The following is a 57,671-nucleotide window of genomic DNA, read 5'->3' on the forward strand; positions in this document are numbered from 1 at the left end:
GATGGTCTCAACACCTGCCTCATCAGCAAATGTAAACGTACCATCGGCATTGTCCACAATCGTAGTAAGCGTTTCTAAATTCTTTACAATCTGAGCAAAATCCAATTGGGTTACCACGCCATCCTCATCTGTATAATCGATATTGGTATTATCAGGATTGAGTGCAATGGACGTAAGGGTTTCAAGATTACTGATATCTATGATGGTCTCCAGACCATTTTCGTCAGTATAAGTAAACGTACCATTGTTATTGGCAACTATGGTTGTCAAGGTTTCGAAATTTTGAATGACATCTTCAAGATCAATACTTGCGCGATTCCCATTTTCATCCACATAATCTAGTGTATGCCCGTCAGGGTTTAATTCAAGGGAAGTTAATGTCTGAAAATCAGTTGGATCAATAATTTGCACATCGCCATTCTGATCTATATAGGTGAATTGACCATTTGCAAAGTCCCACAAAACAATATGATCCGGCAGATCACCTTCTGTCGTCAATCTATTCCAACTGCCTTGATACCAATAGTAATATCCAGGAGTTAGGGTTGCATTGGAATTGGTATTATAAACCAATAGACTTTCTAAGTTACCAGCAGTAATAGTGGTTTGATCAGTATTACCAGTTAAGGGTACTTGAGGTATTAATATACCCCGATTAGAGGATTTAATTTCCAATTGCGTGGAAGGATTGGGCATATCTGTGCCGATCCCCACTTGCGCAAAAAGAAAATTACCTGTGATTAAAATGAGTAACAGTAATAGTTTTTTCATAATGGTTGGTTATTGTGATATAAATTTTGAAACTGTATTTAATTAAATCTGTATACTAAACTCAGAAAAGTATGACACTAATAACTTGCACTTTAACATCAATTTATATCTGCAAGAGATCAGATCAGACCCTCTCAACTGTTCGACAAAGCGCATGCTTTCGACGTCAACGAGTACAAACATACTATTTTTATTTTTATTTTACTCGATGAAGTGTATTTTTTTTCCGACAAAACGCGTAATTTCCGATTTACTGTGAATTTTGTCGAAAGCAATTCTTGTTTTCGAATCAGAGGGCAAACATAATATTAATTTAAACCTTAACATATATTTATGATATGTGTTTCATCCAATTCTTTCATTTTATCAACACGCTAACCTTTTACTAATGTTGGAAAACATGTAGCATCTGATCTCAATAAATCAATTAAGATCCTGACAATAGAATGTTTACCAGGTCGTTCCATTGTAGATAACCTAACGCGCCGTGCCTTTAATTGGCAAGTTTTAAGAATAAAAATTTACCCCCACCTGCATTGCTTGGATTTCCAAATGATGGAATCTTTTATGTTTCGATTTAAATGCGACAATTCTGACAACAGGATAATTGGATACCGCACGTCTTTTGACAACTAATCCATCTAAGTTCATTTAGTATAAATGAGGTATAAGTTCATGAGGTTTTAGTTAAAATGTCGCTCTAAACATTCGAATCCATCTGCTTCGCTCTTTAAGTGTAATTGTGGATTGAATTTATTACCGAACGTACCAAAATGAGTTTAAGACCCTTAACAAATTGGTCTTTTGAGTATCCCGCTAAAGAGCAGGATTAGTGCAACAATCAATACACATTGCACTTCGCTTTTGAGTATGGCCTGTCTATCGGCAGACAGGGGTTCACTAAAAAAAAAAGAGAACCCACCAGTGGAGAGTTCTCTTTTTAAATATGAATGGTTTTATTTTAATTAATGAATTCTAAGTGCTTGAGATTTACCTCGATTAAAAGACAAGCTCTTGCTGAGATTCCATAGACTTGGAAGGCCATGTCGGCCGATTAGCACCCACGATTCCAGATTTCGACTGTATCAACTATAAACCAGGGGTACGCTTTTTAAAGCGCTTATCGTCAAACTCAGCGCGTTCATAATACTTGTCGCCATCGTAAACGTCGTCATTTGATCGGCGTTGACTTAACTCAAGTTCATCATCAACAATGATGGCATTATCATCAATATTCTTCGATCGGGAATGGGCTTGCGCTGTTTTGTAAGTGGCATCCTTATCGGTCTCAAAATGGTATCGTCTAATTTCATCTCGGATAATTTCACGAAGTCGATTTTCATCCTTATATAAATGCAATCCACTACGATCCGCATCTTCACGTTGCCTCCGCTGATATGAGTCTAACACTTGATTTTCATAAGCCCTATTAATTGTATCTCCTTTTCGATACCGCTTAGTTTCTGCAAATGTACGGTGGTCAATGAGATCTGTATAAACATAATTTGAATCATCATTTAAATCAACCAATCCTATAGGGATAATGATATGATTCTCACCATCCTTATTTACAAATTCTCTAACTTCCATTTGAACCGGCCTTCCGTAGGGATCATATTTCGCATCAATAATACTTTTATCAACTTCTACGTCAAGATAGAGCACACGCTCAGCATCTTTATTTACTAAAAGGTTATCTACCTTACCAACCACACGATGGTCAATATCCTTAACATCCCAACCTCTAATGTCCGGGTAGCCATCGGCTATTTTATAATCTGAAAGCTCATCAATATAGTAAAGGTGTTTATTTTGTTCTGCCATAATTTTTAGGTTTTAATTATTCATTGCTCTTAAGACATCTCTACTCTTTTGTAAAAACTGAGTAATATTATCCTGCTGTTTATTCATACTGATATAACCATCCATTTCTGAGGCTACTAGTTTTAATTCGTCCACCATAGATTCCAGTTCTGGATAGCTATTTTTTTGAATGTCCTCTAATACTTTAGCAACCTTATCACTAGCAGTTTTAAAGTTTTTTGCCGATTCGGCGTCGCTCAAGGGACTTGACACCTTGGTAATCAACATAGAAAATTCCTGCAAATCAGTTAAGGCCTGCGACGTCTCTATTTCTTTCTCTTCCGCTTTTTTCGCAACAGCTTTAGACAAATTGTAATATGCCTTTTTGGTATAGGACGAATCAACTGCAATCCGTGTAGAATCGCGAATTGAGCCTTCATAAGCTGTATATTGGTCATACGCAGTTCCTGCCATATAAGCTCCAGTGGCGTCTAATGTTTTACTTTCTAATGATCTACTTTCAGAATCCATCACCTGCTCATTGGTAATATCGTCGTCAAAATCATCGGTATAATCGTCACGATCATCGTTGGCATAAACCAAATACGCAATGATCCCCAAAATAACCAGAACTACAAGAATCCACGGCCAAATTGGTTTTTTCTTTTCAATTTTAATCTCTGCCATAATTATATGTTTTAATTAATTAGAATTTTAACACCTACAGTGTCCATTTAAATTTAAGACAACCCTCCTCTAAATCTATGCTCTTTCAATTAAAGTTTTAACTCGAAAAAGATTGGATTGACGAAGTCTGAAATTCGATAATTTGACTTTTATTGATCGTTTTATCGATACAACATCTTAAGAAACTGATTCTATTTTTTGCGACATTTTATTCCGGTCACTGGCTCCCATCACCCCAAGCCTTGCTACAATCTAAAATATAACTCTTTATATATTCCTTATGGACTCGTGATCAAGTCGTGGGCTAAACCGCTGGTAATGACCGTGTACCGAACGTTTGATTCTATAGCCACCACCTCTTCTTGAGTTGTGGTTTTATCCAATTAGAAAGTCATGATCCATAATACATTAAAACAATGTTTAGTATTTATTTTAATAAAAAACCTGAACAAGCCTTCATAGGCATAGAATACACTATCAAGAATGGTGATCAATAGATCATTATGGCAAATAGGGTCAAGAGCTGTTTACCTTCATCCTGGTCATTTTTTCCAATATCCTCCTAAGCTTAATTTCTTAAATCATTGGCTCGCGACCAATCTTTATAACGACTGTATTGCTCATCGTCAAGAATATTCTTTAATATTTTATCCTCCTCCTTTATTTTTGCGTTGGCAGATAGTAATTTAAAAGCATCCTCGGTCTCAGATTCCTTCCAATTCTGGATGGCATTTTCATAGCGCTGAATTTGCTCTTCCGTCATATCAAAGGCTGCGTATAAATCCTCCTTCCTTTTCGGATTGTCCAAATTCCAATTTTCACCCAAACTATCGGTAACTTTATCTTGGTTGATATAGCTACCCTCTATGGTATCAAAATTGCCGGTAGTCTGATAATTGGTAGTATTGGTTATTTCTTGGTTTTCGGGGACCGTTCGTCCTGTAGTACTGTGATCTGGGGAATTATTTTTACTGAAATCACAGGACATAAATATGCTTATAAAAGAGATGACTAATAATTGTTGATATGATTTCATAATGTCAGATTTTTGGTTCATTATAAATTTACCGCTTAGAATGCAACATTCTTTTCTCAATTGCTAAAAAAGTTGTCTGTAATGGAAATTATTAAGTTCTAACGTAGACAATTAGAATGCTGAGAGAGGAAGGAACCTAATTTTCGCTCATTATTATACTAAAATGACATCAGCTTAAAAGTAAATTGAAAATATCGCTTTAAAAATAATTGATTTTTTATATTTGCACCGCTAAAGTTCTTTTTGGATTTGTTTTGTTTACCAAACACTACATAGAATGCAGAGCAATTGCCTGACCTTCAAATCCATTGGTTATATTTAATGCGCACGTGGCGGAATTGGTAGACGTGCCAGCTTGAGGGGCTGGTGACCATTAGGTCGTGGAAGTTCGAGTCTTCTCGTGCGCACAATGTTAATAAGTCCATTGGTCCTCAATGGCAACGTCCCCTCAAATCCCGTCACAACTCAACACCATATTTTTACATAGCAGTCTGAATTGGCATTATGACAACCAAATTTTTTTTAATCCACCAGTCTCAATTCCTTTACTTCCCAAACTTAGCGATCAACTCTTCCACAATGTTTTCCACCTTTTTGTCCTTAGTTGCTTGCTCTAGATAAATGGCTGGTTTTTGTCTGACTTCACAATCCTGAATTGGACAGCGCTCGCAGGTGACACCGACATTTTGAGTGGTAATTTTCGGATCTGATAAAAAATTAATTTTTCTCTGTAACTGTTTATTTATAAGAAGTCCGACACTGATGCTTCGGTAATGGTTTTCTTTGAAAGGATCTTTTGTTGCTGAAGACAACACCAAATATTTCATACCATCATCAGGGTAGTTGGAGATCTGAAGATCGAATTCATGCTCCTTTTTACCTTTACTGATATCTTCCAGCATTTTTATAGAAACCCAGCGTCTGCAATAATGCTCACCTGCCTCATTGGCATGAGGGGAATGGTGATGTGATAAATGGAGCTCTTTTTTTAAATAAAATTTATTGCTACCAGCTTCATGGGTAAATCTCAAAAAGAACAAGTTCTGAAGATTAAATTCTATTGGTAATATATTAGTCAAACGTTGATAAAAAGATTCGGCAGAAGCATTAAAGGTTTCTATAGCATTTAAGAATAAACCCCTATCTAAAGTTTCTCTTGTAAAAATATCGTTGAGCAACACTTTAATTTTAGCTTTTGGGATAATTAGGGCACCCGCAAAATAGGAAGCATAGAAATTATTCAAAACTTGATCAAAAGTTTTAAATTTAATCCACGGAAACGTGTATAAACGCTCTTTTATCTCAAGGAAATTATAAGCCAGCTCCTTAGCATAAATAAATGTGCGCTGGGCTTCATCAATCCCATTGGCCAACAGCAGTGTTTTTGTTTTTGGAACAAATACTGATCTCAGATTATCCAAAGCTTCAAACTTGTCCAATTCGTCATCAACTATGGTATACCCAAACTCTTCTACTAAAATCTCTCCTAAATCACGAGACGTAATTGGTAGATTCAAATTTATCTGATAAGCCTTGGCGAAATTTAAAACCCCCTGTTCCAAATCTTCAAAATAGTTGTTGTTAGCTTCTTGGAAAGAGCGTACGGAAGCCAAGAAAAAACTCTCTCTGCTAAAATTATAATTTTGTGCTATCTTGATAATGGTACTAATAAATGCATTGACTTTTGATGGTGCATTCGCAACGATATCAATCAAATCACCTTCCTTTATCCCAAAAAGGTCCAACGGAATTTCCTTAAGTATTTTTGAGCTGAGCAAATCACCAATTGGCGCCAAATTTTTATCCAATTTCAATGACACCATCTGGTCATAAGGCACATCCAATTTTTCAGCAAGCGTTATAATCTTATCTGGCTTTGGATATTTTTTTCCGTTTTCAATTTCGTTTAAATAGGACTTAGAAAGCCCCGAAAGTTTAGACAAACCAAACAGTGATAAATTCCTTTCAGTCCTTATCTGCTTTAGCTTTAACCCAAATATAATTTTGATATAATCTTCTTCCATAGTAGCAAATATAATCAATTTTGCGAATAGGTCAATTTCAGCGAAATTAATTATTTAGCGAACGTTCGCTTGTTTTTTAAAAATAATTATTTTATCATTGTTCTCACAAACATCTCAATACTATGGAAAACACACTTTTAAAATCAAGAAAACTGAAATTCTCGAAAACGGTTGAAGACCACTACCCCGACATTCTTACTCCAGATGCGATCTCCTTTCTGATTGCCTTACACGAAAGATTCAACACCCAACGACTACTGCTTTTAGAAATGCGAATTGAACAGCAAAAGATTTTTGACCAAGGCAATTTTCCAGAGTTTTCAAGAGAGACCAAACACATCAGAAACAATGAGTGGACCGCTGGCGCCATTCCTCAAGATTTACAAGACCGACGTGTAGAGATTACCGGACCAGTGGACCGGAAAATGATTATCAATGCGTTAAACTCCGGAGCAAGGACTTTTATGGCCGATTTAGAGGACAGCAATGCGCCTACTTGGAAAAACACTATGGAAGGCCAACAAAACCTGAGAGATGCCAATAACAAAACAATCTCATTAGTGGACCGTAAGCGGAACAAAACCTATGCACTAAATCCAGAAACTGCTGTGTTGATGGTCAGACCAAGGGGCTTACACCTAAACGAAAGACACATCTTAATTAATGACGAAGAAACCTCAGCAAGTTTGGTTGATTTTGGTCTGTATGTCTTCCATAATACCACAACCCTATTAAATAACGATACAGCACCCTATTTTTATCTTCCAAAGTTAGAACACTATCTGGAGGCACGTTGGTGGAACGATGTCTTCACATTTGCTCAGGAATACCTGGAAGTACCCAAAGGAACTTTCAAAGCCACAGTTTTAATTGAGACAATTACCGCGAGTTTTCAGTTGGACGAGATTATCTACGAACTTAAGGACCATATTGTCGGTCTAAACTGCGGACGCTGGGATTATATTTTCTCCTACATCAAAAAATTCAGAAACCATCCCAATTTTATAGTTCCCAATCGCGATCAAGTAACTATGACCTCCCCTTTTATGGATGCGTATTCCAAGTTGGTCATTCAACGTTGTCACAAAAGAGGCATTCACGCCATTGGCGGTATGGCTGCACAAGTCCCAATTAAAAATGATGAAAAAGCCAATAGTGCTGCTTTGGAAAAAGTAAGAAAAGACAAAGAGCGTGAGGTCAAAAACGGACATGACGGCACTTGGGTTGCACATCCCGGATTGGTGGCTGTGGCCATGAAAGAGTTTGACAAGTACATGCCAGGCCCCAACCAACTTCATGTATCAAGAGATGATGTCAACATTACGGAACAAGATCTGGTTGAACTCCCACAAGGAACCATTTCTGAAGCTGGAATTAGAAAGAACATTAATGTAGGCATTTTATATACCGAAGCTTGGTTAAGAGGATATGGTGCTGTAGCGCTCTATAATTTGATGGAAGATGCAGCAACTGCCGAAATATCGCGGACTCAGGTCTGGCAATGGTTGAAAAACCAAGTGAAATTGGAAGATGGAAGAATGTTGAGCCTTGAGCTTTATAAGGCACTTTTAGATGATGAAGTAGAAAAGATCATTAAGGAATTTGGTACCGATAATATGAAAAACTCAAAATTTAAATTGGCCATTGAGCTCTTCGATCATCTCGTGCAATCAGAGGAATTTGAAGAATTCTTAACCTTGCCGGCCTATCAATACCTATAAAAAAACAATCCTGCGATTGCGGACACAATCAACAGGATCTAATTATTAATAACAAATAACTGATTACAAAATTATGAAAAATTTAAAACAAAGCAATTATGGCTCTGCATTACAAACGGTAAGAGAACTTAAAGCAAAGTATGGCAATGCTTGGAATGCCATCAACCCTGAAAGCGCCGCACGCATGGTGGTCCAAAACCGATTTAAAACAGGTTTGGATATCGCTAAATACACCGCCGCCATTATGAGAAAGGACATGGCGGACTATGATGCAGATTCGTCAAACTACACACAATCTCTGGGCTGCTGGCACGGATTTATAGCACAGCAAAAAATGATTGCTGTTAAGAAACACCATAAAACAACCAGCAAAAAATATCTATACCTGTCAGGGTGGATGGTTGCTGCATTGCGTTCTGAATTTGGCCCACTGCCCGATCAATCCATGCATGAGAAAACTTCAGTTCCGGCACTGATTAAGGAAATCTATGACTTCTTGCGCCAAGCAGACGCCATAGAACTGAATGATTTGTTTTCAAGATTGGAAAAAGGTGAAGACGTCCAAGATCAAATTGACAATTTTGAAACTCATATTGTCCCCATCATAGCCGATATTGACGCTGGGTTTGGAAATGAGGAAGCGACCTATTTGTTAACAAAGAAAATGATTGAAGCTGGCGCCTGTGCTATCCAAGTTGAGAATCAGGTTTCCGATGCCAAGCAATGCGGTCATCAAGATGGAAAAGTAACCGTGCCGCATGAGGATTTTATTGCAAAATTAAATGCCATCCGGTATGCTTTTATAGAATTGGGAATACCCGAAGGCATTATCGTGGCCAGAACAGACTCTGAAGGTGCCAGCTTAACTCAAAAGTTACCGGTGAGCAAAGCGCCAGGCGATTTAGCATCACAATACCTCGCCTTTATAGATGCAGAAGAAATCACCATCGATGACGCCAAGGATGATGACGTCATGCTTAAAAGAGACGGAAAGTTATACCGTCCAATACGATTGGCCAATGGCTTATATAAATTTAAAGAGGGCTCAAATATAGATCGCGTGGTTCTGGACTGTATTACGAGTTTACAAAATGGCGCCGATTTATTATGGATTGAAACGCCAACGCCAAACGTGAAACAAATTGCGCACATGGTCAACAGAATTAAAAAAATAGAACCGAGCGCCAAGCTGGTTTACAATAATTCGCCATCGTTTAACTGGACCCTAAATTTCCGTCACCAAGCCTATGATGAGATGCTGGCAGAAGGAGAAAACATGACCGGTTATAACAGAAACAATTTGATGGATGCAGACTATGATGCTTCTGAATTATGCTACCGTGCCGATGAAAAAATCAAATCTTTCCAAAGAGATGGTGCCAGAGTCGCAGGGATTTTCCATCACTTAATCACATTGCCCACCTATCACACTACCGCACTTCATATGAATGATTTGACTGAAGGGTATTTTGGAGACGAAGGTATGCTGGCCTACGTAAGAGATGTTCAAAGACAAGAGATCCGCAGAGGTGTGTCTTGCGTAAAACACCAACGCATGGCTGGTTCAGACCTTGGAGACAGCCATAAAACCTTTTTCGCAGGTGATAAGGCACTAAAAGCTGGAGGAGAAAAGAACACCAGTAAGCAATTTGAACTCAAAACCGAGCTGGCACGACCAGAGCTTGTGATGGATAAATAGGTCTAACAATGTTAATTGCGATAGAATATCTATCGCAATTAACATTGTTATTTTACCAACTGCGCGATTTGCTATAAAATAGTAAGCATATTTTTGAGTTCCTGTATCAAGTCTCGGGGCCTCTGTAATTCTTAAGTCAAGTTTACAGCATCATTTTTTACGAATTCTTGTTTCAACTTAACTTTTGAACATTTTACTTTAGACTTCTATATCAATTTCCAGTCAAAATTATTCCTATATCTTGTCGTTATATCGTTATTTCTGACTTTACCAATATTTAGGCAAAATATTTTTCAATGAAAACTCATAATTTATATGAGATTCTTAAGATCCAATAAATTATGAAGTATTCTTAATTTTATAGCTCGATTAGTCTTTTTCTTAAACCGTTTATTGGTGATAATTTCATAAAGAACAATAGATACAATCTGAAGAGATCCCTTACAAATGAAGACCTTACCCCTTATACGCCTTTGATAAGTTTGTTATTGGAAAATTTTAAAACTTCCACACTTACGTCACTCCAATTTATGATTAATTTATACTATGAGTAAAAAACAAGGTCAATTAGTTCATCTTATTGATTGCTATCTCTTCATTTACAAATTTGAATTCTAAATTATTAAATCTATATTTGTTAAGGTCAACATAACATTTTGTTAACTAAAGACTAAAACAAAAGCTATTAATCAATTAATTATTTACCTAAATTATGAAAGTAAGATTAACTGGATTTTTAACACTGTTAATGCTTTTTCTTGTGCATTTAAGTTTTGCACAGGGAAAAATAGTTACCGGTACAGTGACCGATGACAGTCAGCTTCCACTGCCGGGAGTAAACGTCATCATTCAAGGTGCTTCGCGAGGAGCAGTAACAGATTTTGATGGAAAATACTCATTGGAAGTCGCCGAAGGACAAGTATTACGATTTACCAGTATGGGATTTGAGGATCAATTGATAACAGTAGGAGCATCCAATGTTATTAATGTGTCTTTAAGAGAATCCGCAACTGCTCTGGATGAAGTTTTCGTAGTAGCCTATGGAACCGCCACCAAAGAGTCTTATACGGGATCAGCTGCCGTGGTAAAAAACAGCGACATTCAGGACGTTCCTACAGCCTCTTTCCAAGATGCACTGGTAGGTAAGGCTCCAGGAGTAAATGTTACCAAGGGTTCTGGACAGGCTGGATCTACCACCAGTATCCAAATTCGTGGCATTGGCTCCATGAATGCCTCCACACAACCACTTTATGTAATTGATGGTGTTCCTGTTTCCTCCGGGAATACAGGTCAATTGTCAGGTTCAATTTTGGTGACCAACAATATCATGAACACCTTAAATCCAAATGATATTGAATCGATCACTATTTTAAAGGATGCGGCTGCCTCTGCACTGTATGGTTCTAGAGCCGCTAACGGTGTCGTCATGATTACTACCAAACGTGGCAAAAAAGGAGAACCACGCATTACAATTAAATCGTCTACAGGATTCAGTCCCTCTTGGGCAACTGACAATTATGAACCTGCGAGTACACAGGAAAATGTTAATTATTTATATCGTGTCTTCCATGATTATAACACATCAAACGGAAGAGATGAAGCCACCGCCAATGCAGACGCTCTTAGACGTTTAAACGTAAAGTTCAATAAGCATGGTTATTATTTTGAAACCAATGGTATTGGCGTGAGTGAAAATCTGATGATTAAAGGCATGACCGATGGGCTTGTTAATAGAGAAGGCAAATATTATGATTGGGAAGATGCTTATTTCAGAACCGCTGTAAATCAGACACAAGATATTTCTGTAAGTGGCGCAACTGAGAAAACAAATTATTATTCTTCTATTTCATATAGTAAAGATGAAGGTCGTGTAAAAATCAATGAAAACGAGCGAATTTCAGGAAGAATCAATTTGGAACAAAAAATCGGGAAATACATCGAGTTTTCTGCAAAAGTGAACGTTGCACAAACAGAATTGTCCGGATTTAATGACAGTCGAAATCTTAGCTCTAATTACTATGAGCAAACGCGAAACCTTCTTTGGGGACTATATTGGCCTACCGATTATAAAACTGGCGAACCTTGGACCGCCCGTTACGGAAGTTTGGCGCAGAACAATGTTTACTATGATAAAGAATGGGAAAATTCCTCAAGAACATTACGGGTAAGCGCAATTGAAGGATTGAAAGTTAATATTCTTCCTGAACTTAATGTACAAACACTTTTTTCTTATGACAATATAGAAACTAAAGACCACTTATATTATAGCCGATTACATTATAATGGACAAGGTCTTGGAACAGTGGATGAAATGTCCACAACTACACGAAGTTTAGTTTCTTCAACCACATTAAATTATGCGAAAGATTTTGGTGCACATCGTTTAGATTTCTTGGCCGGTTTTGAAGCTGAGAAAAATCAAACCGATTATATACGTGCTTCTGGCAAGGACCTACCTTCAAGTAACCTTCACACTGTAGCCACAGCGGGCGACACAGATGCAAGTGCTTATTATTGGGGCAATAATATGATGTCTATACTTTCTAGATTGGAATATAGTTTTGATAATAAATATTATGTCTCTGGATCTTTCCGTCGTGACGGGAGTTCAAAGCTTGGCCCTGATGCGCGCTGGGGTAACTTCTGGTCAGTTGGTGGGTCATGGAATATGAGCAAAGAGGCATTCTTGGAAGATGTAGATGCCATCAGCAATTTAAGTCTAAGAGCTTCTTATGGAGTTAACGGTACCTTACCTCCTTCTAACTTTGGTTGGAGATCACTTACCGGTTATACTGCAAAATACATGGAAACTGCCGGTGGTGTACTAAGTAATGTAGCTGATGAAAGTTTATCGTGGGAGACCAATTATTCAACAGACGTTGCTTTGGAATTTGGTTTGTTCAAAAATCGACTATATGGAACGATTGAATATTTCAGTCGTGACTCCAAAGACTTATTGCAGAGTGTACCAATTTCAAGAATAACTGGATTTAGTTCAACACTTAAAAATATTGGATCTATCAGAAACAAAGGCTTGGAACTATCTTTAGGAGGCGACATTATTCGCTCAAATGATATTACCTGGAGTGCATCCGTAAACGCATCATTTGTTGACTCCAAAGTCCTTGAGCTAAGTGAAGGCGCAGATATTATCTGGGTTAACGATGGCGACGCAACAGCACAATATATCTATAGAGAAGGTGAATCAACTTTAGCTTTCTATGGTTATGAGTATGCAGGGGTTGATCCTGAAAACGGTAAAAGTAGATATTATGTCAATGATGAAAACGACCCGCAAGCTGGAAGCTTCCTTCTTAATGGCAGAGGCGCAACCTATAACTACAGAGATGCCAATTACACTATAATAGGTGATGGAATTCCTGATGTTTTTGGGGGCATCAATACACAGGTTAAATATAAAAGCTTTTCCTTAGGCTTAGATTTCATCTATAAAATAGGAGGTAAACTTTATGACGGCGCTGAAAGGGATGTCGCAGATGACGGTTATTATTGGGAGCGTATCCGTTCACAATATGCTTATGACAATATGTGGACTGAGCAAAACCCAAGTGGCTACCTGCCTAAAGTAAGAGGTACTGACCTTACCGATGCCATACAAAAAAGTGGCAGACATATTTATGACGCTAGTTTTCTTAGGTTAAAGAATATCAGGTTAAACTATGATCTTCCGTCCACATTGATCAATCAAATTGGGTTTGAAAACGTAAGGTTATATGTTGTTGGAACTAACTTGCTCACTTTCTCAAAGTACAAGAATGCAGACCCAGAGGTCAATCAATTTGCAGCCAGAGGATGGCAAACGCCTTTTATGAAGAATTATACCTTTGGTATTGAATTAACATTATAATTAATTAAAAAAACGAAAGAAATGAACAAGATAAAATCTGTCATAATTATTATTCTAATCCTTGGGTTTAGCTCATGCGATGATGATTTTCTCGATGTTACCCCAAGTAATTCCGGAGATGCTTCAACATCTATCCAAACGCTTGCTGACGCCAATGTCATGCTCACTGGAATTATGAGTCGAATGACTTCCTCGAGTTACTATGGTCGTAATTTTATTATATATGCTGATGCCAAAGGTGGTGATCTCACAACATTTTCCATGGGACGAGGACTAGATGGTCTCTATTCCTTTAATCACTCTCCTACAAGCGGATCGTATTCCGGATTCTGGAACAGTATTTATTATAGCATCCTACAAGCCAACAACCTAATTGTCAATATTGAAAAATTGGAAGCTGAGGGTGCAGAAGCGAACTTTGATGATATAAAGGGGCAGGCTTTAACAGCAAGAGCCTTAATGTATTTTGACTTGGTCCGAATTTATGGAAAACCATATTCTTACGACAAGGAGTCTTACGGGGTTCCTAATGTTCTTGAACCCTTAGATGCATTAGCGCAGCCTTTGCGTGCTACCGTAGCAGACAATTATAATCAAATCATCACTGATTTAAAGGACGCACAACCGCTGCTTTCAAAAAGCAAGAACAACGGCTACTTAAATTACTATGCCAATCTGGCCCTCCAAGCACGTGTCTATCTAAATATGGAACAGTATCCTGACGCTCTTAATGCGGCTCAAGAAATTATAGATTCTGAGGTTTACTCGCTTTATTCCAATAGTGAATGGGTTGATTCGTGGACTGGACAATTTGGGTCTGAATCCATATTTGAATTGGCTGTTCTTCCAAGTGAAGCCGATTTGGGCAACTCTAGTCTTAGTGTATATTTGAGAAGAGCTGGCCATCAATCTTCAAGTGCGATTGGTCAATTTATAGCTAGTGATTATTACTTGAACCGTTTAGGAGAAGATCCTGATGATGTACGATTTGGCGTCCTTTCATACGATGAGGTTAGCCCGACCCATTTGGGGGCGAGTTACAAATATAGTGGTGATACAAGTTTGAGCGGCGATGGAAAATCGACCGCAACTGCAGTAAACATTAAAGTGATTCGATTATCTGAAATTTACTTGATTGCCGCTGAAGCAGCCTTTCACACCGATAAAGAATTAGCTGCAGACTACCTAAATGAAATTCGGAAGAGAGCACCAAACTTAGCGCCTGCAACCGCTGGCACTATTAGTATTGATATGATCTTGGATGAAAAGAGCAAAGAATTATTCACTGAAGGGCAACGATTCTTTGATATGTTGAGATTGGATAAGGATATTACTTTTAACGATGATCTTGGAGGCGTTCCAATCTCTACGAGAGACAAAACAATTGATCGTTCATTTTATAAAACCATTTTACCAATTTCTCAAGAAGAGATCAATGCAAATCCTGAAATTGGAAGTCAACAAAATCCAGGATACTAAATTGAATAAGAATCAATTTCGAAATACTTCGAATTTAATTATTAATTAAGGGTTTCACCTATATTGTACACAACCCTAACCGGAAAGGACCTAAGAACTTTGTTTTTTTAGGTCTTTTTTTGTTGACTGAACCAAAATAATTTCCGTTCCACATAAAAATAAGATTTATAATTATAGAATTTTATTGGATAATAGTCCTGATCTTTGATATTAACCCAATACCAATTGGGGCTCTAAACTATTGTGAGTTCGAAAATGGATCGACATTTGATAATTAATTGAAGTTTTAGCCACTAACCACTTGGATTTTTATAATTTTAGGAGCTGATTGAAAAAGCTTTATCGACATCTTGAGAAAAGTTTATCATCAGAAAATATAAACCAGTAGTTTCTTATAATAAATATCACATCTATAAAAATGAGCAGTTATGAAAAACGCACTCTTAATTATGAGTATAATGTTGAGCAGTAGTTTAATGATGGCCCAAAAAACAATGACTCCCGAATTACTATGGAAGGTCGAGCGTCTTAGTGTTATGGGGCTGGATAAAGAGAGAGCAACGCTCTATATTCAGGTCAAAATTCCAAATATTCAAAAAAACAGTTTCGACACCAAATATTATAAAATGCCGGTTACGGGCGGTGATTTAGTTGAAATTAAAAAAGAAGATGTCGCTACTACCGATAAAAATACTTCACCAGACGGAGCCTACAAATTGTTTCATAAAGAAGTTCACATCGAGGATATCAAAGGAACTGACATCTATAATGATTTAGAAAAGTCGGATGCGTACGTTTTTACTGATTTGGATATCCGCCATTGGGACACTTGGCAAGATGGCAGCTACAATCATTTATTTTATAAGAAGGCAGGTGCAGACGACGGCACTGGTACGGATATAATGCCCAACGAACCCCACCATACCCCACAACGGCCTTTTGGTGGCGACGAGGATTATATTTGGTCTCCTGACAGCAAGAGTATTTACTATGTCAGCAAAAAACTAAAAGGGAAAGCATACGCAACCAGTACCAATACTGATATTTACAGATACAATATTGCATCAAAAACCACCGAAAATCTTACGGAAGACAATAAAGGCTACGATACCAATCCTGCTTTTTCATCGACAGGTGCATTAGCCTGGTTACAAATGAGAACCGAAGGTTATGAAGCCGATAAAAATGATATTGTTGTTATGCACAATGGCATTAAACAAAATTTAACGGACAGATGGGATGGCACGGTCAACAGTTTTTTATGGAGCAACGACGGGACTGAAATTTATTTTACTGCTCCAGTTGACGGCACCATCCAGATTTTTAAGGTGAATTATCCTGGCAAGAAACGGATAGCACCATTTGTCGAACAATTATCCGAAGGTCAATTTGACGTTACGAGTATCATTGCACAGAAAGACAACACGCTTTTGGTCACAAGAACCGATATGAACCATGCCGCTGAAATTTTCAGTTTTAACTTAAAAGACAAGAGCTTTGAGGAATTGACCAATATCAACCAAGAATTATACAATAGTATCGAATTGCCAAAAGTTGAAAAACGTTATGTCACCACCACCGACGGGAAGCAAATGTTAGTGTGGGTTATTTTACCACCCAATTTTGACGCATCCAAAAAATACCCAACCCTATTATACGCACAAGGAGGCCCACAATCGGCATTATCACAGTTTTACTCCTACCGTTGGAATTTCCAATTGATGGCCTCGCATGGCTACATAATTGTGGCACCAAACCGACGTGGAATGCCTGGTCACGGTGTGGAATGGAACGAAGACATCAGCAAGGATTGGGGTGGACAGGTCATGGATGACTATCTATCGGCCATTGACGAAATTGCAAAAGAACCCTATGTTGATAACAATCGGTTAGGTGCCATTGGCGCGAGTTATGGTGGCTATTCTGTGTTTTATTTAGCAGGCATACACAACAAACGCTTTAAGACATTCATCTCTCATGATGGTGTTTTTGATACCAGAACTATGTATGGTACTACCGAAGAGTTGTTTTTTGTCAACCACGATTTCGGAGGTCCTTATTGGGATAAAGAGAATCAAACAGCACAAAAAGTTTATAACGAATTTAACCCCATCACCAAAGTTTCAAACTGGGATACCCCTATTTTAATCATTCAAGGTGGGAAGGATTTCCGTGTGCCCATTGAGCAGAGCTTAAGTGCATACCAAGCTGCGCAGCTATTAGGAATAAAAAGTAAATTAGTCTTTTTCCCAGAAGAAAACCATTGGGTATTGACCCCTCAAAATGCGTTGGTTTGGCAGCGTGAATTTTTTAAATGGCTAAAAGAAACACTCTAATCATCGCGTAGTTTATAAATCATCCACCAATATTTAATTTTAAATTCTATTAAAATGACGTTCAGACTTTCAATAAAAACCTCAACCTTCATTTTTGCATCACTATGTCTAATATCTGTTACGACAGGTAACGCTCAAGGCAAAATAAAAGATATGCCGGGATACGATCAATTTAAAAAAATGTCGTCTCAACTGTACGGTTCTGTAGAAAGGATTTCGAACAATATCGATTGGAGTGCAGACGGAAAAACATTCACTTATGTTGAAAATGATTCCCTGCACACTTTTGACCTAAGAAAAAAGAAAATCGTTAACTCTAAATCATATCAAGCACCTGCAAGAACGCGCTATTCGCGACAAGGCCGACCAGCACGAGGCAGACAATATGCATCAGCTATTTCCCCCGACTCTACTTTAAAAGCTTTTACAAAAGACAGAAACATGTACATCAGCCACCCTGATGGTTCCAATAGTATCACCATAACTACTGATGGCAATGAGGACAATCAAGTTAAATACGGCATTGCCACTTGGGTTTACGGTGAAGAATTGGGTCAAAATACAGCCATGTGGTGGTCGCCTGATAGTAAAAAAGTTGCTTTTTATAGATTTGAAGAAAAAGATGCTATTAAGTATTATGTCCTATACCATCAAACTAAAATCCAAGACTCTGTTGAAGTAGAAGCCTACCCAAAAGTGGGTGCTAAAAACCTGCCTGTCGATTTATTGGTCTACGATTTAGAAACGAAAAAAATCACTACGCTGGACACAAGAGACGGTCAACCTTTTAATGACGGTACTATCGGGACTTATCTATACGACATTGAATGGTCACCTGACGGTAAGGAACTGCTTTTTCACAGCACGAATCGCAAGCAAGATGTCATGGAGTTTAAAGCCGCCAATCCTACAACTGGCAAAACCAGAGTTATCGTTAGAGAAGAATGGCTACCAAGCTTTACGGTCAATTCTCCAGAAATCTATATGTTAAAAGACAAGGAACATTTTATTTGGGCCTCTGAACGCAATGGTTTTAAGAATTATTACCTCTATAATTTCAATGGTAAATTAGTAAATCAACTGACCAACCACGATTTTGAAGTGCAGCGCATTATTGAGGTCGATGAGGCCAACAAGCTCTTATATTATATGGCGGCCAGTGGTGACAACCATATGAAAATGCAATTGCATCGGGTCAAATTTGATGGCACCAGAAATGTTCGGTTAACGGATCCAGCATTCCATCATAATGTAATTCTATCCCCTACCGGGAAACACTTTATAGATATCGCCCAAACTCATAATATCCCGCCTTTTATGAATCTTGTGGATGCCAGAGGGAAGGTTGTAGCAGAAATCTTGAAAACCGATCTATCAAAATTTAACGAATTAGGTTTCAAAACTGTTGAGGTTTTCGAGTTTACATCTGCCGATGGTGAAACCAAACTTCACGGCATGATTCATTTTCCATCCAACTTTGACCCATCTAAAAAATACCCCTTGATTTTAAGCAATTATGGTGGGCCCGGTGTCAACGCATTTACAGAAACGTTCCGTCTCCCAAGCCCTATTACGGAATTTGGATTTTTAGTCGTGAATATAGATGGTAGGAATGTTGGCGGAAGAGGTAAAGAAATGCTCGATAAGTTATATGGCAATTTAGGAATTGTTGAAATGGATGATTTTGCAGCTGGCATAAAATCACTATACAATCGTCCCTATTTTGATAAAACACGAGTTGGAGTTTATGGCACGTCATACGGAGGAACAGTTGCGGCAATGAGTATATTAAGATTTCCGGAGGTTTACCATGTCGCGGTAGCCAACTCAGCGGTAACCGATTGGAGAAATTACGACAATATTTATACCGAGCGCTATATGAATCTTTTGGAAAACAATCCGGAAGGCTATGAAGCTTCCAATTTAATGAACTATGCCGACAATTTAGAAGGGGAATTGATGATATTTTACGGGACGAACGACAATAATGTGCACCCAGCAAATTCACTGCAACTCATTCAGGCTTTGCAAAAAGCAGGAAAAAGCTTTGAGGTTCAGGTGGGTCCAGACCAAGGCCATACTGCGGTAAACTTTGAGAGAATGATGGAGTTTTTTATTCAACATTTGATTTTGGAATAAAACACTTTAACAGTTTGTTTTTTTGAATGCTTAAAAGATGAATGGCTTTATTGTAGCGAGTTCGGCTAGATATTAGATTAATGTTTAAACAGAAACCCACGAAACCCTTCCATTTAAACTAAGACAAGAGCTCTATTTTTAAAAATGCTATTTTAAACTTTATTATATTTGTTGAGCCGTGCTCTAAGCATCTTATTGAATGCCGATCTTATGAACTATTCCAAACTCTCATTTTATGTTTCCTTTATTTGGATATTTTCCTGCGAAAGCACATCTCAAAAAGAGCAGAGGGAATTAATCTCCACAGATCATCAATTAGAACAATCTCACGACATAAGAACGGATAGTCTCTATGAGACAAAAAAAGTTTATGTTCCTGTTTATTCTGATATTTACCAGCGCACCCGAAATGAAAGGACATTGCTCACTTCCACCTTGAGCATCCATAATACGAGTGAAACCGACACCCTCTATATCAGTCGTATTGATTATTACAATACCGAAGGAAAGTTGGTTCGGAAATACATTGAATCGACTATCTTTCTGACTACGTTTGAGACTTTGGAATATGTTGTGGATGAAGAAGACAAAACAGGTGGCTCTGGTGCCAATTTCGTAATTGAATGGTATGGCAATGAAAAACTCAACCCGCTTTTTCAGGCGGTCATGATCGGCGGTTTGGGCAATAAATCATTTTCGTTTACCACAGAAGGTGTAGCCATACCATAACTTATTCTACAACTCTTTTGATCGTTAAGCCAAAGTCGGAAGGCTGCTGGTCAAGATTAATTTAAAACCTTCTTTAGAGACGTTTCATATTGACAAAAAACCAAAACATTTCCGATGGAAGACTCAATTAAGCGTATGATTGAAGGGTTCTTATGGCATTAATGTTTATTAAACATCGAAATAAAAACATGAGGTATTTGGTGTAATACTTGAAGCCTCATGTAATATTAATCTTTAAAGTCGTTAAGTTTTTCTTAAATACACTATATAATTCCCTTGACATCCTTTGATTTATTCTTTAAAGAGTAGTTTTGTACTTTATTAAAATACAAACACACAATTATGAGTCAAGTAAAAGAGAATGATACAGTAAAAGTACATTACACAGGAAAACTAACCAATGGCCAAGTTTTTGACAGTTCTTTAGAGCGTGAGCCTTTAGAGATTACTGTTGGTGAAGGCAAGCTGATTCCTGGTTTCGAAAATGCACTACTCAATATGCAAGTAAACGAGAAGAAAACAGTTGAAATTGGAAAAGAAGAAGCTTATGGAGATGTTCAAAAAGAACTCTTTCATCAAGTGAAAAAAGACCAATTGCCACAGGATATTCAACCAGAAGTTGGTATGGGATTAGCTTCCAAAGCACCTGACGGTACTGAGCACCAGTTTAGAGTGGTTGAAGTTCAGGAAGATCATATTGTTGTGGATGGCAATCATCCATTAGCAGGTCAAGATTTAGTTTTCGACTTAGAATTGGTTGAAATCAGCTAAATTAGATCAATATTTTATATAAAAGAAGCCATTTACTTTGCGTGAATGGCTTTTTTAATATTGGAATATTCATGAATCTCGGGGTATTAAAACCCACTGGTGGGTATTCGTTCAGATCTTCGTCTATAAATCTGATGCTCAAATAATATTAGACCATCAGACTTTTTACTTCCTCAAAATCCAAGCCGCCATAAGTTCCTGAACTCATCAACAATAAGACCTTGTTGTCAAAATTTTGTGAAAAAAGAAAATTTTTAAAATCGTCAGGATTGGTATAAATAATCAAATCGTCGCGTTCAAATGCATTCGCGATTTGCGCCTGCGTCACTTCCTTTAGCTTTTTAATCTCAACCGCATGCGGCGAATAAAACACTACCGCTACATCGGCAGCGTCCAAGGTGCCTTTATATTCTTTCAAAAAGTCGGCATTCAAACTACTGAACGTATGCAGCTCCATACAAGCCACTAGCGTTTTATCTGGATACTGCTCTTTTACAGCATTGGTGGTGGCCTTAACTTTACTTGGGGAATGTGCGAAATCTTTAAATGCAATACTATGTTTACCCTCTCCTATTTTTTCAAGACGTTTACTGGCGCCTTTAAAACTGGCTATGGCCTCGTAAAAATCATCTTCATCCACGCCCATGTGTTGGCAAATCCATTTGGCACCAGCCAGATTGTTTAAATTATGCTTTCCAAAAACCTCAATTGGCAAAGGTCCTTCAGGAGTATCCAAAAGCGTTTCACCATTGACCACGCTATATTCTGGTGTGTGATAAGGTAATTTTCTGATCGTGTTCTCTGAAGCTTCCACCACTTTTTTTACTTCGTCATCTTCTTCATTATAAGTAATGCTTCCGCCCTTTACAATACTATCCACAAAAATTTTAAACTGCTCGACATAGCCTTCATAGGTTGGAAACACATTGATATGATCCCAAGCAATCCCACTCAACAAGGCAATATTGGGTTGGTACAAATGAAATTTCGGTCGTCTGTCAATCGGTGAGCTTAAATACTCATCACCTTCCAATACGATAAAATCATTATCATCCGTCAACTTCACCATCACATCAAAGCCTTCCAATTGCGCTCCTACCATATAATCGACGTCTCTATCGTGATAATCCATCACATGGAGGATCATAGAGGTAATCGTTGTTTTTCCATGACTACCGCCAATGACCACTCGGGTTTTATGTTTGGACTGCTCATACAAAAATTCGGGGTAGCTATAAATTCTCAAGCCTAACTCTTGAGCTCTTAAAAGCTCTGGATTATCGGCTTTGGCATGCATTCCCAAAACCACGGAATCAATTGAATTATTTATACTTTCAGGAAACCATCCAAAGCTTTCTGGCAGCAAACCTTTCTGCTTTAGTCTTGTTTTTGAAGGCTCATAAATCTCATCATCACTTCCTGTTACCTGATATCCTTTATTGTGCAAAGCTATGGCGAGATTGTGCATGGCACTGCCACCAATGGCTATAAAATGTACGTTCATAGTTTAATTTTGAAGAGTTCAAAGATAGTTTTTTTGATGCGAATGGCGAATGATTTTATTTATGAAGATGGAAAGTAATTACACAGAGATACGCTGAGTTACACGGAGTGCCACAGAGAGATTAATAAGAATATTCGTGTATTCGTGGCAATTTAAGATCAAAGTTTGCGAATGACCGTTTTTTCTGACTGAAAAACTTCGTTCTTGGGCAATTCTGCAATGGCAAGTTCAATATATTTCAACGCATCAGCCTTATTATTTTTGAGTTTATAAATCTGCGCCAATCGGTAATTTGCCCATCCTTTTGACACCTCATCCTTCACTGAGTAATTAGTGATATAATTGCGTAAGTACTTTTCACCTTTGACCAATTCAATATTATATTCTGCAGCCATCTTCCCTATTTGGTAATTTAAGCTATTGCTGTCATGCTTGTTTTGAGCCTCTTCCATATTGGCAATGGCTTTATCTGGTCGTTTTTGGGCTTCATATATGTTGGTGAGTTTCTCGTAACACACCAATGATCCGCCTTCCATTACGGCCAACTTGAAATAGTTTTCAGCGGTTTTTAAATCGTTATCGTATTGATAGATATAGCCTTTTGCCAAAAAGCCATCTACCTTAGAAAGATTCTGCAATTCATCAGCATATTTAAGTGATTTGGACATGCTACCACCAATAATCCCTGGCAACTGCATATACAATTCTACCAATGCCCATCGGGTTTCAATATGCTCTGGATCAAGATTAGCCGCCGTTATAAAGGCTTGTTTTACATCTCCGATAATTGAAAGGGCTTTCATTTTATTAACTGACAGGGCTTTCATACCCAAAGCACCGCCGTATTTATAATGATAATTAGCCGTTTTAGGGCTCGCATCTACCAACTTTTTATAGTTCTCAATAGCTCCATCCCATTTCTTCTGATGGCCATACGCATCGCCCAAAAGCTCAATCCCCGTAAGATTATTAGGATTGTCCTTCACATAATTATTCATTAACGATTCCGCCTTCGAAAATTGTTTATCAGTTAAAAACTGTTTAGCCTTCTGAATATCAGTTTGACCTGCTGCTACTAATGAAAAAAAGAAAAAATAAATAAAGAATTTCATAGTGAATTTTCTGAATTCAAAAATAAACATTCTTAAGTAACATTCTTTATTCGATATTTAATCTTAGGTATTATTTATTTTTATTTTCTATTCTATAGTTCGGAATCTTGAATTTCCCATCGTTCAATTGTTCTGGTATCATTTTTGCAAAAACATAAAAAGCAATAAAGTTAACTTCAAAATTCGTTAACTTCACTCAATCAAATGTAGGCGTGACGCATTTCATCTTTTTTAAAAGATCCAATAGTATTAGCTTACGTTCAAATCCATATTAAGGATTCAAATCTATTCAAATGATGAAACAGTTTATAACTCTATTTATGATCATATTTTTTGCAAATTTTACACATTCCCAATCCAATAATTATGAGAAATTATGGAAAGAAATTGAAAAATATGAAAATGAAGGTTTGACCAAATCGGCGTTAGCCGTTGCGGAACAGATTTCAAAATTAGCAGTTGCCGAAAAACACACTGTGCAACATATCAAAAGTTTATTGTATAAAAGTAAATATGCTCTCATTTTAGAAGAAGATGCACAACTTAAAATTATCAACGATTTTAAATCACAAAGTGCTTCCAGTGATATTCCAACCAAAAACATTCTTGAAAATATGCTCGCTAATTTGTATTGGCAGTATTTTCAACAAAACCGCTATCAATTCTATAACCGTACCCATACCGAAAGCAAAGTTGAAGCTGAGGACTTTAGAACTTGGGACCTACAGACCTTGTTTGAAGAAATAGATATGCATTATCAAAATTCGCTTAAAAACGGATTGATTCTACAGGAAACGCCCTTGGTTAATTATGACGAATTGTTGCATAAAGCGAATGGCTCAAAGCTATTTAGACCTACTCTGTTCGATTTTTTAAATCACAATGCCTTAGCCTTTTACCAAACTGATGAAACCAGCATTACTCAGCCCGCCTATAAATTTCTAATTGATAATCCTGAGTTCCTATCCGATGCCAAGACTTTTTCAAGACTGGAAATTACCCATCAAGATTCCACATCATTACAGTTAAAGGCTTTAAGGATTTACAAGAATTTAATCGCATTTCATCTTAAGGACAAAGAGCCTTACGCTTTGGCAGATGTCAATATTCAACGACTTCAGTTCGTTAAAAACAATGCTGCATTTAGCGATAAGGATGCTGTTTATTTGAAGAGTCTCCAACAAGCTTCAGCCGAATATAAAGCCCATGAAGTCTCTGCACTTTATGATTTCGAAATAGCGTCATTATACCATCAACAAGGACAAAGTTTTGATCCTAAAACCAATTCTGATGTCCGTTGGAAAATAAAAGATGCCATTGCCATCTGTGATGCGGTCATTCAAAATTTCCCAAAGAGTAAAGGCGCAGAAAAATGTGCTGTCCTAAAGACTGCCATTTTAAAACCTACTTTGCAACTGACTGCGGAAAACAATATCCCCATTCAAATCAACAGCTTAATATTGGTCCGCTATTCAAATTTGAATCATTTAAAATTTAAAGCTTACCGTCTTTCTCCATCCCAATTAGACAATTTCAATAAAACTTACCGTCAGGACGAACGATTCGCATTTATCAAAAAATTAAGCGTCTCGGAAGAATGGGACAGCTCACTTAAGGATGAAAATGACTTTCAAGTTCATACAACTGAGGTGGTCCTTCCTAAACTGAATAACGGACAGTATCTTATTGTAGCCACACCTGATTTTTCAAACGACGAATTTTTCTCCACCAAAACCATTCAAGTAACTAATATGGCGTTGGTGACAAAATCAGATACAAATAAAGAATTGTTCCAATTGATCAATAGAAGCAATGGTCAACCAATTGATGGTGCAAAAGTGACGGTTAGATACCAAATCAATTACAGTAACGAATTCAAAACGCAAAATTTCCAAACGGATAAGAATGGCGAATTCAGCATGGAGAATCCCAAGAATCGCTATTATAATATGAATATCACAGCGATCAACAATTCAGACACTGCCTACTTTAAAGATTATTATAGCAGAAATTATTATAACGAAGATGATGGCCAAGAGCCAATCAGCTATAGGCCATTTTTATTCACCGACAGAAGTATTTACAGACCTGGTCAAGTTGTCTATTTTAAAGGGATAGCCACCAAAACAGAAAATAAAAAAACCACGGTTTATGCCAACCAATCGGTAAAAGTGACCCTTAAAAATGTCAATGGCGAAATGGTCAAGGAACAAGAACTCAAAACCAACGAATTTGGTTCGGTCTCTGGAGAATTCATCCTACCAAATAATGGATTAACGGGCCAATTCAGTCTTGAATTCTACGCTGGGAATTATGGTTATGCCAGCATTTCTGTTGAAGAATACAAACGGCCAAAATTTGAAACTAAATTGCTCCCGATCACCGAAACTTTCAAAGTCAATGATTCTGTAGCCGTAAAAGGCAATGCTTTAGCCTACGCTGGGAGTACGATAACAGACGCAAAAGTTGTCTATCGCGTACATAGAAAAGTGCAATATCCGCGGTGGTATTATTGGTATAGACCGTGGTTTAACAGTGAACCTCAGGAAATTGCTCATGGCGAAAGCATGACGGATAAAGATGGCAATTTTGATATAAAATTTAAAGCCATTCCAGATGAAAGTGTGGATAAAAGCAGTCTACCTGTATTTAATTATGAAATCACGGCAGACGTTACTGACTTAAATGGTGAAACCCGCAGTGCTACTACCATTGTGAATGTTGGTTACCATGCACTTTTAGCTCATATAAGTGTAGAAAACCAATTGGATAAATCGAAAAAAGAACACCAACTTTCTATAAGCACAAAAAACTTGAACGGCGAATTTGTTGCTGCGCAAGGCACTGTCAAAATATACAAACTTCAAGCTCCGAAAGAGGTTTTAAGATCACGTCCATGGCCTGCTCCAGATTATCATGCCTTAACCCGCGGAGAATTTAAAAAAATATTTCCGCATGAAGCCTATCAAAATGAGCATAATCCTGAAACATGGGACAAAGGCAAGATGGTATTTGAGACCAATTTTGACACTTCAAAATCGAAGGAAATCACCTTAAATAATCTTAAAAGATGGGAATCTGGCAATTACATCATCATTTTAGAAAGTCAAGATCGGTTTGGACAATTAGTTAAAGACCAAGCGCGGACTTTTGTTTTCAGTCCAGAAGACAAAACGCTTCCGGATAATCAGCTGTTTAGTGTTAGCACGGATCAGTCCACTTATAAAATAGGTCAAAATGTGATTATTACCTTTGGCTCAGCTGCAGAAAACGTGGTCGTTACCGTGGATGTCGAGAAAGGACAAAAAACCACCAATACCTATATCGTACCTTTAAACAACAACAAAAAAACAATTGCTATTCCTGTTACCGATGCCGATTTGGGCGGTTTCGCCATCCATTATAGTTTTGCGGCCTTTAACAGTTTTCAATCCGGAACACAGACCATTGCAGTTCCTTATCCAAAATCGGAGTTAACCATTGAAACGCAAACGTTTAGGGATAAATTAGAACCTGGAACAGACGAAACCTGGAGTTTCAATATCAAGGGCCCACAAGGCGATAAAGTAAGTGCTGAACTACTGGCAAGCATGTATGATATGTCATTAGATCAATTTCAACCCCACCAATGGCAATTTAGTCCATTATATCAACCTACTTATTATAGCCACAACCAAAGACGCGCCATCCATAGCTTTGGAAGCACTAATTTCAAGGTGTATTTACCTAGCAAAAATTTAAGCTATCCGTATCAAAGCTACGACCAATGGAATTGGTTTGGCCTATATTTCAGAAGCGGGAGACACAATATAATGATTAGAGGAAAAGCTAATGCCGTCCAAATGTCGGCCGAAAGCATAACAGCGGTCGAGGATACCGAAGCGCGTCTGGAGGAGGTCGTCACAGTTGGCTTTGGCACCCAAAACCAAGAGGAAGTTGCTGGATCCATAGACTCCGAAATCAAAGAAAATTTAGAAACTGTAGCCATTCGTAAAAACCTCCAGGAAACCGCTTTCTTCTTTCCTCAATTGCAAACAGATGCCGAAGGGAATGTGTCTTTCAGCTTTACAACACCTGAAGCACTGACCAAATGGAAATTGCAACTCTTGGCGCATACCAAAACCTTAGAAAGTACAACGTCCACCTTAGAAACCGTTACTCAAAAAGAGTTAATGGTCATTCCTAATGCACCTCGTTATTTACGTCATGGTGATGTCATATCTATCAGTACAAAGATTGCTAACCTCACTGAAAATTCATTATCGGGTGAGGTGATATTAGAGCTTTATGATGCCTTGACAGGGAAATCTATTGACGCTAAACTTAATAATTCAAACAATAGAACGTCCTTCACAGTAAATGCAAAAGGCAATACCCAAGTTGCCTGGAGCCTTACCATTCCAGATGATGTGGATGCTGTTCAATATGAAGTAATAGCAAAATCGGGCGCTTTTAGCGATGGAGAACAAAACCTACTTCCTGTATTATCAAACAGAAAGTTGGTTACTGAAACTTTACCGATGTGGATTCGCTCCAATGAAACACGTACTTTTACTTTGGACAAATTAGCTACGACAAGCGCTGCCAACAGTTTCAAAACTCTTAAACATCACAAACTGACCTTGGAAATGACCTCCAATCCTGCGTGGTATGCCGTTCAGGCCTTACCTTACTTAATGGAATATCCGTACGATTGTAACGAGCAAATCTTTAGCAGATATTACGCCAACGCCTTGGCAAGTCATATTGCCAACAGCAATCCGCGAATTAAGGAAGTGTTTGATCAATGGGCTTCACAGGACGTCTTAATCAGCAATCTTGAAAAGAATGAAGAACTGAAAAGCATTCTAATTGAGGAAACTCCTTGGTTGCGCGATGCCCAATCTGAATCCGAACAAAAGAAACGTATCGCTTTATTGTTCGACATGAACAAGATGAATAACGAATTGCAATCGGCACAACGCAAACTTCAAAACAATCAAATGGGCAACGGCGCTTGGGCTTGGTTTGAAGGCGGACGACCAAACCGATTTATTACACAACAGATTATTGTTGGTTTTGGGCATTTAGACCATCTTAATGTCAAGTCGTCTCATAACAAAGAGACTACCAATGATATGATCAAAAAAGCCATCTCCTATTTAGATGCGGAATTTGTTCAAGAATATAAAGACCTTCGGAAATATGATAAAAATGTCGATTTAAGCAAAGACCATTTAAGTTATACCCAATTGCATTATTTATATATGCGCAGTTTCTTTCCTGACATTCCAAAAAGCAAAGAGGTGCAAACCATAACGGCATACTATCAAACCCAAATCCAGAAGTATTGGTTAAATAGATCATTATATGCCAAAGGTTTGATGGCGATGGTGTCACATCGTAGTAAAGATCCCAAAACAGCCGATAAAATATTAAAATCCCTCAAAGAAAACAGTATCACTTCTGACGAATTGGGCATGTATTGGAAAGAGAATAAAGCCTCGTGGTTTTGGTATCAAGCGCCAATTGAAACCCAAGCGCTCATGATTGAAGCTTTTTCTGAAATTCAAAATGACGTTAAGACCATTGACAATTTAAAGATCTGGTTGCTTAAAAACAAACAGACCAACAGCTGGAAAACAACCAAAGCCACCACCGAAGCTGTTTACGCATTGTTGCTGCAAGGTAGCGATTGGTTGAGCGTCACCGAAATGGTTGACGTTAGTTTGGGCGGTGAAAAAATAGAAGCTTCAAAATTAGAGAACGTCAAAGTTGAAGCGGGAACCGGGTATTATAAAACAGCTTGGAATGGCTCTGAAATAAAACCAGAGATGGCAGAGGTTACCTTGACTAAAAAAGGCGATGGTATTGCCTGGGGAAGTTTGTATTGGCAATATTTTGAGGATTTAGACAAAATCACTCCGATTGCTGTGGGTAAAGAAATGCCGTTACAATTGAAGAAGAAGTTATTCTTAAAATCCAATACCGATACAGGAGAACAACTTTCAGAAATCACGTCAAAATCCGAAGTAAAAGTTGGCGATTTGGTCAGGGTGCGAATCGAATTGCGAAGTGATAGAGACATGGAATTCTTACATATGAAAGATATGCGTGCCGCTGGTTTTGAACCTGTCAATGTGTTATCTTCTTATAAATACCAAGACGGATTGGGCTATTACGAAAGCACCAAAGATGCTGCCACAAATTTCTTCTTCGACTATCTACCGAAAGGCATCTATGTTTTTGAATACGATTTGCGAGTGAACAACAGTGGAAATATGAGCAATGGCATCACAACCATTCAAAGTATGTATGCTCCGGAATTCGCAAGCCATAGTGAAGGTATAAGAGTAAATGTGAAGTAAAAAGTAAGAACCTGGAAGGATGAAGTTAGAAGTAGACCTTCAGACATCATATCAAACCTAGATCAAACAAAATCTCCTTCCCTTCAAAAGGGAAGGTGGATTATTCCCGCGGATACGGGATGAAGACGGAAGGATTTATTCAAAAGCGATGATTTAGGAAAAACGAGAACAACGAATAGCATTTAATTGATGCAAGTCAAAAACCACCTCGTCTGTGAGTTGATACATTTTAAATTGTAGACAAATAATAAAGCATTTAAAAGTCTATCCTCAAACAGCAGTCTTGAATCTTAATTCTTAATTCTAACAGCGAAGCGGTCTTAATCCTATTCCCTATTTTGTTAATTAAGGATTAAATCTAATCGATATATCCCATTTCCTTCATCCACTCATTATTGAACATTTTCCCTACATAACGACTTCCATGATCATGGAATAAAACCACCACCACATCGTCTTTTGTAAAATGCTCTTTCAATTGCAACAAGCCTTTAATGGCAGCTCCCGCAGAATTTCCTAAGAACATACCTTCCTCCTTTGCCAACAGTTGAGTATAAACCGCGGCATCTTTATCGGTTACTTTTTCAAATCCATCGATGATATCAAAATTGACATTTTTAGGTAGAATATCTTCGCCAATCCCTTCGGTGACATAAGGATAGATTTCATTTTCATCAAAAATTCCAGTTTCGTGATATTTTTTGAAGACACTGCCATAGGTATCAATGCCCCAAACTTTAATATCAGGATTTTGCTCCTTTAGATATTTTCCAATCCCAGATACCGTACCCCCGGTACCCACGCCGACCACAAAATGTGTAATCTTACCACCTGTCTGTTTCCAGATTTCAGGACCTGTACTTTCGTAATGGGCTTTTGTGTTGCTTAAGTTATCGTATTGATTGACGTACCAAGAATTTGGTGTTTCTTCACTCAAACGTTTGGCCACCGAATAATAACTTCTTGGATCGTCTGGTGCGACATCTGTAGGACAAACAACCACCTCAGCACCAACGGCACGCAGGATATCCATTTTTTCTTTGGATTGCTTATCGCTCATCACAAAAATACATTTGTAACCTTTTACGATGGCTGCCAATGCCAATCCCATTCCGGTATTTCCAGAGGTTCCTTCAATGATGGTACCTCCAGGCTTCAATCGGCCGTCAGCCTCGGCATCTTCAACCATTTTAACGGCCATTCTATCTTTAACGGAATTCCCAGGATTAAAAGTTTCATATTTAGCCAAGACCAAACATGGTAAATCTTTATTTAATTTGTTGAGTTTGACCAATGGGGTGTTCCCAATAGTTTCAAGTATGTTTTCTGCGTATTGCATGCGTTTTAATTTAAGAATGCAAAGGTAAGTCGATTTTTTGATTTATTAAATTGGATGCCATACAGAGTTTTTTAAGAAGTTTTTACGAGAAAACATAATAGCTAAAAACTTAGGCACGGCAGTAACATCAGGGAAATTAAATATATTTTCTGACGTTTCTATTCCTAAGAAGTCGGTAACTACACCGAGTTTATTGTTTGATCGGATTCTTACTATATGTTGTGAAGTCCTTTTCCTCAGTTAGAACACCGTTCTCATAAAACTTCCAGATGCCGTGCTTCTGATCATTTCTATATGTGCCTTCCGCCAGCATGTTACCATCCGCATCATAATATTTTGACATGCCGTGAAGGACATCGTTTTTATAGGTAAATGATTTGATGAGTACGCCTTTTTCTGAAAATATTTTAGAGGTACCTTCTAACTTTCCATGACTATAATGAGATTGTTCGGCCATTTGTCCATTTGGATAATACACTACCTTTTCACCCTCGAGTTGTCCTTCATTATTATAATGTTCAACGGTCATTACGTTGTCGTTTTTATTATGGTAATACACCCATTTTCCAACAAAACGCCTGTCGATCATTTGGCCCTCACTGATCAGTTTTCCTTTAGAAGAATAGAATTTAACCAGAATGTCATCGCCGTTGGGAAGAAATTCTCGAGTGGCACTTAAAACACTTTTATTTCCATCTAATTTATAGAATTTAAATATCCCTACTTCCTTACCATGCTCAAATGTGCCTTCATATCGTGGCTGATTGGTCTGATCGAAATTTACTTTCCAAAACCCATGACGCTCTCCATCAGTATCTCGCTGATTTATAACATCCTGCGCATAGGATTTAGTTAAAAACAATGTTAAAAAAAAGAAAAAGACAATATTTTGTTTAATCATTTTGTATTTTTGTTAAACAAACTAACATGAGGTTAGTTTTTACTTCGAACAAATAAACTCAAAAAAATGAAGATTATTTCAAAAACTCTCAAAATTCTACCATTACTGTTACTGGTTATTGGTTTTCAATCCTGTAGTAGTGATGATGACAACAACGTTGCCCCTCTACCAATGAACATAGTAGAAACAGCTATGGCCACTCCAGATTTAAGTAATTTGGTAGCTGCGTTAAAAGCAGCAGATGGCAATCTGGTAAGCGTATTGAACGGACAAGGTCCTTTTACTGTTTTGGCACCCACAAATGCAGCATTTCAAAATTTCTTAACCGATAATGGATTTGAAAAATTAAGCGATGTACCAACGGACCTGCTTTCTCAAATTTTACTAAATCATGTCATTACTGGAAATGTTAAATCTACAGATTTAGCCAATACTGGCTCCGGCTATACAAACACAAATGCAACTGGTCCTAATGACAAGCCTTTAAGTCTGTACTTTAATGCGACGGACGGTGTAGAATTTAACGGAATTTCAACTGTAACCGTCGCAGATATTTCTGCAACCAATGGAACTATTCATGTGGTGGATGCGGTTATCGGACTACCAACAGTTGTAGATTTCGCTTTAGCAAATTCTAATTTATCAAGTTTAGTAGCTGCACTGCAATCGGCTGATTCTCAATCACCGTCACCAAACTTAATTCCTACGTTATCAGGAAATGGTCCATTTACGGTGTTTGCACCCACCAACGAAGCGTTTGCATCATTGCTGAACGAGCTTGATCCAACCGGAGAAACAACATTAGCTGATGTTGACCCAGCCACGGTTGAAGCCATATTAAAATTTCATGTTGTAAGTGGTAATGTCACTTCAGACGCTATTCCAACAGGTACCGTAGGAACTTTAGGTGGAGATGTGACTGTTAACGCTTCCAACCTTACCATTACAGATCCGAATGATAGAGTAAGTAATATCATTCCAACCTTAGTAGATATTCAAGCCGTCAATGGTGTAGTTCACGCTATTGATAAAGTCGTGTTGCCAGAAATGGGACAATAGTTTTTATATTGATTAATCTTCAATAATTTTGTTGATTAATAGCAAAAATGCCTCTGAGTTTTTCAGAGGCATTTTTTATTTAACATAGAAAAGTTTTTTAGCGCTTTCCTTGTCTTTTTTGTTCTTCAGCTTGTTCCATCATTTCTTTCATCTTTTTCTGGAACTTACTTTCCTTTTTTGGTTTTGCTTTATTCACCTGAATTTGAGCGTGGATCTTCTCTTCATCTAAAATAAAGTTCTTGATGACCAGCATGATTCCGATACTAATTAAGTTCGAGATAAAATAGTACAAACTCAATCCGGATGCATAGTTGTTGAAGAAGAACAACATCATTATTGGCGAGAAGTAAATCATATACTTCATCATTTTAGCCATGTCCGGCATACCTTCCTGGGTTGGCTGAGAAGACATTTGCTGTCCTGTTGTCATTTTCATATAGAAGAAAATTGCTATGGACGCCAAAATCGGGAACAAACTTACATGGTCTCCATAAAAAGGAATCTTGAACGGTAAATCCAATATGGTATCATAAGACGATAGATCCTCCGCCCATAGGAAACTCTTCTGACGAATATCAAAAGCCGACGGGAAAAATTGAAACAAAGCGTAAAAAACCGGTAATTGAATCAGCGCCGGCAAACAACCACTCAGTGGACTTGCCCCTGCTTTAGACTGCAATGCCATGGTTTCTTGCTGAATTTTCATTTTATTGTCCTTATACTTCTCACGAATGGCATCCAATTCTGGCTTAATAATCTTCAATTTAGCCTGAGACAAAAACTGCTTGTACTGAACAAACGACAAACATAATTTGATCAGAATCGTCATAACAACAATCGCAATTCCATACGGCATAAAAGAGCCTAAAAAGGAAAACAATGGAATGAACAAGTAACGGTTGATCCATCCAAAAATACCCCAGCCCAATGGCAGAACTTCATCTAAATTCCTACCGTAGGAATTCAGGATTTTGTAATCACTTGGACCATAATATAAGTCCATGTTCTTATTGATTTCACCACCTTCAAGAGCCAATGGCAATTTACTGGTAAAGGCCTTTGTAAAAACAGTGTCCACATCCTCATCCTGAACCAAATTTCTTGATGTAAAGTATCCTGTTTTAAAAGGCTGATCAGCTAAGAGAATGGAAGTGAAAAAATGCTGCTTATTGGCAATCCAAGTTACATCCTTGGCCGTATCATCAGTAAAATCACCCTGACCTAAATAATCATCTTTACCGCCTTCATATTCAAAAATAAGCTCTGTGTATCTGTTTTCATAAGAGATACTTTTCGCATAACGATAAGTCTTAGCGTTCCAATCGAGATTGACTTCTTGTGAACTATTGATGACATCACTTAAACCTTGCGAACGCACATTAAATCCAAACATATAGTCATCTGGTTTCAGCTCATAACGGTATTCCAAAAACTTGGTTTCTGAAACTTTAAGCTTCATGGAAACCACTGTGTTCTCACCATTTTTAGTAACGGTAGGCTCAAAATAAAGATCTTTGGTATTTAGATTTCTATTGTCTGTAGTAGAAAATGAGATGTTAAAGAGTGCGTTATTATCCTTAATTAGATAAATGGGCATGGAATCATGTGAAACAAACTCCTTGAGTTTCACTTCTGTCAAATAACCACCTTTATTGCTGAATTTCAATTCCAATACATCGGTCTCAACCAAAGTTTCATGATCTTTAGCAGACGGCAATGTTGAGGCATAGGCAAAAGCACCCAATCTATTTTTTAAAGCTTCAAGCTTTGTAGAGTCTAAAGCCGATTCATTGGTATAGTCGTCAGCCGTTGAAACAAAAGTATCCTTTTTGTCAGTTGCTTTTTTCTCTGCCTCTATCTTGGCTTGTTTTTCTTGTTCTTGTGCTGCAATCTCTTCAGGAGTTGGTTGGTTCTGCCATAGCATGAACAATAATATTCCGAAAATAAGAACGAATCCTATAATAGAATTGAGATCAAATTTTTTTTCTTCCATTTACGTTATTTTCAGACCAAAAACGTACTAATAACTTTCAAGGTCCTTTTTAAGTTGGTAATTAATTTTATTTTTTGATACGATTGGACATCACAAAAATGCATCCAAATCTAATTTAATGTCATACTGACACAGTTTTATCCTTTTTATCTTTTTTAACATTGACGGCTGCCTTTACGAAAGCTACGAACAATGGATGTGGATTGGCCACAGTACTTTTATATTCAGGATGATATTGGACGCCCACAAACCAATTGTGTGACGGAATTTCAACAATTTCAACCAAGCCCGTGTCAGGGTTGAGACCTGTTGCTATCATTCCGGCACCTTCAATTTGCTTTTTATAGGCATTATTAAACTCATAACGGTGACGGTGACGTTCAAATATTTCAGTTGTTTGATATACGTCATGGGCAATACTTCCCTTTTTTAAATGACAGGCCCATGCACCCAGTCGCATCGTTCCACCTTTTTCTGTGACCTCTTTTTGCGATTCCATTAAATCGATCACTGGGTCAGAAGTATGCGGGTTCATTTCTGTGGAATTGGCATTTTTTAAACCTAAAACATTACGGGCATATTCTATGACTGCCATTTGCATACCCAAACAAATACCTAAAAACGGAATATTATTTTCACGAACAAACTTCACGGCTTCAATTTTCCCATCCACCCCACGCTCACCAAATCCTGGCGCTACCAATACACCATCTAAATGCGCAAGCTCTGCTGCTGCATTCTCAATGGTCAAGTGTTCGGAATGAATTGGCTGTACATTTACTTTGACTTCATTTTCTGCACCGGCATGAATGAATGCTTCCAGAATAGATTTGTAAGAATCTTGCAATTCAACATATTTACCAATCAATCCAATTGTGACCTCACTTTTTGGATTTTTCAATCGTTTTAAGAATTGATTCCATTGGGTTAAATCTGGTGCGTCACTTTGAAGGCCTAATTTTTTAAGCACCACCTTATCCAAACCTTGTTCCAACATTAAGTTAGGCACATCATATATTGTAGAGGCATCAATAGATTGAATGACGGCCTCTTCACGGACATTGCAAAACAATGCCAATTTACGACGTAAATCCATTGGCAACTCATGTTCAGTACGGCATACTAAAATATCGGCCATAACGCCGCTTTCCATTAAGGTTTTGACACTGTGTTGGGTTGGTTTTGTTTTTAATTCGCCTGCTGCAGAAAGAAAAGGCACCAATGTTAAATGGATGACAATAGCATTCTGTTCTCCCAAATCCCATTTTAATTGGCGTACCGCTTCAATATATGGCAAGGACTCAATATCACCAACGGTCCCTCCTATTTCGGTAATCACAATATCATAATCGCCTGATTTGCCAAGAAGCTGGACTCTGTTTTTGATTTCGTCGGTAATATGCGGAATAACTTGAACGGTTTTACCCAAAAACTCACCACGACGTTCCTTATCAATGACGCTCTGGTAGATACGTCCTGTAGTAACGTTGTTGGACTGACTTGTAGGCACATTCAAAAAGCGCTCATAATGGCCAAGGTCTAAATCCGTTTCTGCACCATCATCGGTTACGTAGCATTCCCCATGTTCGTAGGGGTTCATGGTTCCCGGATCGACATTAATATAAGGATCCAGTTTCTGAATTGCCGTTTTGTAACCTTGAGCCTGAAGTAATTTAGCCAATGAAGCTGCAATAATGCCTTTCCCTAAAGAAGACGTTACACCTCCTGTGACGAATATGTATTTTGTAGTAGTTGTCATGTTGCGCTGTTAAACGCAGGCAAATTTACAAAATTTAAATAGTTATTAAAGCATCTAATTTTAGTTATTTGCCAGGGATAATTCCGATGTGTTTTCGCATTTAAAACACTCATAAGCAATCCTTTAAAAAAACGTAAATTTTAAATCAAGATAATGCTAATTAGCTCCAAGGCTGTCAGACGCGCTATTGTATGATACTTATTTTAGCAAACCGAAGTGACAGTCAAGCTAAGAATGCATATAGTTAAAGCCCAATTTTCGGAAATTTCAAAACGTGACGCTACCAAGCTAATTTCCCAGGCAAGAAATTAGAGTGTTTTTTAGACTCAGTCAATCTTTTCATTGCAGGTCCACATCTGGTCCTAACGTTCAAAAGTTGAAAACACAATGCTGATTTTTTTTGTTTTGCTCGTGTCCTAACCTTAAATCTCAAATTGCGTAATCATTATGAGAATAAGTCATCCATCCGGCACTGCAATGCACATTCAGATTTTAAACCAGCAATCTCATAAATTTATAAGTAATAGCAGATATACAACTCTTTTGTTGTCATTCTTAATTTCATTATGTTCAAATCTCATGGATTGCCATAGAAAAAATACAGCAATAATTTTGGTAAGACATTACAAAAGCAAATTGGAATAAGGAATTATTTTTACAATCACGGCAAGTCTCGGAATATGAAATACCGACTAGTGGGAATTAATCTGTTAAATTCCATAAGCTTCAAATTGATAGGGTCTGTTAAGAATAATTTGACTTTCCCAAAGGCTATTCATAATATTTTATTCGTATTTTTAAAAATCACGAAATAAAAATAAAAAATGGTTTATACACAGAAAATGCTCAGGGATGATGCTTTAAAAGGAAAAACAATTGTTGTCACTGGCGGTGGTAGCGGCTTAGGAAAAGCCATGTCCAAGTATTTTTTAGAACTGGGTGCCCATGTTGCCATTACGTCGCGCAATCTTGAAAAGTTAAAAACTACCGCAGAGGAACTTGAAAAAGAAACCAATGGCACCTGTTTGCCTTTGCAATGTGATGTCCGTAATTATGACGAGGTTGAAACCATGTTAAAAGCGGCTGTGGATAAGTTTGGCTCCGTAGATGTGCTGCTAAATAATGCCGCGGGCAATTTCATCTCTCCTACTGAACGCCTGTCTGCCAATGCATTTGACACCATCATAGACATTGTTTTAAAAGGCACTAAAAACTGCACCTTGGCATTCGGAAAACATTGGATTGATACCAAGCAAACCAACACTTCTGTACTGAATATTGTTACCACCTACGCCTGGACAGGCTCTGCTTACGTGGTGCCAAGCGCTACGGCCAAAGCTGGTGTATTGGCCATGACCCGCAGTCTTGCCGTAGAATGGGCAAAATATGGTATGCGATTTAACGCCATAGCCCCGGGTCCTTTTCCTACAAAAGGGGCTTGGGACCGACTCTTGCCTGGCGATTTAGAAGACAAGTTTGACATGGCCAAAAAAGTGCCCCTAAATCGTGTGGGAGAGCATCAAGAACTTGCAAACCTTGCCGCCTATTTAGTTTCTGATTTCTCTGCTTATATCAATGGGGAAGTTATTACCATTGATGGTGGCGAATGGTTGAAAGGTGCTGGACAGTTTAATTTATTGGAGGCAATTCCGGAAGAAATGTGGGACCAATTGGAAGCCATGATCCGTGCTAAAAAAGATAAAAAATGAATGCAACCTTAGTTTTCTAAGTGCCAAGTTACGATATTCTATAGCAAAAATCCATTTAACAAGCACTAACAGTTAGTTACCACACAAGCCTATAGCCACATCATAAGGTTTTAACCAATCCGCAATCATTTTCACGTTTTTGGAGGGTAATCCTTTTAAAATGGAAGCTGTTTTGTTAACAAGTAACATTTTTTAAACCCACAAATAATTGTATTTTTACGGCGACTAAAACCAGAAAATTTAATGGGTAAAATCATTGCAATAGCCAATCAAAAGGGAGGTGTTGGTAAAACAACAACATCGGTAAATTTAGCCGCTTCCTTGGGCGCTTTAGAAAAAAAAGTATTATTGATAGACGCCGATCCACAAGCCAATGCCTCATCTGGCTTAGGTATTGATGTTGACAACGTAGAAATGGGTGCTTATCAGCTTATTGAACATTCGTCAAAGGCAGAAGACTGCATTATCCCTACAAGCGCACCCCACGTGGATATCATTCCAGCCCATATAGATCTGGTGGCTATTGAAATTGAATTGGTTGACAAAGAGCAACGTGAGTACATGCTCAAAAATGCCATTCATCACCTTAAAGACCAGTACGATTATATTTTGATCGATTGTGCGCCATCTTTGGGCCTCTTGACTTTAAACGCCCTTACAGCGGCTGATTCGGTCATCATTCCTATTCAATGTGAGTATTTTGCCTTGGAAGGACTGGGTAAATTATTGAACACTATTAAAAGTGTACAGCGAATCCATAATAAGGAATTAGATATAGAAGGCATGTTATTGACTATGTATGACGCGCGACTTCGTTTATCAAACCAAGTGGTTGAGGAGGTACAAAAGCATTTTAGTGATATGGTATTTGAGACCATCATTCAGCGAAATGTACGATTGGGAGAAGCACCAAGTTTTGGAGAAAGTATTATCAATTATGATGTGAGCAGTAAAGGCGCTACCAATTATTTAAGTTTAGCAAAGGAAATTATTAAAAAGAACGATTAATGGCGAAGGCAACAAAAAAACAGGCGTTAGGAAGAGGATTATCAGCACTTTTAAAAGACCCATCAAATGATATTCAATCGGTTCAGGATAAAAATGCCGATAAAGTCATTGGAAATATTGTGGAGTTGGAATTAGAGGCCATTGAAATCAATCCTTTTCAACCGCGAACCAATTTTAACGAAGAAACACTTAAGGAATTAGCTTCTTCTATCAAAGAATTGGGGGTCATCCAACCCATTACCGTTAGAAAGCTTGATTTCAACAAATACCAATTGGTTTCGGGAGAGCGTCGTTTTAGAGCTTCCAAATTGATCGGGTTGCCAACCATTCCGGCCTATATCAGAATTGCCAACGATCAGGAGTCCTTAGAAATGGCTTTGGTGGAAAATATCCAACGTCAGGATTTAGACCCTATTGAAATTGCCTTATCCTACCAACGTTTGATTGATGAAATACAATTGACCCAAGAACAGATGAGCGAGCGCGTGGGTAAAAAACGTTCCACTATAGCCAATTATCTTCGCCTTTTAAAGTTAGATCCTATCATACAAACCGGCATGCGGGACGGATTTATCTCAATGGGACACGGCCGTGCCATTATCAATATAGAAGACCAATCCGAGCAACTCGACATTTACGAAAAAATACTTTCTGATAAACTATCAGTGAGAGACACGGAAGCCTTAGTAAAAAACTATCATAATAAAAGCGAAGCCAAACCATCTAAAAAATCAGAATTACCCGCTTTTGTTAAAAATGGCGTAAAAGAGTTTTCAGAATACTTTGGACACAAAATCAACGTTAAAGTAAGCAAGAATGGTAAAGGAACCATAAGCATTCCCTTTCATTCCGAAGAGGATTTTAACCGGATCAAAAAACTTGTTCAAAGTGCCAAATAATCGCCTTTATACATCCCTTTTTTTTATATTTTTTGCTTCTTTCTACGCATTTTCGCAAACTCCTGCTGATAGTATTCCAACAGATACCTCAAAGGAGATCCCTGAAGAACTTGTGGTTGACAGCATTATACGGAAGCCCATGAATATTTTGGCGCCATCGCGTGCAGCGTTTTACTCGGCGGTATTACCGGGATTGGGACAAGCGTACAACAAAAAGTACTGGAAAATACCGATTGTTTATGCAGCTATCGGAACCGGCGTCTATTTTTACTTAGACAATGACAAAACCTACGACCGCTATCGGAGCGCCTATAAACGCCGATTGGCAGGGTTTACCGACGATGAGTTTTATGGTGATGGCACAACGCCGAGGGTGTCTAGCGAAGGCCTTATTAGAGCACAGAATACGTTGCGTCGAAACAAAGAATTAGCGCTGTTAATTACCATCGGACTCTATGCACTTAACATTATTGACGCCAACGTAGATGCGCATTTGCTTCAATATAATTTAGATGAAAATCTAGCATTAAAGCCGCATTTTAAATACAACGAACAAGAGAATTCTACCAATTTGGGAATGACCTTGAATTTTAAATTTTAATCATAAAACGTGCATGCTAGAATTACACCGAAGGAATTAATGAATAGTAATCAGTATGCCTCCGTTAAAGGAAATTAAGTATAAACACATGAAAATAGCTCTTTTAGGTTATGGCAAGATGGGAAAGACCATTGAACAGATAGCCCTCCAAAGGCAACATGACATTACTTTAAAAGTTGACAAGGACACGGAAAGTTATGTCCTCGAAAATGTAGATGTTGCCATCGATTTCAGTACGCCTGACGCTGCTGTAGATAATATAACCAATTGTTTTAACCATAATATTCCTGTTATTTCCGGAACAACAGGATGGTTAGAGCACTATGATGATGTGGTTGCTTTATGCAAGGAAAAAAATGGCACTTTCCTATATGCATCCAATTTCAGTTTAGGCGTGAATATCTTTTTCGAATTGAACCAAAAACTCTCTCAACTTATGGTAAATCTTCCAGAATATGACATTAGCATGGAAGAAATTCATCATACCCAAAAGCTTGACGCGCCAAGTGGTACGGCAATTACTTTAGCAGAAGACATTCTTAAGAACTCAAAATATGGCACTTGGACCTTAGATGCTGCAAAACCAAAAGACTTGCATATCAATTCCAAACGCATTGACGATGTTCCGGGAACCCATGAAGTAGCCTATAAATCGTCAGTAGATACCATTGAAATTAAACATACTGCACATAACCGCGACGGATTTGCTCTTGGTGCTGTGATTGCTGCAGAATGGATTGCAGGAAAAAAAGGGGTGTTCTCAATGAAAGATGTGTTAAACATTGGTTAACTTATTGGTAGTATTTTAATTACGATTTATCATTTACAATATATTTGTTTTACGGGATTTAAAACCTAACCATTAAACCCGTTATTTTCAAATTAATAACAGCAATCAGATGACATTTACAGAATGGTTTATTTTCTTTTGCGTGATTCAGGTCAATCACGGACTTGGCACATGGAAATTATACATTAAAGCAGGCCAACCGGCTTGGACGGCTTTTGTACCGGTATATAATGCCGTGATTTTAATGAAAATCATCAATCGGCCTTGGTGGTGGACCATTTTACTTTTCGTGCCAATTGTCAATTTGATCATGTTTCCGGTAGTTTGGGTAGAAACCGCAAGAAGTTTTGGAAAAAACACCACTACCGATACGGTTTTAGCACTTATTAGTTTAGGGTTTTACAATTATTACCTCAATTATGTGGCCGATGTAACCCATATTAAAGACCGTAGCTTACATCCAAAGTCGGCTGCGGGCGATTGGATCAGTTCCATATTGTTCGCTATTGTTGCGGCAACCATAGTCCATACTTATTTCATTCAACCTTTTACCATTCCGACCTCCTCATTGGAAAAGACCTTATTGGTGGGCGATTTTCTATTTGTCAGCAAATTCCATTATGGGGCAAGACTTCCAATGACCACGGTGGCAGCACCAATGGTGCATGACACCATCCCGATATTAAACATCAAATCTTACCTTTCAAATCCTGAACTGCCTTATATGAGGCTTCCAGGTTTTCAAAAGATCAAGCGTAATGATATTGTTGTATTTAACTGGCCAGTTGATACCATGTTAGACATGCGCCATACCGATAAGTTCTACTATAAACCCATTGATAAAAAGACCAATTATGTAAAGCGTAGTGTAGGAATTCCTGGCGATACCCTCTCCATAAGAAATGGTTACGTTTACATAAATGGAAAACAAAATGTCTTGAACGATCGCGCACGGATTCAGTTTTCCTATGATGTCACTTTTAAAGGACAAATTGCTTCAAATGCACAGGTTTATGACATCCTGAAACGCTTTGATATGACTGATGGATTGGGCTATGATCAACAGACCGAAAAATGGATCATTCCTGCAGCGACGGAAGAAGCCGTGGCCAGAGCAAAAAATCATCCCAATATTGCTTCCATAGAAATCAGAAAGGACTCTATGGACCATCGCGATTCTATGATATTCCCTATGAATCCGGCCTTTAATTGGAACAATGATTATTTCGGACCTCTATACATCCCTGAAAAAGGAAAGAGCATCACTTTAACAGCTGAAAACCTTCCGCTGTACAAACGGGTCATTGAAGTTTATGAAGGACGTAACCTCTCAGTAAATGGCAATCAAATCAGCATTGATGGCGAGATTACCAACCAATATACCTTTAAACAGGATTATTATTGGATGATGGGAGATAACCGTCACAACTCACAGGACTCCAGGGTTTGGGGGTTTGTACCGTTTGACCATGTGGTCGGGAAACCCGTTCTGGTATGGATGAGTTGGGATGGGAAAAGTCCACGTTGGGAAAGGTTTTTCACCACCGTTGGAGGCAATGGAAAATTAGTGTCATACTTTGTTCCATTTCTTGTATTATTAGGGATTTGGTTTGGGTTTAATACATGGCGCAAGAGACGAGCCAATAAATAATAGTGCTCTATAATGGACATTCTACTTCACCCCACCTATTTCCCGAGCATTGCACAATGTGTCGCATTGGTACAGGCAGAAAAAGTGGTCTTTGAAGTCTGCGATAATTATCAGAAACAAACCTATAGAAACCGAATGAGCATCTATGGTGCACAAGGTAAATCGTCATTAACCGTACCAGTGGTCTATTCGCAAAAAAATAGACAGCGTTATGAGAATATTCTCATTTCAAATGATGAAAAATGGCAGGATTTACATTGGAAGTCCATTCAATCCGCTTATAGCAGTTCTCCATTTTTTGAATTTTACGAGCATGATTTGCTTCCTCTATTTTCTGAAGAATCAACACATCTGATGGATTTCAATTTCAAGTGTCTGGATGCCGTTTTAGAATGTCTGCAACATGAGATAAAGATTCAAAAGACGACGGAGTTTGAATTGAATCCTATCGAAAAAAGAGATTACCGCTATTTAGTCAATCATAGAAAAGAAACAGAACAGCCGTTTCAACCTTACGTTCAGGTATTTGATGACAAACATGGCTTTATCCCAAATCTGAGCATTCTTGATTTAATATTCAACGAAGGCCCAAATGCCTTACTCTATCTCGAAAAACAACAATTACCTCAATGATGCTACAATCTATTGTTCATTACGGAATTCATTTTGGGCTACCATTGCTTGTGGCATTTATATTTTTTAGATCCAATTGGAAGACTGCCTATTTGATCATGATTGCAACTATGCTTATTGATCTCGATCATCTTTTAGCAAGTCCTGTCTTTGATCCCGGGCGGTGTAGCATTAACTTCCACCCACTTCACACCTATTATGCGATGGCCGTATATGTGGGATTGTTATTTTTCAAAAAAACTAGAATCTTAGGCATAGGATTGGTCATTCATATCATCGCCGACGCTACAGATTGCTGGATGATGACAGTTTGAGATTGAAGCTTGACGATAGACACTTTCACGTCTGAAGCGTTTGCAAGGCAGGCAGACTGCTTACGCTACCTCAGCTTCACCTTGCTCATTATGGGGAAGTGGTCTGAAAGCTTAACATTATAAGTTCGAAACCCGTTGATATCAAAGTTCTGATCTACAAGGATAAAATCAATTCGCACCGGAAAGAATTTAAAATCGAATGTTCGTCCAAAACCATTCCCAGCTTCCACAAAAGCATCTCTTAAATAGTCGCCTTTAATCTTCTTATAGACATAAGAATAGGCCGTATTATTGAAATCGCCACAAATTATGGTTTTATAAGTACTGTTGGCCTTATGCTCCAAGAACAAATCCGCTTGCGCTTGCTGCATCCTAAATGTACTTCCGACACGTCTAAATAGATTTTCGGCTGCTTCGTTTTTTAATGGATCGGAATTGGCATCAATTTTTAAAGACTGTAAATGCACATTATAAATTCTAATAGTGTCCTTACCCCGTACCACATCAGCAAAAATAGCGTTATTATAAGTGCTTGGAAATTCAATGGATCCGGTATTGACAATTGGGAATTTAGAAAAAATGGCCTGACCATTTTTAATTCTTTCGCCCCCAACAGCTTCAAACCGATGGTAATCTTTTAGCTTCAACCCATCATCTGGCCTGTACTCTTGCATGCTGATGATATCCGGTTTCTTTTCCTGAATAAATTGGCTGATTTCTTGGGCAGCATCTATGTCCGGAATCCATTTAAAAACGTTGAACAGGCGTACATTAAAGTTCATTACGGCAATATTATCAATGTCATCAACTTGTTTTGATGCCGACATTTTATACAAGCTCGCCACATGATTGAAGCCAATTAGAAGAATAATTAAAGACAATAAGAGTTGTTTTTTAACCTTTAAAAGCCAATAGACTACAAACAGAAGATTAAGGATAATTAGAAACGGCACTGTGAGACTTAAGACTGATAAAAACGCAAAACGTTTGGGCTCAATGTATGGCAAAATATAGGCCAATAAAAGAATGGTTGCCGCAATGGAATTTAAGAAAAACAAAAACTTATCAATAAGATTCAGTTTTTTCATGGTTTTAATCTTTAGCCTTAAATAAAAAAGCTTTTTCTTCTTCGGTTAGGCTATCATAACCACTTTTGCTAATCTTGTCTAAAATGAGATCGATTTGCTTTTGCTTATTAAACTCCTTAAACTCTGATTTTTTGTGTCCTGCAACTGTACTTGATTTGCGCTTGTGGACAGTTTTTAACGGCGACTTCTTACCACCTTTAAAAAGGTTAGCAACTGCATCCATAAGTTTTTCAAAACCTTTTCCAATGTCATTTCCCTTGATCAATTGGGTGGCATAGAAATAGCCTAAGGCAACGCCTCCCAAATGAGCAATATTGCCACCTTGGTTTGAACCAAAAAGGCCAATGACGTCAAAAGCAACAAGCGCAACACCCAAATGCCATAGTTTAATGTTAAACACAATTAACCGTACTTGCGTATTAGGCATGTAAGCACATAAGAAAATCAATAAGGCCCTCACACCAGCCGAAGCGCCTACCAGGGCCGTTGCAGGCTTCAGAAAACCTTGTGGAAATACATTATAAGCAAACAGAAAAAAGAGTCCGCCCAAAATAATACCCAAAAAATAAATATTTAAAGTGAGTTTCGGACTGAATAAGTTGAGCATCATTTGCGAAACAAAGTAAAGCACCAACATATTGAACAGCAAATGAAATAAACCGTAGTGGGTAAAACCGTAGGTGATGATGCTCCACGGCTTAAATAGAAAATCGCCGGCATCTTTAGGCAATTCCAGCCAGTACAAACTTCCACCTGACTTAACAATTAATGACAGTAGTAGCCCAACCAAGAAAACAACTACATTGATAGCAATTATCTTTTCGAGCACGTTGAGATGCCTCAATTTCTCCTGAATATCCTGATTTAATGATTTCATCGGTCCCAACGGTTTTTATTGAATTGGGTCTTTTTCCAATACCACATCATTAAAAACCCAGTCAGCGCACCACCAAGATGGGCAGCATACGCGGTATTGCTCGGACTGAAGAATGATTGCCCAGTAACGGCAGAAATAAAATCCAATAAGATAATTCCAGGAATAAAATATTTCGCCTTAATAGGAATTGGTAAAAAAATCAGCATTAACTTAGATTCAGGGTATAACATCCCGAAAGCAACCAAAACCCCAAATATAGCACCAGAAGCCCCTAACATAGACGAGTTGAAAATATAAAACATAGACTGCAGCTGATCTGTTTGAGCCGCGTTAGCGCCTTGCATAACTCTGCCTGTAGACATTGTTTCATGAATTTGAGACGAGGTAAAGCCTGCGGAAAGCAAATCTGATTCTAAAGGCAAGTATTGTAGATAGTAAGTGCCCAACATGATTAAAGCCGCTCCCAATCCTGCAGAAATATAAAAAAAGATAAACTTCTTAGCCCCAAAAACCTGCTCCACTGCCGTACCGAACATCCATAATGCGAACATATTAAATAGGATATGCATGAAATTGCCATGCATAAACATGTGGGTAAAAATCTGCCAAAATTTAAAGGCATCATTCTTTGGAAAATGCAATGCAAACAAATCATCCAACAAACCTGGCTGCATGGTCATTTTGGCAATAAAAAATAATACATTGATAATGAGCAAATGCTTCACCGTATCTGTAATTCCTCTCATTCTTCTTTGATCTTTTCTTTAATTAAAATTACATAAATTTTCTGTCAACTTCATCAATTGTCATTGTAATAAAAGTAGCTCTATTAGCTGGAGAAACAGAAGGTGCCTTACATGCAAACAGACTATTTACCAGATGTTCCTGTTCTAAATTTGACAATGATTGCCCTGTTTTAATGGCCAAGCTCTTCGCCATGGATTTTGCCAGTAAATCTGCCGCACTAAAATGACTGTCAGGCACCTCCTGCTCCACGTCGCTGATAAGTTGCTCCAAAATCATGGAGACCTCACTATCAGGCACGTTAATAGGCAGCCCGGTGATTTCAACAAGCTGATCATCCATTGCCGCGAACACAAAACCAGTAGCCTCCAAATCGTCTTTCAATTGCTTTAAAATAGTCAATTCAGGGCCTGTAAAATGTAGTTGCAGCGGGAACAGCAGCTGCTGGCTCACTGCCTCCTTGACCGTCATGCTTTTTAACAAGCCTTCATATAAAATACGTTGATGTGCTCTATTCTGATCAATCATCAACATGCCTGATTTGATGGTGCTAATAATATATTTATTCTGAAATTGATAGGTGCTTTGCGTAGTTTCTATTTGGGACTTATCGTCAAATAACGACACCTCTTCTGGTTCACTTTCAAATTCAACCTGACTAAAATCTTGTGTGTCGCGGGTGCTTTTTGATTCTAAACCCACGTATAAGCTATCCCAATTATTGGGGGTTTGTTTTTTAAAGGCGGTTGTCTGTTTTCCTGATATCCGCTCTTCCCGAAACGGGTTATAATTTCTGTCCACCTCAACCGTAGGGGTGGAAGCACCTTTATCTTTGTAATTGTAAGGCGTATCGAGATTGGTATCATAATCAAAATCCAAAACGGGTGCAATATTAAACTGACCCAAACTATGTTTTACAGACGATCTTAAAATTGCATAAAGAGTATGTTCATCGTCAAATTTAATTTCAGTCTTTGTAGGATGGATATTGATGTCAATCGATTTTGGATCGACCGTTAGGTTTAAAAAATATATCGGATGATTCCCATCTTTAATCAACCCCTCAAATGCAGCGTTGATAGCATGATTCAGGTATGGGCTTTTGATAAAGCGATTATTGACAAAAAAAAACTGTTCTGCTCTACTCTTTTTTGCGAATTGTGGTTTGCCCACAAATCCTGATATTGTTAAGACTTCAGTGGTTTCCTCCACCGGCACAAGTTTCTCGTTGGTTTTTGACCCAAAAATATTAACCACACGCTGACGGTAGTTACTTTCTGGCAAATTAAAAAGCTCACTGCCATTGTGGTACATAGCAAAAACCACCTTAGGATGTGCCAATGCCACACGATGAAATTCATCAATAATATGGCGCAACTCGACCGTATTCGATTTTAAAAAATTACGACGCGCTGGAATATTAAAAAACAAATGCTTTACGGCAATGGAGGTTCCAGTAGGTGTTACTGTTACTTCTTGCCCTTTCACTTCGCTTCCTTCAATATTTAGTAGTGTACCCAGCTCATCGTCAGCCTGTTTTGACTTCAATTCCACATGGGCAATCGCGGCAATACTTGCCAAAGCTTCTCCTCTGAATCCTTTGGTATTCAAACTAAACAAATCATCTGCCGAACGGATTTTGGAAGTTGCATGGCGTTCAAAACTCAATCGGGCATCCGTAGCGCTCATGCCTTTCCCATTATCAATTACTTGAACCAAGGTCTTACCAGCGTCTTTAATAATTAATTTGATGGATGTGGCATCAGCATCAAGTGCGTTCTCCATTAATTCCTTGACCACAGAAGCTGGACGTTGCACGACCTCCCCTGCTGCAATTTGATTAGCAACATGATCTGGTAAAAGTTGAATGATATCTGACATTAGCCTTTTGAAAAGAATATTGACAAATCGAAGCCTATAATCAACAGAAAAATGAATATTAAAATCGCAACGATAATGAGCGTTCGTTTATTTGCCGAGGCATCAGGTGTATTTTTATAATCATCCCAAGCGTTTTCAAACTTACCTTTTAAACCAACCTTTCCAACCGTCTTTCTGTACTCATCAAATTTATGTTTGATCTCAAAAGGATTCTCCTCCCCTTTGTAGTAACGCGGGGTATAGTTGAATTTTTTGTTTTGACGTGTTTTAAAGATGCTCATAATTTTTAAATTTCGTAGTTACTTAAAACATACCAAATAACAATTACCATACCTAAAAAAATAAGGAGCATGGGTAATGTTCGCACTTTTCTCTTGCGCTGTCTTTTTTGACGCCATTTAGATTCAAACTCAACAGCATGGTCTTTCTGATGCTCTCTAAGGTGTCTTGGCGTATAATTGAAACGTTTAGGTTGACGTTGTTTAAATAAATTCACGATGGAACGCTTTGTCTTTGTGAACTTCAAATGTACTCAAAATACGAGGAAAAACGATGCTTTAACTGCTAAAAATTGTTAATAAAAGAGTTGGAAGGTAGGGTGACCGATGACGGGCGAGTTAAGGTCTGATGATCGTTATTGCTGAAAGTTCCTTCTACAGAGTTTCGTCAAGAGTTGCATTATAGGACAAAAATCATTCGTGGTTCCGACAATTATCGGGGCGTGGTTAAAAACACACAACTGATTGCCCAATGCCAACTGTGGTCTCCATCTACCTACTCAGGACTGACCACTAAAGCATAAACACTATAAACGGCGTAACGTCGCCATTTTGATCGCAGCTACAGCTGCTTCAATCCCTTTATTACCGTGTTTTCCACCAGATCTTTCAATAGATTGCTGCATTGTATTGTCTGTCAACACGCAAAAAATTACTGGTGTGTCGTGCATCACGTTCAAATCTTTGATACCATTGGAAACGGCTTCGCACACAAAATCAAAATGTTTGGTTTCACCCTGTATTACGCAACCTATGGCAATTACCGCATCTACCTGATGCTCTTGCATCTTTTTGCTGCCATAGATCAATTCGTAACTCCCAGGAACATGCCAACTGATGATATTATCAGTTAATGCGCCATGCTCTATCAACGTCTCAATAGCGCCTTGATGAAGATTATCCGTGATATTACTATTCCATTCTGAAACAACAATCCCAAATCGAAAGTCTTTCGCATTTGGGATTGTGTTTTTATCGTACTCTGATAAATTTTTATTTTTTGTTGCCATTTTTACAAACTTGCTTGCGCTTTTCCGATAAAGACATCAATATTGTTAGCCTCCTTAGAGTTTGGATAGTTTTCCTTTATCGTTGTGAAGTGATCTAACGCTTTTTTACTTTTTCCTAAATTTAAGGCGACGTTACCCGCTTTAAATAAAAACATTGGCGTGGTATAATTGTTTTTTTCCATGTTAGCTGCTTTTTCATAATAATTTAAAGCATCTTCAGGTTGGTTCAATTGAACAAATGCATCTCCAATTCTTCCGCTTGCAATTGGTGCCAATATTTCATCCTTACTTGAGAAGTTACCCAAATATTTAACTGTATTTGTATAATCATTTAAGCTGTAATAAGCCATTCCTGCATAGTAGTTAGCCAAATTAGCAGCTGGTGTTCCGCTATATTCATCAATAATATCCAACATACCGTACTTTCCTTCACCGCCATTCAAAGACAAGGTGTATAATGAATCTTTAGCAGCTACACCGTTAAGGGCTTGCTCAAAGTATTGTTGCGCTCTGTACATCTCGTTCATGGCTTCGCTCGCCTTTGGCTCTGCAACAAACTTGTTATAAGCCAAATATGCCAAAACAACAATTACAATCGTTGCCACCGCACCAATAATATAATTCTGGTTCTTTACGGCCCATTCTTCGGTTCTTGAAGCGGATTCATCCAAGGTGTTAAATACCTCAGCCGTTGTTGAATTTTCTTCTAAAGCCTCTGTTTTCTCAGCCTTCGTTTTCGGTTTGTAACCTCTTTTCTTATAAGTTGCCATATCGTCATAATTAATGCGCCGCAAAATTAAAATTTTTATTGGTATATAAAAGGTATATTATTTGTTATTTTTCAATAATTTGCACTTCCTTTCGCAATGTTGATACCCAATCTTTTTTTAAAGCGAATTTTTACATGATATTACAGTCACTTTCCTTACTCAATTACAAGAATTTCGATAGTCAAAATTTCACTTTTGACCATAAGATCAATTGTTTTGTAGGCGCCAACGGCATTGGTAAGACTAACGTTTTGGACGCAATTTACCATCTGTCTTTCGGAAAAAGTTATTTCAATCCGATAGCCTCTCAGAACATTAAACATGGTGAGGACTTTTTTGTGGTGGAAGGCATTTTCGAGAAAGACAATCGTGAAGAAAAAATTCTTGTGTCATTAAAAAAGTCGCAAAAAAAGATCATTAAACGAAATTCTAAGGCTTATGAACGATTTAGTGAGCATGTTGGCTTCATCCCTTTAGTCATTATTTCGCCAGCCGATAGAGATTTGATCATTGAAGGTAGTGAGACCAGACGAAAATTTATTGATAGTGTGATCTCGCAAAGCGATAAAAATTACCTCAATTTGCTTATTAATTACAATAAGGTTTTACAGCAGCGAAATGCCCTACTAAAGTACTTTGCATTGAACAATACATTTAATGCACAAACGCTTGAAATTTACAATGAGCAATTGCATACTTATGGTTCCGAAATATTTACCATCAGAAAAGCTTTTTTGGAAACCTTTATACCCATTTTCAAAACCCGTTACAATGCTATCAGCAACCATCAAGAACCCGTCCATTTAAGCTATAAAAGTGATTTGTTTGAAAACGACCTGGATTCTCTTTTAAAAATCAATATCAATAAGGACAAGGCACTTCAATACACTTCCGTAGGGATACATAAAGACGATTTAAGTTTTGAAATCGACGGTTTTCCAATTAAAAAATTCGGGAGTCAAGGCCAGCAAAAATCGTTTTTGATTGCCTTAAAATTGGCGCAATTTGATTTTATAAAACAACAGAGTGGCTTTTCTCCTATTTTGCTTTTGGACGATATTTTTGATAAATTAGATGAAAATCGCGTGGCACAAATCATTGCGCTGGTCAACAACAAAAATTTCGGACAATTGTTTATTAGCGATACGCATGCCGATCGGACCGAAGCTATTATCAAACAGGTACACCAATCTTATAAGATATTTAAGCTAGAATAAAAAAAACAAAATTTAAAATCTAAAATTCCAATCGTGTTCAATAATTTTGATAATTACTACTTGAATTTTGGAAACTGAATACATAACAATCCTATGAAAAAATTTTTAATCTTAACTTTTGGGCTGGTTTTATTAAGCTGCTCTCATGACCCAAACAGCTTAATTAAGCATCTGGATGGCTATTGGGAAATTGACGAAGTAACCATGGCTGATGGCACCAAACGCGAATACACATACAATGATACGGTAGATTATTTTAGCATTACAGACAGCCTGACTGGATTTAGGAAAAAGATGAAACCAAATTTTAACGGCACCTACACCACTTCTGACGATTCTGAAGAACTTGAACTGAAAATTGAAAATGACAGTCTACATATTTATTACACCACCCCTTTTGCCAACTGGAAAGAAACCGTTTTAGAGGCAACCGAAGAAAAGTTATTAATTATAAATGACCAAAAGACAAAATATCTCTATAAGCGCTTTGAGCCAATAACTGTGGAGAAGTCAATTTCCTTATCTGCCGAGAAACCAACAAAAACTATAATTCAAAATGGCAAAACGTAACAAAGACCAGCTTTCAATCAGCGACCTCGTTAAGGAATTTGTGGATTCCAACCGGCTCCAATCAGGTTTGGACAATGTAAACGTCAAAGAAGCTTGGGCGCAAATGATGGGCAATGGTGTCAACAATTACACTACGGCCATTCAATTAGAGCGCGATACGCTTTATGTACAACTCAGCTCTAGTGTTTTAAGAGAAGAGCTCAGTTATGGCAACCAGAAAATCATTAAAATGCTAAATGAAGCACTCGGTAAAGAGGTGATTAAAAAATTGGTGCTTCGTTAAAAGGGAAGGTTTTGCATGCTTCGAAAAGCAAGTAATTTAGCAGTTAGGTTGTTATTCCAGCAATTATTCTTATTTTCAAGATCCTAACTAATTTTTTTTATGAAATATTTTAAACTTCCACTGGCATTAGTGCTCACGTTAGTGGTTTTTTATGGTCTCAACAGCAAATTTGGCAGTACGCCGCCAATGGGCAAGTTCCTCAGTCCCAATCAAGGATTTTGGCAAAATGAGCAAGATGAAGACCTCAACACCACCATGCAAATAATTGGCCTGGAACACGAGGTCACTGTTCATTACGACAAACATTTGATTCCGCATGTATTTGCGCAAAACAACCCCGATCTTTATCGTGCACAAGGTTATTTGACCGCCAAGCACCGCTTATGGCAGTTAGAATTTCAAACTTTTGCTGCTGGCGGACGCTTAGCAGAAATTTTAGGAGAACAAGCGCTGGACTATGATCGACAAGAGCGCCGACGGGGAATGGACTATGGCGCAGAAAAAGCGCTGCTAAAAATGCAGGAAGACCCTGAAACGCTAAGCTATATTGAAGCCTATCGTGATGGTGTAAATAGCTATATCAATGAGTTAGATCCTAAAGACTATCCAGTGGAATATAAATTACTGGACTACGCACCCGAGCCTTGGACCATAAAAAAAACAGCCTTGTTGCTGATGTATATGACCAAAATGCTGGCTGGGCGAGAGTCTGATCTGGAACACACCAATGCACTGGCAAAATTTGGAAAAAAGCGCTACGATCTGTTATATCCAGATTTTTATGATGTTAACGACCCTGTCATCCCGAAAGAAACCGACTGGGGCTTCATAAACATAGAGATGCCGGCAACCCCCGAAGGCCAAACTTCTTCAGACTCCATTTCCATTACAGAAACCATTGACAAACCCCATGCACAAAATGGAAGCAACAACTGGGCAGTTTCTGGAGAAAAGTCCTATTCTGGTCATCCTATTTTGGCCAATGACCCACATTTAAGCCTCAATCTTCCCGCCACCTGGTATGTCATGCAATTGGCAACGCCTGAACACAATAGCTATGGCGCCACCCTCCCTGGGGCATTGGGCATTATTTCGGGCTACAACAACCATATCTCATGGGGCGAGACCAATGCTACCCGCGATGTAATTGATTGGTACAAAATTGAGTTCAAAGATGATAGCAGAAAAGAATATAAGCATGATGGGCAATGGAAGAAAACCAAACAGCGGATTGAGGAAATCAAAATCCGAAATAGAGAAACTCTTTATGACACCATCATTTACACGCACCACGGTCCTGTTGCCTATGACCATAATTTTAAAGGCGATAATGTCAAAGCTGGATATGCCATGCAGTGGGTGGGACATATTGGTGGAAACAATCAGCGAACTTTTATAAAATTAAATGAAGGAAAAAACTATGACGATTATCTCGATGCGCTTAAAACCTATACCGCTCCCGCCCAGAATTTTGTATTTGCCTCTACTGAAGGCGATATAGCCTTATGGATCCAAGGTCAATTTCCCAACAAATGGAAAGGACAAGGCAAATTTTTATTGGACGGCAGTAATCCGAAACATGATTGGCAGAGTTTTATTCCTCAAGAATTCAATGCCCATTCCAAAAACCCCGAGCGCGGTTTTGTAAGCTCTGCCAATCAGCATCCCGTTGATCCTTCCTACCCGTTTTATGTTTACAACGATGGTTATGAAACCTATAGAAACCGGGTTATTAATGACTTTTTTAGATCTAAGGACAAATTTGACATTCAGGATTTCAAGGATTTACAGAATAATAATTACAATTTAAAAGCGTCAGAGTTGTTATCTTATATTTATACTACTATGGATACTTCAACTTTGACTGACGAAGAAACGGACATTCTAAATATCATTAAGTCATGGGATTTCTATAGTGAAATAGATCAAATGGCTCCAAGCATTTGGGAAAGCTGGTGGACAAAGTTGGAGAAGATTGTCTGGGATGAATTTGATGCCGATAGTTTGGCAATGCTAAAACCATACACCTATCAAACCATTTATATGCTTAAAAACCATCCACAGGACGAATTAATGGATATTCTGAGCACACCCAAAAAAGAAACTGCGCAAGACTTATTCTTGATCACTTTTAAGGAAACAGCAGAAGAACTGACGGAATGGAGAGCTGAACACGGCGACTATAAATGGGGACCATACAAAGCAACTTATGTGGGCCATTTGTTACAAGCTTTACCCGCTTTTTCACGTTTTGACCTAAATATTGGCGGCGATTATAATACCGTTAATGCCGCTTCAAAAAACCACGGTCCTTCTTGGCGAATGATTGTAGAAATGACCTCGCCTCCAACCGGCTATGGTATTTATCCAGGTGGGCAGTCCGGTAACCCCGGCAGCAAATATTATGACAATTTCATCGACCGATGGGCTGCGGGAGACTATATGGACTTGTTGTTTATGCAAGACCAACAAGACACTCAAGACATTATTGCAAGTCAAACCCTAACTCCAAAACAATGAAAAAGAATTTTATCAATTTTATAGTCACCTTGATCATTGCCCTTATCCTATCTCAATTCTTGCCTTGGTGGCACGTGATGGTCGCAGGTTTTGTTTCTGCCCTATTTTTTAGCTTAAATCGTACTGCAGTATTTTTTATTCCTTTTATTGCTATTTTTCTATTCTGGATAGCATATGCCTTTTGGTTGAGCCAAGCGAATGATTTTATATTAGCCGAGAAGATTGCCGTGCTATTACCTTTGGCCGGTAGCTGGTTGGCATTGCTTTTGGTTACAGGCCTTATCGGTGGTTTTTCGGCAGGAATTGCCGCCATCTTGGGAAAACAATGTCGTATGCTGGTCAAACGATAGAGCGTAATTATTTACATAAAAAACCGAACAGTTATGAAAAGCCTTTTAATAGTTATTCTGCTGCCTTTATTCGCATTAAATATCCAAATCAACTCCAACAATTTCGTTGGCAAGTGGGTTGGTGACGACAAGAACACGGTTGGTACGATTATTTTTGATAAGGATGGTTATGCGGCTTTTGAAATTGACGAACAATTAATTGGGGGAAAGGAGTTTGTGTTACATGGTAAAAAAGGCCAAATGACCTACAGCATAAATAAAGAAACCAAACCCTTTCAAATTGATTTCACACTTACAAAACTCGCTTCAGGTGAACAAAAAACCATATTGGCAATTGCCGAATTTATAAATGCCGATGTTATCAATTTTGCTGTTTCCTTTGATAACATCAGACCAACATCATTTGACGACGGCAATGGCATCATCTTGACTCGTGATAAACCATGACCACAGATACATGACCACAGATAAAAGAATTATTTTCTGGAAATTAATAGTCCTTATTGTATTTATTGACAACAGCTTACCATTATCCCACAGCAACTTCAGATATATAAGCACCAAATTAATCTAACTTGAGCGGATAAGAGCGTCAATTTTTACCAGTCCCACATTAGAATCTTCTCGTCCTTAAAAAAAAGATGCACTAAAACACCTTTTGTATACTATTTGGCACTATCTTTGAATTATTATATACAATTAATTTAATATTTTATTACAATGAGTAAAGGAACAGTAAAATTTTTCAACGATGCTAAAGGCTTCGGTTTTATCGTAGAAGAAGGAAACAACAAAGAACATTTTGTTCACATTTCAGGATTAATCGACGAGATTCGTGAAGGCGATGAAGTTGAATTCGATCTTACAGAAGGAAAAAAAGGATTAAACGCAGTTAACGTAAAAGTTATCTAATATATAAGCTTTTTTAAATGATAAAGCCCCGCAACTGATGTTGTGGGGCTTTTTGTTTATGGAAATTTATCGCTAAAGAAGCAACATAAAAAAAGGCTTGAAACATATTGCTCCAAGCCTTATATATGCAAAAGGTTCTAATCCTTAAAACATCTCTCTTCCAGCAAAATGGAATGCGCTTTCAATAGCAGCATTCTCATCACTGTCACTTCCATGAACGGCATTTTCGCCAATAGAAGCTGCATAGAGTTTACGGATGGTGCCTTCCGCTGCATCAGCAGGGTTTGTAGAACCAATCAAGGTTCTGAAATCTTCAACAGCATTGTCTTTTTCTAAAACAGCAGCCACAATCGGTCCGCGTGTCATATATTCTACCAATTCGCCGTAGAAAGGTCTTTCGCTGTGAACAGCATAAAATTCCTTGGCATCAGCAGTAGTCATCTGAGTTAATTTTAAGGCTACAATTTTAAAGCCCGAAGCACTGATTTT

General features: G+C 38.0%; 43 protein-coding genes, 1 tRNA gene and 1 pseudogene (1 of these 45 cut by a window edge). 26 read left to right on the forward strand and 19 right to left on the reverse strand.

The window, feature by feature from the left end; genetic code table 11:
• From H3Z82_RS15920 to H3Z82_RS15935, 4 genes and pseudogenes are all read right to left on the reverse strand, one after another.
• A pseudogene (locus H3Z82_RS15920) lies at window positions 1-771 on the reverse strand (hypothetical protein); the annotation flags it as partial.
• A gap of 1,089 nt (window positions 772-1,860) precedes the next feature.
• The gene (locus tag H3Z82_RS15925) at window positions 1,861-2,595 is read right to left on the reverse strand and encodes a PRC-barrel domain-containing protein (RefSeq protein WP_182206496.1); all 735 of its coding nucleotides are present in this window, start codon (window positions 2,593-2,595) and stop codon (window positions 1,861-1,863) included.
• Window positions 2,596-2,607: 12 nt separating this feature from the next.
• A complete protein-coding gene (locus tag H3Z82_RS15930; protein WP_182206497.1) occupies window positions 2,608-3,261 on the reverse strand; it encodes a hypothetical protein in 654 nt (217 codons plus the stop codon).
• 568 nt (window positions 3,262-3,829) lie between these two features.
• Window positions 3,830-4,297, reverse strand: coding sequence for a hypothetical protein (locus H3Z82_RS15935; RefSeq protein WP_182206498.1), 468 nt, complete (start codon window positions 4,295-4,297; stop codon window positions 3,830-3,832).
• 323 nt (window positions 4,298-4,620) lie between these two features.
• On the opposite strand from H3Z82_RS15935, the gene H3Z82_RS15940 reads away from it, so the two are divergent.
• Window positions 4,621-4,704, forward strand: a tRNA-Leu gene (locus tag H3Z82_RS15940).
• Between the two features lie 138 nt (window positions 4,705-4,842).
• Here the strand turns inward: H3Z82_RS15940 and H3Z82_RS15945 are convergent.
• The gene (locus H3Z82_RS15945) at window positions 4,843-6,321 is read right to left on the reverse strand and encodes a helix-turn-helix domain-containing protein (protein ID WP_182206499.1); all 1,479 of its coding nucleotides are present in this window, start codon (window positions 6,319-6,321) and stop codon (window positions 4,843-4,845) included.
• A gap of 122 nt (window positions 6,322-6,443) precedes the next feature.
• Between H3Z82_RS15945 and aceB the strand changes: the two genes are divergently transcribed.
• The 8 genes from aceB to H3Z82_RS15985 all read left to right on the forward strand — a co-directional run bounded on the left by aceB (window position 6,444) and on the right by H3Z82_RS15985 (window position 21,063).
• Window positions 6,444-8,042, forward strand: a complete 1,599-nt coding sequence (gene aceB, locus H3Z82_RS15950; protein WP_182206500.1) for a malate synthase A — start codon at window positions 6,444-6,446, stop codon at window positions 8,040-8,042.
• A gap of 73 nt (window positions 8,043-8,115) precedes the next feature.
• Window positions 8,116-9,741, forward strand: coding sequence for an isocitrate lyase (locus tag H3Z82_RS15955; protein WP_182206501.1), 1,626 nt, complete (start codon window positions 8,116-8,118; stop codon window positions 9,739-9,741).
• 712 nt (window positions 9,742-10,453) lie between these two features.
• The gene (locus H3Z82_RS15960) at window positions 10,454-13,609 is read left to right on the forward strand and encodes a SusC/RagA family TonB-linked outer membrane protein (RefSeq protein ID WP_182206502.1); all 3,156 of its coding nucleotides are present in this window, start codon (window positions 10,454-10,456) and stop codon (window positions 13,607-13,609) included.
• A 21-nt stretch (window positions 13,610-13,630) separates the two neighbouring features.
• Window positions 13,631-15,088, forward strand: coding sequence for a RagB/SusD family nutrient uptake outer membrane protein (locus H3Z82_RS15965; RefSeq protein WP_182206503.1), 1,458 nt, complete (start codon window positions 13,631-13,633; stop codon window positions 15,086-15,088).
• 428 nt (window positions 15,089-15,516) lie between these two features.
• Window positions 15,517-17,424 carry a S9 family peptidase gene (locus H3Z82_RS15970; protein ID WP_182206504.1) on the forward strand — a complete coding sequence of 636 codons (1,908 nt, stop codon included), beginning with the start codon at window positions 15,517-15,519 and terminating at the stop codon, window positions 17,422-17,424.
• Window positions 17,425-17,478: 54 nt separating this feature from the next.
• The gene (locus H3Z82_RS15975) at window positions 17,479-19,563 is read left to right on the forward strand and encodes a S9 family peptidase (RefSeq protein ID WP_182206505.1); all 2,085 of its coding nucleotides are present in this window, start codon (window positions 17,479-17,481) and stop codon (window positions 19,561-19,563) included.
• Window positions 19,564-19,773: 210 nt separating this feature from the next.
• Entirely contained in the window at window positions 19,774-20,292 is a 519-nt protein-coding gene (locus H3Z82_RS15980; protein WP_182206506.1) for a DUF3124 domain-containing protein, read from the forward strand.
• 342 nt (window positions 20,293-20,634) lie between these two features.
• Window positions 20,635-21,063 carry an FKBP-type peptidyl-prolyl cis-trans isomerase gene (locus tag H3Z82_RS15985; RefSeq protein WP_182206507.1) on the forward strand — a complete coding sequence of 143 codons (429 nt, stop codon included), beginning with the start codon at window positions 20,635-20,637 and terminating at the stop codon, window positions 21,061-21,063.
• A 148-nt stretch (window positions 21,064-21,211) separates the two neighbouring features.
• Here H3Z82_RS15985 and H3Z82_RS15990 read toward each other — a convergent pair whose 3' ends face one another.
• A complete protein-coding gene (locus H3Z82_RS15990; RefSeq protein ID WP_182206508.1) occupies window positions 21,212-22,567 on the reverse strand; it encodes a UDP-N-acetylmuramate--L-alanine ligase in 1,356 nt (451 codons plus the stop codon).
• Between the two features lie 158 nt (window positions 22,568-22,725).
• A complete protein-coding gene (locus H3Z82_RS15995) occupies window positions 22,726-23,679 on the reverse strand; it encodes a tetratricopeptide repeat protein (RefSeq protein ID WP_182206509.1) in 954 nt (317 codons plus the stop codon).
• 293 nt (window positions 23,680-23,972) lie between these two features.
• Here H3Z82_RS15995 and H3Z82_RS16000 point away from each other — a divergent pair, with 293 nt between their 5' ends.
• Window positions 23,973-30,026: an alpha-2-macroglobulin family protein gene (locus tag H3Z82_RS16000; protein WP_449528467.1), complete on the forward strand. Its 6,054-nt coding sequence runs from the start codon at window positions 23,973-23,975 to the stop codon at window positions 30,024-30,026.
• 358 nt (window positions 30,027-30,384) lie between these two features.
• Here the strand turns inward: H3Z82_RS16000 and H3Z82_RS16005 are convergent, their stop codons facing one another.
• Window positions 30,385-31,365 (reverse strand): PLP-dependent cysteine synthase family protein, encoded by a 981-nt coding sequence (locus H3Z82_RS16005; RefSeq protein ID WP_182206510.1) that lies wholly within the window; start codon window positions 31,363-31,365, stop codon window positions 30,385-30,387.
• A gap of 190 nt (window positions 31,366-31,555) precedes the next feature.
• Entirely contained in the window at window positions 31,556-32,266 is a 711-nt protein-coding gene (locus tag H3Z82_RS16010) for a toxin-antitoxin system YwqK family antitoxin (RefSeq protein WP_182206511.1), read from the reverse strand.
• A 66-nt stretch (window positions 32,267-32,332) separates the two neighbouring features.
• Here H3Z82_RS16010 and H3Z82_RS16015 point away from each other — a divergent pair, with 66 nt between their 5' ends.
• Window positions 32,333-33,325: a fasciclin domain-containing protein gene (locus tag H3Z82_RS16015; RefSeq protein WP_182206512.1), complete on the forward strand. Its 993-nt coding sequence runs from the start codon at window positions 32,333-32,335 to the stop codon at window positions 33,323-33,325.
• Between the two features lie 97 nt (window positions 33,326-33,422).
• Here the strand turns inward: H3Z82_RS16015 and yidC are convergent, their stop codons facing one another.
• On the reverse strand, window positions 33,423-35,318 hold the full coding sequence (gene yidC / locus H3Z82_RS16020; RefSeq protein ID WP_182206513.1) for a membrane protein insertase YidC: 1,896 nt from the start codon (window positions 35,316-35,318) through the stop codon (window positions 33,423-33,425).
• A gap of 121 nt (window positions 35,319-35,439) precedes the next feature.
• Entirely contained in the window at window positions 35,440-37,077 is a 1,638-nt protein-coding gene (locus H3Z82_RS16025; RefSeq protein ID WP_182206514.1) for a CTP synthase, read from the reverse strand.
• 824 nt (window positions 37,078-37,901) lie between these two features.
• On the opposite strand from H3Z82_RS16025, the gene H3Z82_RS16030 reads away from it, so the two are divergent.
• The 8 genes from H3Z82_RS16030 (at window position 37,902) to H3Z82_RS16065 (ending at window position 44,682) form a co-directional block, all read left to right on the forward strand.
• Window positions 37,902-38,786, forward strand: a complete 885-nt coding sequence (locus tag H3Z82_RS16030) for an SDR family oxidoreductase (RefSeq protein WP_182206515.1) — start codon at window positions 37,902-37,904, stop codon at window positions 38,784-38,786.
• A 243-nt stretch (window positions 38,787-39,029) separates the two neighbouring features.
• On the forward strand, window positions 39,030-39,794 hold the full coding sequence (locus H3Z82_RS16035) for a ParA family protein (protein ID WP_182206516.1): 765 nt from the start codon (window positions 39,030-39,032) through the stop codon (window positions 39,792-39,794).
• Window positions 39,794-40,693, forward strand: coding sequence for a ParB/RepB/Spo0J family partition protein (locus tag H3Z82_RS16040; RefSeq protein ID WP_182206517.1), 900 nt, complete (start codon window positions 39,794-39,796; stop codon window positions 40,691-40,693). Before H3Z82_RS16035 ends, H3Z82_RS16040 begins: the two co-directional genes overlap by 1 nt.
• The gene (locus tag H3Z82_RS16045; RefSeq protein ID WP_394368119.1) at window positions 40,683-41,294 is read left to right on the forward strand and encodes a DUF5683 domain-containing protein; all 612 of its coding nucleotides are present in this window, start codon (window positions 40,683-40,685) and stop codon (window positions 41,292-41,294) included. Before H3Z82_RS16040 ends, H3Z82_RS16045 begins: the two co-directional genes overlap by 11 nt.
• A gap of 88 nt (window positions 41,295-41,382) precedes the next feature.
• Entirely contained in the window at window positions 41,383-42,084 is a 702-nt protein-coding gene (gene dapB, locus H3Z82_RS16050) for a 4-hydroxy-tetrahydrodipicolinate reductase (protein WP_182206518.1), read from the forward strand.
• A 109-nt stretch (window positions 42,085-42,193) separates the two neighbouring features.
• On the forward strand, window positions 42,194-43,735 hold the full coding sequence (lepB, locus tag H3Z82_RS16055; protein WP_182206519.1) for a signal peptidase I: 1,542 nt from the start codon (window positions 42,194-42,196) through the stop codon (window positions 43,733-43,735).
• 12 nt (window positions 43,736-43,747) lie between these two features.
• Window positions 43,748-44,368 (forward strand): WbqC family protein, encoded by a 621-nt coding sequence (locus H3Z82_RS16060; protein WP_182206520.1) that lies wholly within the window; start codon window positions 43,748-43,750, stop codon window positions 44,366-44,368.
• On the forward strand, window positions 44,368-44,682 hold the full coding sequence (locus H3Z82_RS16065; RefSeq protein WP_182206555.1) for a DUF6122 family protein: 315 nt from the start codon (window positions 44,368-44,370) through the stop codon (window positions 44,680-44,682). Before H3Z82_RS16060 ends, H3Z82_RS16065 begins: the two co-directional genes overlap by 1 nt.
• Window positions 44,683-44,747: 65 nt before the next feature.
• Here the strand turns inward: H3Z82_RS16065 and H3Z82_RS16070 are convergent, their stop codons facing one another.
• The 7 genes from H3Z82_RS16070 to H3Z82_RS16100 all read right to left on the reverse strand — a co-directional run bounded on the left by H3Z82_RS16070 (window position 44,748) and on the right by H3Z82_RS16100 (window position 51,330).
• Window positions 44,748-45,770, reverse strand: coding sequence for an endonuclease/exonuclease/phosphatase family protein (locus H3Z82_RS16070; RefSeq protein ID WP_182206521.1), 1,023 nt, complete (start codon window positions 45,768-45,770; stop codon window positions 44,748-44,750).
• Window positions 45,771-45,774: 4 nt separating this feature from the next.
• Window positions 45,775-46,647 carry a rhomboid family intramembrane serine protease gene (locus H3Z82_RS16075; RefSeq protein WP_182206522.1) on the reverse strand — a complete coding sequence of 291 codons (873 nt, stop codon included), beginning with the start codon at window positions 46,645-46,647 and terminating at the stop codon, window positions 45,775-45,777.
• On the reverse strand, window positions 46,644-47,393 hold the full coding sequence (locus tag H3Z82_RS16080; protein ID WP_182206523.1) for a rhomboid family intramembrane serine protease: 750 nt from the start codon (window positions 47,391-47,393) through the stop codon (window positions 46,644-46,646). The genes H3Z82_RS16075 and H3Z82_RS16080 overlap by 4 nt, the downstream gene beginning before the upstream one ends.
• A 28-nt stretch (window positions 47,394-47,421) precedes the next feature.
• Window positions 47,422-49,272, reverse strand: a complete 1,851-nt coding sequence (gene mutL / locus H3Z82_RS16085) for a DNA mismatch repair endonuclease MutL (RefSeq protein ID WP_182206524.1) — start codon at window positions 49,270-49,272, stop codon at window positions 47,422-47,424.
• The gene (locus H3Z82_RS16090) at window positions 49,272-49,553 is read right to left on the reverse strand and encodes a riboflavin synthase subunit beta (protein ID WP_182206525.1); all 282 of its coding nucleotides are present in this window, start codon (window positions 49,551-49,553) and stop codon (window positions 49,272-49,274) included. The genes mutL and H3Z82_RS16090 overlap by 1 nt, the downstream gene beginning before the upstream one ends.
• A 524-nt stretch (window positions 49,554-50,077) precedes the next feature.
• On the reverse strand, window positions 50,078-50,560 hold the full coding sequence (gene ribH / locus H3Z82_RS16095) for a 6,7-dimethyl-8-ribityllumazine synthase (protein ID WP_182206526.1): 483 nt from the start codon (window positions 50,558-50,560) through the stop codon (window positions 50,078-50,080).
• A gap of 2 nt (window positions 50,561-50,562) precedes the next feature.
• Complete coding sequence (locus tag H3Z82_RS16100) at window positions 50,563-51,330, reverse strand: tetratricopeptide repeat protein (protein ID WP_182206527.1); 768 nt, start codon at window positions 51,328-51,330, stop codon at window positions 50,563-50,565.
• Window positions 51,331-51,464: 134 nt separating this feature from the next.
• Here H3Z82_RS16100 and recF point away from each other — a divergent pair, with 134 nt between their 5' ends.
• The 7 genes from recF (at window position 51,465) to H3Z82_RS16135 (ending at window position 57,182) form a co-directional block, all read left to right on the forward strand.
• Window positions 51,465-52,547: a DNA replication/repair protein RecF gene (recF, locus tag H3Z82_RS16105; RefSeq protein WP_182206528.1), complete on the forward strand. Its 1,083-nt coding sequence runs from the start codon at window positions 51,465-51,467 to the stop codon at window positions 52,545-52,547.
• A gap of 93 nt (window positions 52,548-52,640) precedes the next feature.
• Entirely contained in the window at window positions 52,641-53,117 is a 477-nt protein-coding gene (locus H3Z82_RS16110; RefSeq protein ID WP_182206529.1) for a lipocalin family protein, read from the forward strand.
• On the forward strand, window positions 53,104-53,400 hold the full coding sequence (locus H3Z82_RS16115; RefSeq protein WP_182206530.1) for a DUF721 domain-containing protein: 297 nt from the start codon (window positions 53,104-53,106) through the stop codon (window positions 53,398-53,400). The genes H3Z82_RS16110 and H3Z82_RS16115 overlap by 14 nt, the downstream gene beginning before the upstream one ends.
• A gap of 99 nt (window positions 53,401-53,499) precedes the next feature.
• The gene (locus H3Z82_RS16120; protein ID WP_182206531.1) at window positions 53,500-55,920 is read left to right on the forward strand and encodes a penicillin acylase family protein; all 2,421 of its coding nucleotides are present in this window, start codon (window positions 53,500-53,502) and stop codon (window positions 55,918-55,920) included.
• Window positions 55,917-56,270, forward strand: a complete 354-nt coding sequence (locus tag H3Z82_RS16125; RefSeq protein WP_182206532.1) for a hypothetical protein — start codon at window positions 55,917-55,919, stop codon at window positions 56,268-56,270. The genes H3Z82_RS16120 and H3Z82_RS16125 overlap by 4 nt, the downstream gene beginning before the upstream one ends.
• Before the next feature lie 33 nt (window positions 56,271-56,303).
• Complete coding sequence (locus tag H3Z82_RS16130; RefSeq protein WP_182206533.1) at window positions 56,304-56,717, forward strand: hypothetical protein; 414 nt, start codon at window positions 56,304-56,306, stop codon at window positions 56,715-56,717.
• A gap of 273 nt (window positions 56,718-56,990) precedes the next feature.
• On the forward strand, window positions 56,991-57,182 hold the full coding sequence (locus tag H3Z82_RS16135) for a cold-shock protein (protein WP_027125508.1): 192 nt from the start codon (window positions 56,991-56,993) through the stop codon (window positions 57,180-57,182).
• A gap of 144 nt (window positions 57,183-57,326) precedes the next feature.
• Here H3Z82_RS16135 and H3Z82_RS16140 read toward each other — a convergent pair whose 3' ends face one another.
• Window positions 57,327-57,671 carry the 3' portion of a nucleoside-diphosphate kinase gene (locus H3Z82_RS16140; RefSeq protein WP_182206534.1) on the reverse strand. 75 nt of this gene lie beyond the right edge of the window, so 345 of the gene's 420 nt are visible here — the last part of the coding sequence; the start codon falls outside the window, past its right edge; the stop codon is at window positions 57,327-57,329.

Origin of the sequence: Gelidibacter maritimus, from assembly GCF_014062315.1 — a bacterium.
Lineage (GTDB): Bacteria > Bacteroidota > Bacteroidia > Flavobacteriales > Flavobacteriaceae > Gelidibacter > Gelidibacter maritimus.

Excerpts from the sequence above, each read along its gene's own strand:
- H3Z82_RS16080 (WP_182206523.1), bottom strand. The coding sequence starts at position 47,393 with ATGAGAGGAATTACAGATACGGTGAAGCATTTGCTCATTATCAATGTA.
- H3Z82_RS16130 (WP_182206533.1), top strand. The coding sequence starts at position 56,304 with ATGAAAAGCCTTTTAATAGTTATTCTGCTGCCTTTATTCGCATTAAAT.
- H3Z82_RS16060 (WP_182206520.1), top strand. The coding sequence starts at position 43,748 with ATGGACATTCTACTTCACCCCACCTATTTCCCGAGCATTGCACAATGT.
- H3Z82_RS16125 (WP_182206532.1), top strand. The coding sequence starts at position 55,917 with ATGAAAAAGAATTTTATCAATTTTATAGTCACCTTGATCATTGCCCTT.
- H3Z82_RS15965 (WP_182206503.1), top strand. The coding sequence starts at position 13,631 with ATGAACAAGATAAAATCTGTCATAATTATTATTCTAATCCTTGGGTTT.
- H3Z82_RS15970 (WP_182206504.1), top strand. The coding sequence starts at position 15,517 with ATGAAAAACGCACTCTTAATTATGAGTATAATGTTGAGCAGTAGTTTA.
- H3Z82_RS15945 (WP_182206499.1), bottom strand. The coding sequence starts at position 6,321 with ATGGAAGAAGATTATATCAAAATTATATTTGGGTTAAAGCTAAAGCAG.
- H3Z82_RS16110 (WP_182206529.1), top strand. The coding sequence starts at position 52,641 with ATGAAAAAATTTTTAATCTTAACTTTTGGGCTGGTTTTATTAAGCTGC.
- lepB (WP_182206519.1), top strand. The coding sequence starts at position 42,194 with ATGACATTTACAGAATGGTTTATTTTCTTTTGCGTGATTCAGGTCAAT.
- H3Z82_RS15960 (WP_182206502.1), top strand. The coding sequence starts at position 10,454 with ATGAAAGTAAGATTAACTGGATTTTTAACACTGTTAATGCTTTTTCTT.
- H3Z82_RS16120 (WP_182206531.1), top strand. The coding sequence starts at position 53,500 with ATGAAATATTTTAAACTTCCACTGGCATTAGTGCTCACGTTAGTGGTT.
- H3Z82_RS16100 (WP_182206527.1), bottom strand. The coding sequence starts at position 51,330 with ATGGCAACTTATAAGAAAAGAGGTTACAAACCGAAAACGAAGGCTGAG.
- H3Z82_RS15995 (WP_182206509.1), bottom strand. The coding sequence starts at position 23,679 with ATGAAATTCTTTATTTATTTTTTCTTTTTTTCATTAGTAGCAGCAGGT.
- H3Z82_RS15925 (WP_182206496.1), bottom strand. The coding sequence starts at position 2,595 with ATGGCAGAACAAAATAAACACCTTTACTATATTGATGAGCTTTCAGAT.
- H3Z82_RS16025 (WP_182206514.1), bottom strand. The coding sequence starts at position 37,077 with ATGACAACTACTACAAAATACATATTCGTCACAGGAGGTGTAACGTCT.
- H3Z82_RS16115 (WP_182206530.1), top strand. The coding sequence starts at position 53,104 with ATGGCAAAACGTAACAAAGACCAGCTTTCAATCAGCGACCTCGTTAAG.
- H3Z82_RS15930 (WP_182206497.1), bottom strand. The coding sequence starts at position 3,261 with ATGGCAGAGATTAAAATTGAAAAGAAAAAACCAATTTGGCCGTGGATT.
- H3Z82_RS16075 (WP_182206522.1), bottom strand. The coding sequence starts at position 46,647 with ATGAAATCATTAAATCAGGATATTCAGGAGAAATTGAGGCATCTCAAC.
- H3Z82_RS16000 (WP_449528467.1), top strand. The coding sequence starts at position 23,973 with ATGATGAAACAGTTTATAACTCTATTTATGATCATATTTTTTGCAAAT.
- yidC (WP_182206513.1), bottom strand. The coding sequence starts at position 35,318 with ATGGAAGAAAAAAAATTTGATCTCAATTCTATTATAGGATTCGTTCTT.
- H3Z82_RS16005 (WP_182206510.1), bottom strand. The coding sequence starts at position 31,365 with ATGCAATACGCAGAAAACATACTTGAAACTATTGGGAACACCCCATTG.
- H3Z82_RS15935 (WP_182206498.1), bottom strand. The coding sequence starts at position 4,297 with ATGAAATCATATCAACAATTATTAGTCATCTCTTTTATAAGCATATTT.
- H3Z82_RS15985 (WP_182206507.1), top strand. The coding sequence starts at position 20,635 with ATGAGTCAAGTAAAAGAGAATGATACAGTAAAAGTACATTACACAGGA.
- H3Z82_RS15955 (WP_182206501.1), top strand. The coding sequence starts at position 8,116 with ATGAAAAATTTAAAACAAAGCAATTATGGCTCTGCATTACAAACGGTA.
- recF (WP_182206528.1), top strand. The coding sequence starts at position 51,465 with ATGATATTACAGTCACTTTCCTTACTCAATTACAAGAATTTCGATAGT.
- aceB (WP_182206500.1), top strand. The coding sequence starts at position 6,444 with ATGGAAAACACACTTTTAAAATCAAGAAAACTGAAATTCTCGAAAACG.
- H3Z82_RS16030 (WP_182206515.1), top strand. The coding sequence starts at position 37,902 with ATGGTTTATACACAGAAAATGCTCAGGGATGATGCTTTAAAAGGAAAA.
- H3Z82_RS16040 (WP_182206517.1), top strand. The coding sequence starts at position 39,794 with ATGGCGAAGGCAACAAAAAAACAGGCGTTAGGAAGAGGATTATCAGCA.
- ribH (WP_182206526.1), bottom strand. The coding sequence starts at position 50,560 with ATGGCAACAAAAAATAAAAATTTATCAGAGTACGATAAAAACACAATC.
- dapB (WP_182206518.1), top strand. The coding sequence starts at position 41,383 with ATGAAAATAGCTCTTTTAGGTTATGGCAAGATGGGAAAGACCATTGAA.
- H3Z82_RS16065 (WP_182206555.1), top strand. The coding sequence starts at position 44,368 with ATGCTACAATCTATTGTTCATTACGGAATTCATTTTGGGCTACCATTG.
- H3Z82_RS16010 (WP_182206511.1), bottom strand. The coding sequence starts at position 32,266 with ATGATTAAACAAAATATTGTCTTTTTCTTTTTTTTAACATTGTTTTTA.
- H3Z82_RS16015 (WP_182206512.1), top strand. The coding sequence starts at position 32,333 with ATGAAGATTATTTCAAAAACTCTCAAAATTCTACCATTACTGTTACTG.
- H3Z82_RS16070 (WP_182206521.1), bottom strand. The coding sequence starts at position 45,770 with ATGAAAAAACTGAATCTTATTGATAAGTTTTTGTTTTTCTTAAATTCC.
- mutL (WP_182206524.1), bottom strand. The coding sequence starts at position 49,272 with ATGTCAGATATCATTCAACTTTTACCAGATCATGTTGCTAATCAAATT.
- H3Z82_RS15975 (WP_182206505.1), top strand. The coding sequence starts at position 17,479 with ATGACGTTCAGACTTTCAATAAAAACCTCAACCTTCATTTTTGCATCA.
- H3Z82_RS16135 (WP_027125508.1), top strand. The coding sequence starts at position 56,991 with ATGAGTAAAGGAACAGTAAAATTTTTCAACGATGCTAAAGGCTTCGGT.
- H3Z82_RS16035 (WP_182206516.1), top strand. The coding sequence starts at position 39,030 with ATGGGTAAAATCATTGCAATAGCCAATCAAAAGGGAGGTGTTGGTAAA.
- H3Z82_RS15980 (WP_182206506.1), top strand. The coding sequence starts at position 19,774 with ATGAACTATTCCAAACTCTCATTTTATGTTTCCTTTATTTGGATATTT.
- H3Z82_RS16090 (WP_182206525.1), bottom strand. The coding sequence starts at position 49,553 with ATGAGCATCTTTAAAACACGTCAAAACAAAAAATTCAACTATACCCCG.
- H3Z82_RS15990 (WP_182206508.1), bottom strand. The coding sequence starts at position 22,567 with ATGAACGTACATTTTATAGCCATTGGTGGCAGTGCCATGCACAATCTC.